This window comes from Methylobacterium sp. WL1 (assembly GCF_008000895.1).
Classification (GTDB): domain Bacteria; phylum Pseudomonadota; class Alphaproteobacteria; order Rhizobiales; family Beijerinckiaceae; genus Methylobacterium.
In genome coordinates this window covers 3,415,709-3,473,379 of sequence record NZ_CP042823.1, presented here as the reverse complement: position 1 = coordinate 3,473,379, position 57,671 = coordinate 3,415,709, and the positions used below count along the sequence as shown (strand labels likewise).

At 68.0% G+C, this 57,671-nt stretch carries 46 protein-coding genes, 1 tRNA gene and 4 pseudogenes (2 of these 51 running past the window's edge); 33 read left to right on the top strand and 18 right to left on the bottom strand.

Translation table 11 applies throughout. The annotated features are described in order from the left end of the window. Together FVA80_RS16870 and FVA80_RS16865 are read left to right on the top strand one after the other, a co-directional pair. On the top strand, positions 1 to 745 hold the 3' portion of the coding sequence (locus FVA80_RS16870) for an adenylosuccinate synthase (RefSeq protein WP_147909767.1). The gene continues 548 nt to the left of window position 1, outside the view; 745 of the gene's 1,293 nt are visible here — the last part of the coding sequence; its start codon lies beyond the left edge, outside the window; the stop codon is at positions 743 to 745. A 281-nt stretch (positions 746 to 1,026) separates the two neighbouring features. Then, a pseudogene (locus FVA80_RS16865) lies at positions 1,027 to 2,443 on the top strand (histidine kinase). A gap of 37 nt (positions 2,444 to 2,480) precedes the next feature. Here FVA80_RS16865 and rpoH read toward each other — a convergent pair. Together rpoH and FVA80_RS16855 are read right to left on the bottom strand one after the other, a co-directional pair. Further along, a complete protein-coding gene (gene rpoH, locus FVA80_RS16860) occupies positions 2,481 to 3,374 on the bottom strand; it encodes an RNA polymerase sigma factor RpoH (protein WP_147853264.1) in 894 nt (297 codons plus the stop codon). Between the two features lie 259 nt (positions 3,375 to 3,633). Next, the gene (locus FVA80_RS16855) at positions 3,634 to 4,614 is read right to left on the bottom strand and encodes an RluA family pseudouridine synthase (protein ID WP_246691990.1); all 981 of its coding nucleotides are present in this window, start codon (positions 4,612 to 4,614) and stop codon (positions 3,634 to 3,636) included. A 106-nt stretch (positions 4,615 to 4,720) separates the two neighbouring features. Here FVA80_RS16855 and FVA80_RS16850 point away from each other — a divergent pair. The 5 genes and pseudogenes from FVA80_RS16850 to msrA all read left to right on the top strand — a co-directional run bounded on the left by FVA80_RS16850 (position 4,721) and on the right by msrA (position 8,579). Continuing rightward, a tRNA-Glu gene (locus FVA80_RS16850) sits at positions 4,721 to 4,796 on the top strand. A gap of 630 nt (positions 4,797 to 5,426) precedes the next feature. Continuing rightward, on the top strand, positions 5,427 to 5,822 hold the full coding sequence (locus FVA80_RS16845) for a hypothetical protein (protein WP_147908914.1): 396 nt from the start codon (positions 5,427 to 5,429) through the stop codon (positions 5,820 to 5,822). 157 nt (positions 5,823 to 5,979) lie between these two features. Beyond that, positions 5,980 to 7,005, top strand: a complete 1,026-nt coding sequence (locus FVA80_RS16840) for an IS3 family transposase (protein ID WP_348642427.1) — start codon at positions 5,980 to 5,982, stop codon at positions 7,003 to 7,005. A gap of 643 nt (positions 7,006 to 7,648) precedes the next feature. Further along, a pseudogene (locus FVA80_RS16835) lies at positions 7,649 to 7,854 on the top strand (ATP-binding protein); the annotation flags it as partial. Between the two features lie 206 nt (positions 7,855 to 8,060). Beyond that, positions 8,061 to 8,579, top strand: a complete 519-nt coding sequence (gene msrA, locus FVA80_RS16830; protein ID WP_147908913.1) for a peptide-methionine (S)-S-oxide reductase MsrA — start codon at positions 8,061 to 8,063, stop codon at positions 8,577 to 8,579. 55 nt (positions 8,580 to 8,634) lie between these two features. Here the strand turns inward: msrA and FVA80_RS16825 are convergent, their stop codons facing one another. From FVA80_RS16825 to FVA80_RS16810, 4 genes are all read right to left on the bottom strand, one after another. Continuing rightward, positions 8,635 to 8,844, bottom strand: coding sequence for a hypothetical protein (locus FVA80_RS16825; protein WP_147908912.1), 210 nt, complete (start codon positions 8,842 to 8,844; stop codon positions 8,635 to 8,637). 458 nt (positions 8,845 to 9,302) lie between these two features. After that, a complete protein-coding gene (locus FVA80_RS16820; RefSeq protein ID WP_246691988.1) occupies positions 9,303 to 9,806 on the bottom strand; it encodes a MucR family transcriptional regulator in 504 nt (167 codons plus the stop codon). Between the two features lie 180 nt (positions 9,807 to 9,986). Further along, positions 9,987 to 10,166 carry a hypothetical protein gene (locus tag FVA80_RS16815; RefSeq protein ID WP_147908911.1) on the bottom strand — a complete coding sequence of 60 codons (180 nt, stop codon included), beginning with the start codon at positions 10,164 to 10,166 and terminating at the stop codon, positions 9,987 to 9,989. A gap of 14 nt (positions 10,167 to 10,180) precedes the next feature. Continuing rightward, positions 10,181 to 10,813, bottom strand: a complete 633-nt coding sequence (locus FVA80_RS16810; protein ID WP_147908910.1) for an acyl-homoserine-lactone synthase — start codon at positions 10,811 to 10,813, stop codon at positions 10,181 to 10,183. Positions 10,814 to 10,985: 172 nt separating this feature from the next. Between FVA80_RS16810 and FVA80_RS16805 the strand changes: the two genes are divergently transcribed. Together FVA80_RS16805 and FVA80_RS16800 are read left to right on the top strand one after the other, a co-directional pair. Beyond that, positions 10,986 to 11,717, top strand: coding sequence for an autoinducer binding domain-containing protein (locus FVA80_RS16805; protein WP_147908909.1), 732 nt, complete (start codon positions 10,986 to 10,988; stop codon positions 11,715 to 11,717). 44 nt (positions 11,718 to 11,761) lie between these two features. Further along, the gene (locus FVA80_RS16800; RefSeq protein ID WP_147908908.1) at positions 11,762 to 11,992 is read left to right on the top strand and encodes a hypothetical protein; all 231 of its coding nucleotides are present in this window, start codon (positions 11,762 to 11,764) and stop codon (positions 11,990 to 11,992) included. Positions 11,993 to 12,211: 219 nt separating this feature from the next. Here the strand turns inward: FVA80_RS16800 and FVA80_RS16795 are convergent, their stop codons facing one another. Further along, on the bottom strand, positions 12,212 to 13,777 hold the full coding sequence (locus FVA80_RS16795; protein ID WP_187193726.1) for a GMC family oxidoreductase: 1,566 nt from the start codon (positions 13,775 to 13,777) through the stop codon (positions 12,212 to 12,214). Between the two features lie 8 nt (positions 13,778 to 13,785). Then, positions 13,786 to 15,348, bottom strand: a complete 1,563-nt coding sequence (locus FVA80_RS16790; protein ID WP_147908906.1) for an ABC transporter substrate-binding protein — start codon at positions 15,346 to 15,348, stop codon at positions 13,786 to 13,788. Positions 15,349 to 15,597: 249 nt separating this feature from the next. Here FVA80_RS16790 and FVA80_RS16785 point away from each other — a divergent pair, with 249 nt between their 5' ends. The 7 genes from FVA80_RS16785 to FVA80_RS16755 all read left to right on the top strand — a co-directional run bounded on the left by FVA80_RS16785 (position 15,598) and on the right by FVA80_RS16755 (position 24,497). After that, positions 15,598 to 17,181, top strand: a complete 1,584-nt coding sequence (locus FVA80_RS16785) for an ABC transporter substrate-binding protein (protein ID WP_147908905.1) — start codon at positions 15,598 to 15,600, stop codon at positions 17,179 to 17,181. Next, positions 17,178 to 18,164, top strand: a complete 987-nt coding sequence (locus FVA80_RS16780) for an ABC transporter permease (RefSeq protein ID WP_147908904.1) — start codon at positions 17,178 to 17,180, stop codon at positions 18,162 to 18,164. Before FVA80_RS16785 ends, FVA80_RS16780 begins: the two co-directional genes overlap by 4 nt. After that, a complete protein-coding gene (locus tag FVA80_RS16775) occupies positions 18,164 to 19,000 on the top strand; it encodes an ABC transporter permease (RefSeq protein ID WP_147908919.1) in 837 nt (278 codons plus the stop codon). The genes FVA80_RS16780 and FVA80_RS16775 overlap by 1 nt, the downstream gene beginning before the upstream one ends. Beyond that, positions 18,997 to 20,646 (top strand): ABC transporter ATP-binding protein, encoded by a 1,650-nt coding sequence (locus tag FVA80_RS16770; RefSeq protein WP_147908903.1) that lies wholly within the window; start codon positions 18,997 to 18,999, stop codon positions 20,644 to 20,646. The genes FVA80_RS16775 and FVA80_RS16770 overlap by 4 nt, the downstream gene beginning before the upstream one ends. Before the next feature lie 98 nt (positions 20,647 to 20,744). Beyond that, positions 20,745 to 21,644: a fatty acid desaturase gene (locus FVA80_RS16765; protein ID WP_147908902.1), complete on the top strand. Its 900-nt coding sequence runs from the start codon at positions 20,745 to 20,747 to the stop codon at positions 21,642 to 21,644. Then, entirely contained in the window at positions 21,641 to 22,669 is a 1,029-nt protein-coding gene (locus FVA80_RS16760; RefSeq protein WP_147908901.1) for an alpha/beta fold hydrolase, read from the top strand. Before FVA80_RS16765 ends, FVA80_RS16760 begins: the two co-directional genes overlap by 4 nt. A gap of 523 nt (positions 22,670 to 23,192) precedes the next feature. Continuing rightward, entirely contained in the window at positions 23,193 to 24,497 is a 1,305-nt protein-coding gene (locus tag FVA80_RS16755) for a nucleotide disphospho-sugar-binding domain-containing protein (RefSeq protein ID WP_147908900.1), read from the top strand. Positions 24,498 to 24,827: 330 nt separating this feature from the next. Here FVA80_RS16755 and FVA80_RS30590 read toward each other — a convergent pair whose 3' ends face one another. Both FVA80_RS30590 and FVA80_RS16745 read right to left on the bottom strand, forming a co-directional pair. Next, a complete protein-coding gene (locus FVA80_RS30590; RefSeq protein WP_187193388.1) occupies positions 24,828 to 25,712 on the bottom strand; it encodes a phytochelatin synthase family protein in 885 nt (294 codons plus the stop codon). Between the two features lie 310 nt (positions 25,713 to 26,022). Continuing rightward, a pseudogene (locus FVA80_RS16745) lies at positions 26,023 to 26,112 on the bottom strand (cytochrome b); the annotation flags it as partial. 616 nt (positions 26,113 to 26,728) lie between these two features. Between FVA80_RS16745 and FVA80_RS16735 the strand changes: the two are divergent. From FVA80_RS16735 to FVA80_RS16705, 7 genes are read left to right on the top strand one after another with little or no spacing between them, the layout of a single operon-like run. After that, the gene (locus tag FVA80_RS16735) at positions 26,729 to 28,366 is read left to right on the top strand and encodes an amidohydrolase (RefSeq protein WP_147908899.1); all 1,638 of its coding nucleotides are present in this window, start codon (positions 26,729 to 26,731) and stop codon (positions 28,364 to 28,366) included. Next, a complete protein-coding gene (locus tag FVA80_RS16730) occupies positions 28,363 to 29,355 on the top strand; it encodes a GTP-binding protein (protein ID WP_147908898.1) in 993 nt (330 codons plus the stop codon). The genes FVA80_RS16735 and FVA80_RS16730 overlap by 4 nt, the downstream gene beginning before the upstream one ends. Next, positions 29,346 to 30,965, top strand: a complete 1,620-nt coding sequence (locus FVA80_RS16725) for an ABC transporter substrate-binding protein (protein WP_147908897.1) — start codon at positions 29,346 to 29,348, stop codon at positions 30,963 to 30,965. The genes FVA80_RS16730 and FVA80_RS16725 overlap by 10 nt, the downstream gene beginning before the upstream one ends. Beyond that, entirely contained in the window at positions 30,962 to 31,945 is a 984-nt protein-coding gene (locus FVA80_RS16720; protein ID WP_147908896.1) for an ABC transporter permease, read from the top strand. The genes FVA80_RS16725 and FVA80_RS16720 overlap by 4 nt, the downstream gene beginning before the upstream one ends. After that, the gene (locus FVA80_RS16715) at positions 31,942 to 32,865 is read left to right on the top strand and encodes an ABC transporter permease (protein ID WP_147908895.1); all 924 of its coding nucleotides are present in this window, start codon (positions 31,942 to 31,944) and stop codon (positions 32,863 to 32,865) included. The genes FVA80_RS16720 and FVA80_RS16715 overlap by 4 nt, the downstream gene beginning before the upstream one ends. 3 nt (positions 32,866 to 32,868) lie before the next feature. Continuing rightward, complete coding sequence (locus FVA80_RS16710; protein ID WP_147908894.1) at positions 32,869 to 33,864, top strand: ABC transporter ATP-binding protein; 996 nt, start codon at positions 32,869 to 32,871, stop codon at positions 33,862 to 33,864. Then, positions 33,861 to 34,916, top strand: coding sequence for an ABC transporter ATP-binding protein (locus FVA80_RS16705; RefSeq protein ID WP_246691987.1), 1,056 nt, complete (start codon positions 33,861 to 33,863; stop codon positions 34,914 to 34,916). Before FVA80_RS16710 ends, FVA80_RS16705 begins: the two co-directional genes overlap by 4 nt. Positions 34,917 to 35,015: 99 nt before the next feature. Here FVA80_RS16705 and FVA80_RS16700 read toward each other — a convergent pair whose 3' ends face one another. Beyond that, complete coding sequence (locus tag FVA80_RS16700; RefSeq protein WP_187193386.1) at positions 35,016 to 36,404, bottom strand: FAD-binding oxidoreductase; 1,389 nt, start codon at positions 36,402 to 36,404, stop codon at positions 35,016 to 35,018. 12 nt (positions 36,405 to 36,416) lie between these two features. After that, positions 36,417 to 36,815, bottom strand: coding sequence for a nuclear transport factor 2 family protein (locus FVA80_RS16695; protein ID WP_147908893.1), 399 nt, complete (start codon positions 36,813 to 36,815; stop codon positions 36,417 to 36,419). Positions 36,816 to 37,075: 260 nt separating this feature from the next. Between FVA80_RS16695 and tauA the strand changes: the two genes are divergently transcribed. The 5 genes from tauA (at position 37,076) to FVA80_RS16670 (ending at position 42,191) form a co-directional block, all read left to right on the top strand. Continuing rightward, positions 37,076 to 38,113 (top strand): taurine ABC transporter substrate-binding protein, encoded by a 1,038-nt coding sequence (gene tauA, locus FVA80_RS16690; protein ID WP_147908892.1) that lies wholly within the window; start codon positions 37,076 to 37,078, stop codon positions 38,111 to 38,113. 24 nt (positions 38,114 to 38,137) lie between these two features. Continuing rightward, positions 38,138 to 38,929 carry an ABC transporter ATP-binding protein gene (locus FVA80_RS16685; RefSeq protein WP_147957848.1) on the top strand — a complete coding sequence of 264 codons (792 nt, stop codon included), beginning with the start codon at positions 38,138 to 38,140 and terminating at the stop codon, positions 38,927 to 38,929. Further along, positions 38,926 to 39,765: an ABC transporter permease subunit gene (locus FVA80_RS16680; protein ID WP_147911008.1), complete on the top strand. Its 840-nt coding sequence runs from the start codon at positions 38,926 to 38,928 to the stop codon at positions 39,763 to 39,765. The genes FVA80_RS16685 and FVA80_RS16680 overlap by 4 nt, the downstream gene beginning before the upstream one ends. Before the next feature lie 115 nt (positions 39,766 to 39,880). Continuing rightward, complete coding sequence (locus tag FVA80_RS16675) at positions 39,881 to 41,401, top strand: aldehyde dehydrogenase family protein (RefSeq protein ID WP_147957847.1); 1,521 nt, start codon at positions 39,881 to 39,883, stop codon at positions 41,399 to 41,401. 4 nt (positions 41,402 to 41,405) lie between these two features. Beyond that, complete coding sequence (locus tag FVA80_RS16670; RefSeq protein ID WP_147908155.1) at positions 41,406 to 42,191, top strand: sulfite exporter TauE/SafE family protein; 786 nt, start codon at positions 41,406 to 41,408, stop codon at positions 42,189 to 42,191. On the opposite strand, the gene FVA80_RS16665 is transcribed toward FVA80_RS16670, so the two are convergent. From FVA80_RS16665 to FVA80_RS16650, 4 genes and pseudogenes are all read right to left on the bottom strand, one after another. Next, complete coding sequence (locus FVA80_RS16665; RefSeq protein ID WP_147908154.1) at positions 42,165 to 43,670, bottom strand: PLP-dependent aminotransferase family protein; 1,506 nt, start codon at positions 43,668 to 43,670, stop codon at positions 42,165 to 42,167. The genes FVA80_RS16670 and FVA80_RS16665 overlap by 27 nt on opposite strands. Before the next feature lie 154 nt (positions 43,671 to 43,824). Beyond that, positions 43,825 to 44,256: pseudogene (locus FVA80_RS31305) on the bottom strand (serine--glyoxylate aminotransferase); the annotation flags it as partial. A 64-nt stretch (positions 44,257 to 44,320) separates the two neighbouring features. Beyond that, a complete protein-coding gene (locus FVA80_RS16655; protein WP_147908153.1) occupies positions 44,321 to 45,106 on the bottom strand; it encodes an enoyl-CoA hydratase in 786 nt (261 codons plus the stop codon). Beyond that, complete coding sequence (locus FVA80_RS16650) at positions 45,103 to 46,371, bottom strand: CoA transferase (protein ID WP_147908152.1); 1,269 nt, start codon at positions 46,369 to 46,371, stop codon at positions 45,103 to 45,105. Before FVA80_RS16650 ends, FVA80_RS16655 begins: the two co-directional genes overlap by 4 nt. Before the next feature lie 257 nt (positions 46,372 to 46,628). Here FVA80_RS16650 and FVA80_RS16645 point away from each other — a divergent pair, with 257 nt between their 5' ends. The 4 genes from FVA80_RS16645 to FVA80_RS16630 all read left to right on the top strand — a co-directional run bounded on the left by FVA80_RS16645 (position 46,629) and on the right by FVA80_RS16630 (position 51,915). Then, on the top strand, positions 46,629 to 47,933 hold the full coding sequence (locus tag FVA80_RS16645; protein ID WP_246691986.1) for an MFS transporter: 1,305 nt from the start codon (positions 46,629 to 46,631) through the stop codon (positions 47,931 to 47,933). A gap of 83 nt (positions 47,934 to 48,016) precedes the next feature. After that, positions 48,017 to 48,730, top strand: coding sequence for a GntR family transcriptional regulator (locus tag FVA80_RS16640; RefSeq protein WP_147908150.1), 714 nt, complete (start codon positions 48,017 to 48,019; stop codon positions 48,728 to 48,730). A 565-nt stretch (positions 48,731 to 49,295) separates the two neighbouring features. Next, the gene (locus FVA80_RS16635) at positions 49,296 to 50,942 is read left to right on the top strand and encodes an EAL domain-containing protein (RefSeq protein ID WP_246691985.1); all 1,647 of its coding nucleotides are present in this window, start codon (positions 49,296 to 49,298) and stop codon (positions 50,940 to 50,942) included. A gap of 25 nt (positions 50,943 to 50,967) precedes the next feature. Then, positions 50,968 to 51,915: a BLUF domain-containing protein gene (locus FVA80_RS16630; protein WP_147908148.1), complete on the top strand. Its 948-nt coding sequence runs from the start codon at positions 50,968 to 50,970 to the stop codon at positions 51,913 to 51,915. A gap of 260 nt (positions 51,916 to 52,175) precedes the next feature. Here FVA80_RS16630 and FVA80_RS16625 read toward each other — a convergent pair whose 3' ends face one another. After that, a complete protein-coding gene (locus tag FVA80_RS16625; protein ID WP_147908147.1) occupies positions 52,176 to 53,081 on the bottom strand; it encodes a Ku protein in 906 nt (301 codons plus the stop codon). A gap of 204 nt (positions 53,082 to 53,285) precedes the next feature. Between FVA80_RS16625 and ligD the strand changes: the two genes are divergently transcribed. Continuing rightward, the gene (gene ligD / locus FVA80_RS16620; RefSeq protein WP_147908146.1) at positions 53,286 to 55,790 is read left to right on the top strand and encodes a DNA ligase D; all 2,505 of its coding nucleotides are present in this window, start codon (positions 53,286 to 53,288) and stop codon (positions 55,788 to 55,790) included. Positions 55,791 to 56,010: 220 nt separating this feature from the next. On the opposite strand, the gene FVA80_RS16615 is transcribed toward ligD, so the two are convergent. Beyond that, positions 56,011 to 57,671 carry the 3' portion of a sodium:proton antiporter gene (locus FVA80_RS16615; RefSeq protein ID WP_147908145.1) on the bottom strand. 166 nt of this gene lie beyond the right edge of the window, so the window shows 1,661 of its 1,827 coding nt (coding positions 167-1,827); its start codon lies beyond the right edge, outside the window — the gene reads right to left on this strand; its stop codon occupies positions 56,011 to 56,013.

Below are 57,671 nucleotides of genomic sequence, written 5' to 3'. Positions count from 1 at the left end.
CGAAGCGCTGCTCGCCGAACTCACCGCGATCGCGCCCAAAATCCTGCCCTTCGCAGACACCGTCTGGTCGCTCCTCGACGACCAGCGTCGGGCCGGCAAGCGCATCCTGTTCGAGGGCGCGCAGGGCGCGCTGCTCGACGTCGATCACGGCACCTACCCCTTCGTCACCTCCTCGAACATCGTGGCCGCTCAGGCGGCGACGGGGTCCGGCCTCGGCCCGGGCGCGATCGGCTACGTGCTCGGCATCGCCAAGGCCTACACGACCCGGGTCGGCGAGGGGCCGTTTCCCACCGAGCTGCATGACGAGATCGGCGAGACCATCGGTGCCCGTGGCCGCGAGTTCGGCGTCAATACGGGCCGCAAGCGCCGCTGCGGCTGGTTCGACGCGGTCCTGGTGCGCCAGACGGTTCGGACCTCCGGCATCCATGGCATCGCGCTCACCAAGCTCGATATCCTCGACGGGTTCGACGAGATCCGCGTCTGCACCAGCTACAAGCTCGACGGGCAGACGATCGACCACCTGCCGGCGAGCCAAGCCGCGCAGGCCCGGGTCGAGCCGGTCTACGAGACCATTCCGGGCTGGTCGGAGACGACTGCGGGCGCGAGATCCTGGGCAGATCTGCCGGCGCAGGCCATCAAGTATGTCCGCCGGATCGAAGAGCTGATCGGGGCGCCGGTGGCGCTGCTGTCGACGTCGCCCGAGCGTGACGATACCATTCTGATGCAGAATCCCTTCGAGGATTGAGGCCTGAAGCCCTATCCCGTTGATGACGCACCTTTTCTGCTGTTCGGCATGTATCCAGCCCGCGTCCGCTTGATCTAGAACCAGCCTATGGCGGGCGTCGGTCTCATGGATCGACCGCCCGATACGATATCGGAGGAACCGACTCGCGGGTGCCGATCCGCGCGGCGGGCAGACATCACCGGCCGGCGGCCGATCCCGATCGTCGGTTCGGGAACGAACGTCGGTCCTCGGCCATCGACCGGTCCTGCCGGGCGACGGCCGAAGGCGCGGACCTGGGCAACATGGCCGATTATTACCCGCTTCTGGCACGCGCGCTCGATGCGCTGCCCGACCGATCACCCGCCCTGCGCAAGGCGGTCTACGACCGCGCCCGCAACGCCCTCATCAGTCAGCTCCGCTCGCTGGATCCCCCGCTCTCGGAAGCGGATATCGATCTCGAACGCCGGGCGCTCGACACTGCGATCGAACGGCTCGAAGTCGATCACGGGGGGCTTCCGGCGCCGGCCAACGACGCCGCGGTCGCCCCGCTGGAGACAAGCCCCCGGCCGGCCCCGCCCGCGGAGATCCCAGAGCCGGCGCCGCCCATTCCTTCGCCGCCAACCCCGTCCCCGAGCCCATCCCGGTCCAGGCGCCGGAGCCGGTTCTACCGCCGCGCCGCCGCCCTTCGCCCCAGCGGCTGCGCAGGAGCCGGAACTACGCGACGCGCCGATCGCGATTTCCTCACGGCGGCCGGGGCCGTCGCCGGCCGCTGCGACCTTTGAGGAGCCGCAGCCCGAGGCCGATCTGGCCCCCGACACCGGGGATGACGCGGATCCCGCGGCGGCATCAGGCGACGGCGGCAACGGTCGCCAGCGTCCACGGATCGAGGTCGTCCCGCCGCGGTCGGGGCGCTCGCGCATCCTGCGCAACGCCTTCGTGGGAAGCGTCCTGGCGATCGTGATCGGATTGATCGCGGTGGCGGCGTTCCTGCTTCGCGACCGGCCCCAGAATCTGCCGTCCAGCTCGACCGAGACCGCAGATTCGCAGCAGACGGACAGCGAAACGAAGTTCGGCGACCGGGTCGGCGGCGAGTCCGCACCCGCACCGCGGACGCCCCCACGTGCGGAGAACGGCACGCCGCCTCGCGTCGCGCCGGCGCCGGCCCAGTCAAACCTTGCCGTCGCCCAGCGTGCGGAACTGATCGAGGAGGGGACGGGCACCGACAATGCGCAGCCGACGCGGACGACCGGCCGGGTAACTTGGCGGCTCGACACGGTGAATGGCGAGCAGGGTCAGCCGCTCCAGAACGCCGTGGTCGCGACCGTGACGATCCCGGATGCCGGGCTGACGCTGGTGATGACGATCCAGCGCAATCTCGACGCGACGCTGCCGGCCTCACATACGGTGAGCCTCGCCTTCACCCAGCAGAGTGGGACGGGGCGGACGGTGCAGGATGTCGGCCTGCTCCAGTCCAAGGACGACGAGAACGGGCGCGGCTCGCCGGTCTCCGGCCTGCCGGTGCGGGTCCGAGACAACCTGTTCCTCATCGGTCTGTCGTCGCTACAGAACGACGTCGATCGCAACACGGACCTGCTGCTCCACCGCAACTGGTTCGATCTGGCCGTCCGCTACACCTCGGGCAAGCGCGCGGTGCTAACCTTCGAGAAGGGCAGCGCCGGCGCCCAGGTGTTGCAGAGCGCTTTCGACGCTTGGCAGTAATCGTGGCCGGCGCGCTCCGGCGCGCCGGATTGCACGGTCAGTGAGCCTCGATGCCGGTGCGCGGCAATTCGCGGTTGGCGATGTTGCGCTTCACCGCCTCCTGCACCTTCTCGAACGCCCGAACCTCGATCTGGCGCACACGCTCACGTGAGACGCCGAACTCGCCGGATAGGTCTTCCAGCGTGATCGGATCGTCCGCGAGGCGCCGGGCCTCGAAGATCCGCCGCTCCCGCGGGTTCAGCACGCCGAGGGCGTCGCGCAGGGCCGATAGGCGGTTCTGCCCCTCCTGTTCACGGGCCAGCACCGTCTCCTGGCTCGGGGCGTTGTCGACCAGCCAGTCCTGCCACTCACCTTCGCCTTCCTCGCGCAGGGGAGCGTTGAGCGACGTGTCACCGGACAGGCGCCGGTTCATGTCGATCACGTCCTGCTCGGGCACGCCCAGGCGAGTCGCGATCTGCTTGACCTGATCCGGCCGCAGGTCGCCCTCGTCCAGCGCCGAGATCTTCCCCTTCGCCTTGCGGAGGTTGAAGAACAGCTTCTTCTGGTTGGCGGTGGTCCCCATCTTCACGAGCGACCAGGAGCGCAGGATGTATTCCTGGATCGCCGCCTTGATCCACCACATGGCGTAGGTCGCAAGCCGGAAACCCTTGTCGGGATCGAAGCGCTTGACCGCCTGCATGAGGCCGACATTGCCCTCGGACACGACCTCGCCAATCGGCAGGCCATAGCCGCGATAGCCCATGGCGATCTTGGCCACGAGACGCAGGTGCGAGGTTACCAGCCGATGTGCGGCCTCACGGTCGCCGGCATCCCGCCAACTCTTGGCCAGCGTAAATTCTTCCGTCGGCTCCAGCATAGGGAACTTGCGGATCTCGTCGAGGTAGCGCGAGAGGCCACCTTCATTGGCGAGCACGGGCAGCGTACCGGCCATGGCATTCTCCTGGACTCTTGTCCCCCTGACGGGCGGACGCGACGGGCAACAGTGCCGTCCACTCGGGCCGCTCTTGAGCCGACCCTCCCGACCACCCATGTCATACGGGTACGTCGGACGGGCCGGTCGCGGTTGGGCACCCCCATATTGCCATCAACGCGCGACCGGCCGATTGGTCGTACCATGTCACGATCTGACGCGGCTCGCCGTGACCTTTCGCACGCCGCGCGGCTACGGTTTCATCCCCGATTCTAAGCCGTCAAGCTTTCGCCAGGGCGTTCACCAGCGCGGCGATATCGGGCGGGATCGGGCTTTCGAACCTGAGGGTCTCGCCGGTGCGCGGATGCCTGAAGCCCAGCAGTTCCGCGTGCAGCGCCTGACGTCCCAGCGTGGCGAGCGCGTCGCGTGCATCCGGCGACAGCCGGGCCGCCTTGGTGCGGAACGCGCCGCCATAGACCGGATCGCCCAGAAGCGGGTGGCCGCGATGGGCGAGGTGGACGCGGATCTGGTGCGTTCGGCCCGTCTCGAGGCGGCAGCGCACGAGGGCGACCTCCGGGTAGGTCTCGGCGACCGCGTAATGCGTGACGGCGTGCCGCCCGGCCTCCTCGGAGACCACGGCGATCTTCTCGCGGTTGTGGCGCGACCGGGCCAGGCTCGCCTGGATCGTTCCCGCTCGCGGATGCGGCACGCCCCAGACCAAAGCCGCGTAGGCCCGCTCCAACGGCCCCGTCCGGCCATGGTCCGCGAACTGCGCCGTCAGTCCCTGATGGGCTGCATCGTTTTTCGCGACCACGATCAGGCCGCTCGTGTCCTTGTCGAGGCGATGGACGATGCCGGGCCGGCGCACGCCGCCGATCCCCGACAGGCTCGCGCCGCAATGGCCGAGCAACGCGTTGACCAGGGTTCCGCTCTCGTGACCCGGCGCCGGATGCACCACCAGCCCGGCCGGCTTGTCGATCACGACGAGGTCGTCGTCCTCGTAGGCGATCACCAGGTTCACGGCCTCGGCCGCGGGTTGGGCATCCGCGGCCGGTGGCACGTCCAGGCTGATCTGTGCTCCGACGGCGACCTTCGCAGATGGGTCGCGCACCTGCGTGCCATCCCGGCGCACGCAGCCCGTGCGCACGAGATCCTGGAGCCGCGCCCGCGACAGATCCGGAAACAGCGCCACCAGCGCCCGGTCGAGCCGGATCCCCCCCTCGGCCACGGTCCCGACCCGCTCTTCGTCGTTTGCGTTCACCACGACCTCAATCTGCGCTCCACCGCACCGAACCGTGCGGAATCTCGAGAGAAGGCCCTTGCTCCCCCGGCGGGGCGTGGCTATAGCACCTGCGCGCCGCCGGAAAGCTCCCATCGTCTAGCGGTCTAGGACGTCGCCCTCTCACGGCGAAAACAGGGGTTCGATTCCCCTTGGGAGCGCCAGTGGTCTTCTCTAAGCCACTGTAAGCGCAGTAGGAACAGTCACTTAGCCTCCGTGGTGCCCTAAATTGGGGATACAAACGGGGGCATCAAGTGAGCCTTCTGTTCCGTCGCATGCCCTACCTCATTCAGTCCCGACATGGCGTGTGGAAGTACCGCCGGGTCATCCCTGAGCCTCTGAGGAGTCGCGCAGGGAAGCGAGAAATTGTCGTTAGCCTCGGGACCAAGGATGAGCAGGAAGCCGAGCTTCGGAGCCTCAAGGTCCATGCGGATGCTGAGGCCCACCTGAAGGCCTGGAAGCTCCTGGAGAGCGATAAGCCGCCTCGGGACACCCAGGAGCAGGGGAGGGGGCAATCGGCGCTCACGGTCGCGTCCGTGGTCACTCAGAACCACTCTGCTGTGGATGATTGGTATCGGGGCCTTGGGTTCCTTGAGACCCATGGGCTGCCTTACAGGCCGCACCGCAAGGGTATGGATTAGGCTGAGGCTCAGTTTCGTGAGACCATCGTCTCTGAGAAGCTTGGCATTGATCCCCACAATCCTGACACCCGAGACCAGGAGCTTGAGAGGAGCCCCGAAGCCCGCGCGCTCCTTGGTGTCCTCAAGAAGCCTGATCCGACACTAGATGAGGCCGTGACGGTCTACCTCCGGCTCAAGGAGGGCGAGACCTCGGGTATGGGCGTAATGGTGAAGCGCAAGTGGGTGGCCGAGAAGGTCCGTGTCATCGCTTACCTCAAAGAGGCCGTAGGAGCGGACCACACTGTCACATCCCTGACCAGAGACGACGTGCGGATTTATGAGCGCCACCTGAGGGCCAAGGGTCATTCCCCCGGCAGCATTAGGAAGGCCTTCAAGCTATCCAGGGCGATCATCGAGAAATCCCTCCAGGAGTTTGACATCCAGAGGCGGAACCCATTCGACCGCCACACCATCGCTGATCCCACGCCAGACCGTGAGAAGCGCCTGCCGCTGACCAAAGACGAGCTTGCAAAGGAGAGGTGGCTCGGGAAATCTGCACAGTGGGGCTGAGTGGAGTTTCTGCCTGACGGCGGCCAGGATGGCTGCGGATCAGGAGCAATGATGAGCAAGCGACAGCGCCGGAATCACCTCCCGGCCTTCAAGGCGAAGGTGGCTCTGGCTGCCCTGCGAGGCGAGAAGACCCTGGCTGAATTGGCTCAGCAGTTCGATGTCCACCCCAATCAGATTACGACCTGGAAGCTCAGCTTCTCGACGGGGCTGCCGGGGTGTTCGGAGCCGCGGCCAGGCCGGAGGCGGCACCAGCGATCGACGTGAAGACGCTGCACGCCAAGATCGGCGAACTGACGCTGACCAACGATTTTTTGTCCGGCGCGCTCGGCAAGGCCGGTCTTCTGAGCGCAAAGCGATGATCGATCGTGGGCACGACCTACCTGTCGTCCAGCAGGCCAAGGCACTCGGGATCAGCCGGGGCAGCGTCTACTACCTACCGCGCCCGGTCTCAGACGATGATCTCGCCGTGATGCGACGCATGGACGAACTGCATCTCGAACTCCCCTTCGCAGGCAGCCGGATGCTGCGGGATCTCCTCAACAAAGAGGGCATCGCGATCGGGCGTTGCCATGTCGCGACGCTGATGAAGCGCCTGCGCATCGAGGCGCTCTACCGCAAGTCAAACACCTCGAAACCGACGCCTGGGCACAAGATCTACCCGTATCTGCTGCGTGGCCTGACGATCGACCGGCCCAATCAGGTCTGGGCCATGGATATCACCTACGTGCCCATGGCGCGCGGCTTCGTCTACCTCGCCGCCGTGATCGATTGGTTCAGCCGCCGGGTTCTGTCCTGGCGGCTATCGATCACCATGGAGGCTGACTTCTGCGTCGAGGTTCTGGAGGAAGCGCTCGCCCGGCACGGTAAGCCGGAGATCTTCAACAGCGACCAGGGTTCGCAGTTCACCAGCCACGCCTTCACCAGCGTGCTGCGGGAGGCGGGGATCGCTATCAGCATGGACGGCCGAGGCGCGTGGCGGGACAACGTTTTCGTCGAACGGCTGTGGCGGTCGGTCAAATACGAGGAGATCTACCTGCGGGCCTACGACACTGTCAGCACGGCGCGCGCCTCAATCGGCCGGTACCTCGCCTTCTACAATGAGCGCAGGCCTCATTCGAGCCTTGACCGGCGGACCCCCGACCAAGCTTACTTCGACCGGCTGCCGCATCCCGCGGCGGCCTGAAATCGGCAGAAGATCCACTTATCCAAGCCCAGGTCGCTGTTCAGACGAACCAAGCCACCTCTTTCACCGGACCGCTTAGCCATCTGAGATCTCAAAGGAGTAGAACGAATCAAGAAGCTACCGCCTAGAGTGGCACCCCGGCAATGTGCCGTTGGTGAATATCCTCAACTCTCTCGTGTATAGGGCCAGGGCCGCTTACAGAACGTCTGAGGGGGTACACAGCCGACCCACTTTGGGGATACAAAAGTGGACCCTTCAGGGACCGCCGGTCAAATGCCTCAGATCAAAAAACTCCCTGATTATAGCGGCTTACACGGCGATGACTCACGGCGAAAACAGGGGTTCGATTCCCCTTGGGAGCGCCAAAAATATGAAGCACTCAGCTTAGACTGTTCTGGCCGGCGTCCAGTTTGTGCCCAGTCGAGCGGGATGGACGACCCTGGACGATGGTGGCTTCGGTCGGCCATCAGCATGTCGCCAATTCCGACCGATGGAGCGTCGCGCTTGCCTGAACCGTGGGCGTTGGCTCGGGATGGGTTCAAGCTATGCTCAGCGGCACGGTTCCGATCTTGCGGTTTAACCGGCCTCGTCCCCCCTTCATCCCTGCTGCCTCGCAGCCGTGCGCCTATGAAGGTGCACACTGTCGGGCGGCCAGCTCCTGTTCCACCCGATCGGCAAGCTCTCCGAGACCACCTCGATCGTGGTCACCACCAACCTCGCCTTCGGGGAATGGCCCAGCATCTTCGCCGGCGACGCCAAAATGACCCGGCGCTGCTCGACCGGCTCACCCACCATTGCGGGATCGTCGAGACAGGCAAGGAGAACTGGCGCTTCAAGAACCGCGCCTGAGGCCGGCACACGCATCGCGTCCGCTGGCCCCCGATCTGACCGGCTGTGCCCCCTCGACTCGCTTCGCAGGGCTGATCAGGGGCGTCCCGCCACACCCATCCTAGGGGTCAATGATCAACGCTGTTTGACAGCAGGTAGACCGGGCCATGGGGTAAGCGCAGTCGGAGCCCCTATCTAGGAGTGTGCAGGAGCTTACGGAGGACAACATGGGTAGCGAGAGAGCGGTGCTGGCAGGCGGATGCTTCTGGGGTATGCAAGACCTGATCCGGCGTCAGGAAGGCGTGCTGTCGACCCGGGTCGGCTACACCGGCGGCGACGTGCCGAACGCCACTTACCGCAACCACGGCACCCACGCTGAGGCCATCGAAATCGTCTACGACCCGACACGGACGAGCTTCCGGCGCGTGCTGGAGTTCTTTTTCCAGATCCACGACCCCACCACCCCGAACCGCCAAGGCAACGATCGCGGCCTGAGCTACCGTTCGGCGATCTACTACACCGACGACGACCAGCGTCGGGTGGCGGAGGACACCATCGCCGACGTCGACGCGTCCGGCCTGTGGCCCGGGAAGGTCGTGACCGAGGTGGCGCCCGCCGAAGACTTCTGGGAGGCCGAGCCCGAACACCAGGATTACCTGGAGCGGCGGCCCGATGGGTACACCTGCCACTTCGTCAGACCGAACTGGGCCCTTCCCGTACGGTCCGCGGCCGCGCAGAATTCCTGATCCACCGAAAGGCGTTGGCGCACCTGAGCGTCAACGCCGCAACGAGGGGCCGCGATTATCGTAAAGTCGCAGATTCCCCGTCCTCCAGGCGCCGTTCCTCCCCATCGGGACCGCCCCGTGCGACGTGGTCGTTCAGGCGGCCCAGGTGCTCGAAGACGTGTTCGAACGCCGCCGTGACAGCGTTCTCGAATGACCCGTCGCCCTTGCCGTGGGCGTCCTTGAGGGCGCCAAGCAGGGCGCGGTGCTTCTCAGTATCGGCAGACATGCGTTTCTCCCGGCCGGCGACCGTACCGACTTGGTGAGCCAAGCTCCTTCATCGGTCCCGGTTCCTGTCGGGTGACACCCGCTCCGACCGCAGGGTGCCGTTCACCACCGGTCACGCGAGGAGCGGGGCCTGGTAAAGAGCCTGCCGCTCTTTGGGATAGAGGACCGAACCGGATGGTTCGTGCCGAATGCGTTCAATTGCGGCATCAAGCACCTGATCGTTGCAATCTCATCGCTGGCGGCATGACTGCTTCCCGCCAACTGGGGGAAAACCCACGCCATGCTTTTGCCGCCCGTCTCACCGTTGACGTGACCTGACCCCTCAAAAGTCGTCCTCCCTGAGGTATGGCTTTGAGCCATGCTGGCGTTGACCCCGTTTGCCAACCGCGGCCTGTGCAAGGTCTCGGGCTGGTGAGGGTCCCCGGGTCTTGGTCCGGCCGAAAGGTGAGCCTCCGGGTCTCACTCGGCGGCCTGTTGCGGGCGCCGAACACTCTGTGCCCCCGGTACCCCAAGACCGATCGCCTTCGCGATCGCCGAGCGTTGCTCGGCGTAGCTGGGGGCCACAGTCGGGTAGTCGTTGGGCAGGCGGTAGCGGGCACGGTACGTCTCAGGCGTAAGGCCGTGGGCGGTGAGATGTCGCTTTAGGGTTCTGTACAAACGTCCGTCGATAAAGCTCATGATGTGGTCATGCTGGACCGACCTGCGGATCTGTGCAGGACTCGGGACTTCAGTGGTTGCGATGGCTGAACGGAGTTCGTCGGATGGCTGCTCCAGGTTGCAAAGTGCCCAGTGAATGGACTCGAACAAACCTGGCAGATCGGTCGCCGCGATGTGATTGTTGGTGACATAGGCGGCCGTGATCTCAGCTGCCAGCTCAAGGCATGAGTGTGGCAGTGATTCTTGAGAAGACATTTTGGGCATTGGATTTTTCCTTGCATGGCCTTCTGCTGTCGGCGAAAGCATGAGACTGATTCCTCTTGCTGGATCTTGGCATGGCCAGTAAGTATTTTCAGGAATCAGGGGCCTGCCGCTGGATTTTCGGCCGGTTCCAGCGGCAGGACGATGATATTGGTCGGCAACGTAAGATGTGCGGTGGCGCGATTCTTAGGTTCCGCTACCTGGAGATGTTGTGCAGGACGATCGTCATTTCAGCTTGGAAAGGCGAAATCCAAGTTCGATCAGTACAACGTCAACAAGTTCGCGTAGCTGCGGATCGACCAGTTCGTTGACGGTCTGTCGCAGATCCAGGGCCTGCTCGGCGGCGCGCCTTATGAGCTCACCCCCGTTGTCGACATGGCTGCCATCGGCCAACGCGTTGCTCATGAAGGCGGCCTTCTTCAGCTTGCCAACCGGGCGGCGACCCGGCTCTCCGGCGCCAAGACCGAATCCGTGCTCCCGCGCATCTTCTGGAGTTGTCGGAGGCTGCGGCCGTCGAAGCCGGCATTGACCGCGACGATCTCGACGTCATCGATCGTCTGCGGAAGCCCAAGGGGCAGGGCATGGATGTGCAGCTGAAGCAGCCGTAGAAGCCAACTCGTTGGCATCTCGGAGACGAAGCCTTTCAGGCCACGAGGCAGCCCCCACTCGACGATGCCCGTGAGAATGGCCAGAGCGGTTGGATTGAGCCGACGGCCCGAGGTGCGGGCGGGGCCGGCGACGCCGATCCGACTCCACTCGACGATATGCGGCGAGGCGGGTGGCACGCCTTCGCAAAGCTGCGGCAAATGCGTGGACAGAACGTAGGGGCGTAAAGTTGGGAGGAGCCTGGAGTATCCCACAACCTCATCGTCGTCGACTGCGAGAAGATGGACGGCATGTTCATCGTCGAACTCGTCGATCTCACGCTCGTCATCGCGCGCGATTGCCGCCCAGCCCATCTCCTCCACGAAAATTCTATGCCGCAGGCGCCACGCTTGCTCCATTAGCTCTCGGTTATGATCGATATTCGCGGCAGTGATGACTTTAATCATGAAACACCTCCGTGCTTGGTGTGCCCGCCCGACGCGGCGCGCGACACCACGCGAACGCGTGGTGTCCGCCTGTTTGTTGCGCGGTGCGGGCTATTTCCGGAGATGAGGTCTCGGTGCTATCGTCGGTTGAACCGCGGCTCGAAGCTTTCGAGAGCAGACGATAGGGGCTGTCGTGAGCCGAAAATCACTCGATCACACGCTCAAGTTGCTTAAAGAGCTTGACCGAGCCGGCAGCGTTCCCGAGGTGGTTTCAACGGTACACCGCCAACTCGCGGGTTTTGGGATCGACGCGATCATCGCCGGGCTTCTCCCTACATCGTCCGCCTTAACCAGCTTCAATCGGCAGTTCCTGGTGATGGAAAGCGTTCCCGACGAGTGGCGGCAACGGTACCTGCATCGGCGCTACGCCGCACACGATCCGATCGTCGTGCAAACCCTGCACAGGCAGACGGGATTTGGCTGGCGCGACCCCGCACTTCCGTCGCCGACGTCGGAGACCGCTGTTCAAATTATGAACGAGGCGGCCGAGTTCGGCCTTCGCGACGGCTACACGGTCCCCCTGACGACCGTCGAGGGTGAGATCGGCGGGATGAGCTTTGCCGGCCGCCGGCTCGAGATAGCCCCCGAGCATCGCGGAATGCTGACGCTTGTCGCCAGCTACGCCTTCGGTCACGGCCTACTTGTGCGCGGCCAGCCAATCGAACAATCCGCTGGCCTTTCACCGCGCGAGCGTGAGACCCTTCAGTGGACCGCTGAGGGCAAAACCGACTGGGAAATCGGCGAGATCATGGGCATCTCGGAACACGGGGTCGACTCACACCTGCGCGGGGTGCGCACGAAACTTCGAACACGCAATCGGGCTCAGTCTGTGGCCGAGGGTTTCCGGCTCGGTTTGATCGTCTAGGTAGGAGGCATCCCGCATCGGCCGACAGAGGATTCGGATAGCCCTTGGCGCACGACGAGCGAGACGATCATCTCCTGCGATTGATTGCGGCAGCCCTCAGCGTGCCTGCGCAAGTGTTTGCGACTGAAAGTGCTGTCGAACTGGACAAAGCCGGTGATCTGCACGGCACCTACCTGCTCGCCAGGTTGATCCGGGCTTTCCGCGCACTGCCGAACGACGATGAACGGCTTGAGGCGCTCCGCATAATCGAAGCGCGCATAACGCGGACCTCTTGATGCAGGCCGCACATCGCAGGCCGCTGAAGATGGGTCCGGTCACCACCGTCTGAGCGGCCATGAACGACGGGATCTGGCCGAAAAGAAACCGGTTGCGTTCGGTGTTCCGTCGAGAGGAAGCAGCCCTCGTTCCGCGATTCGCACAAGCCTCGCAGGCTCGTCCGAGTGGGCGATGCACGGCAGTGAATCATAAAATTCGGCACATGAAAGAGCTTCAGCTTATTGCTTGGCCATGCTCCGAGCGAGATGTTCGCCGATCATCACGCAGGTGAAGTGCAAGTTGGCCCGGCAATCACTGGGCATGATCGACGCATCGCAGACGCGCAGTCCGCCAATCTCGCGAACCTTGAGATCCGGGTCGACGACGCCGGATGCGTCCTGCCATCCGCTCATGCGGCAGGTGCCGGCCGCGTGCTGGATATCGCCGGCTTCGGCGAGCATCAGGGCATCGAGTTCGGTATCCGGGAGGCGCGCGGCCTCGCCGATCGCGAGCGGGCTTTCTCCGAACCGGATCGCCGTGGCGAGATCGGCCAGGGCCGGCTGCGCCATCAGGTGCGCGAGGCGTCGCACCGCATCGCGCATGCGCAGGCGATCGCGCGGATCGTCCAGCATGTTCTCCTCGATGACCGGATTGATCTCGGGATCGGCCGACGTGAGGTGCAGCGAACCGCGCGAGAACGCATCGTACAGCCCGACGCCGACGGCCCCTTGCGGGGTCGGCTCCGGACCCGTCAGGCCCCGGTGATTGTAGGCGACGAGGATCATGTCGCGCTCGCCGCCGCCCGCGAGACCGCTGGAATACGTCACGCAGCAGTTGGTGTGTCGCGCGTCCGGACCGAACGCCCGGTGGTCGGGCCGCAGATCCATCGTCGCCCGCAGGATCGGGTGATCCATGAAATGGCCGCCGACCGCCTCGCGGGCCTGAAGAACGGGGATGCCGAGGGCGTGGAGCTGCGCGGCCGGGCCGATCCCGGAGCGCATCAGGATGGCCGGGCTATGGATGGCGCCGGCGCACAGGACGATCTCGTGGCCGTGAACTTCGGTCCAGGGCCCCGTCCCGAAGCGGACGCGGATCCCGACCGCGCGGCGTCCCTCGAACAGGACGCGATCGACGAGGGCGCCGCCGCGGATCTCGAGATTGGGCCGCCCGCGTGCCGGCTCGAGGTAGGCGTCGTTGGTGGTGACACGGTGCCCATCGCGACTGTTGATAGGATTGCACGAGACGCCTTCGCCCTCCGGAGCGTTGAGGTTCGCCTTCCAGGGATGGCCGACAGCGAGGGCTGCGTCCCGCAGCCCGAGATCCACCGCGCCCCAGGCCTCCGGCGGCGCACGGTAGACCGGGAGCGGACCGCCACGACGGATGCCGGCCTCCGTGCCGAATTCGGCGTCGTCCTCGATCCGGTCGAAGAGCGGCAGCACGTCACGGGCCGACCAGCCGGTGCAGCCCTGTTCCGCCCAGGCATCGAAGGCCGCCGGGACACCGCGGATCGCGATCTGTGCGTTGACCGTCGAGCTGCCGCCGAGCGCACGCCCACGCCAATAAAAGCGGGGCTCCTGCACGCGCGTCCGCCGGCTCATCAGCCCGGGCCATTGCCAATCCGCCTGGTGGTCCGGATCGTACATGAACGGGACGATGTTGGCCGAGCGCAAGGCCGGCGGGGCCTCGCCGGTGCGCCAGTCGCGCCCCGCCTCCAGCAGGAGCACACGTCGCTTCGGATCTTCCGAGAGGCGTGCGGCGAGCGCGGCCCCCGCGGATCCGGCGCCGACGACGACCACATCGTACAGGGCTGCGCTCATTTCTTCTCAACGTTCCAGAACAGCGGGATGGCGGACGGGATCAGGCCGGTGAGCGTGGTCCGGTAGGCTGCGGGCTGCGCGAATTGGCCGAAGGGCACGACCAGGCCTTCGCCGTAGATGACGGACTGAATCTCGCCCGCGATGTCACGCCGTTTGTCCGGATCGGGCTCGCGGGAGAACCGGTCGAACAGCCCGACCATGCGTGGGTCGCACATGAACCCGGAACTCGCTGCATCCTTGCAATTGAAGTTGATCGCCGAGTTCGTGAGCGGGGAGCTGAGGTCGAGGCCGAGGGCGTGAATGCCGAAGACGTTCCACCCGGCCTTCTTGGTGCGACGCGCGAGCAGGGCCGCCCAATCCATGACCTGGAGATCCACGGTGAAGCCGGCCTGTTTCAGCCGGTCGGCCAGGATCGTCGAGGAGACGCGCGCCGCCTCGAGATCGTTGGCCGCCATCACGATCACGGGCTCGCCCTTGTAGGCGGTCGCCTTCAGGGCGGCTCGGGCCGCCGCCACCGACGGATCGCGCAGGAGTTCGGTCCCGGCATGCGTCTCGTAGGGGGAGCCGCAGATGAAGAAGGCGTCGCAGGTCTGCGAGAAGCGTGGATCCAGGCCGAACCCGTCCAGGACCTCGCGCTGATCCACGAGGCTCAGCAGCACGCGCCGGATCGCCGGGTCGTCGAAGGGCGCGGCCGCCGTGTTGATGCGGTAATGCCCCGTGAACCTGTGCGGGCCGGTGAAGTTCAACACCGCCAGGCCCTTGTTGCGCTCGATCTGTTCGATCAGATCGAAGGGCGCGTACTGCATGAGATCGATCTCGCCCACGCCGAGGGCGCCGACGGCCGTCGCCCCGTCCGGAATGACGCGAATGTCGAGGGCGTCGACCTTCACGACCTTGCCGCCGGCCAGGAAGTCCGCCGGCTCGGGACGCGGCCGATAATCGGCGTTCTTGCGCAACAGCATGTGGTCGCCGGTGATGTGCGCGGCGCGGTCGTAGACGAAGGGACCCGATCCCATGACCTCCGAGAGCTGCGTCGTGGCCGGCGTCGCGGCGAGCCGGGCGGGCATGATGAAGGGCGTCGGGCTCGACGTGGTGCCGAGCGTGTCGAGCACGAGGCCGTAGGGCTCCCGCAGCGTCAGCACGAAGGTTTTGTCGTCCACGGGCTCGAGCGCGTTCGCCACGTCCATCAGCCGGCCGCCGAGTGCGCTGCGGGCTGCCCAGCGCTTGAGCGAGGCGACGCAGTCGGCGGCCCGGACGGGCGTGCCGTCATGGAAGCGCAGGCCGTCGCGCAAGGTGAAGCGCCAGGTCAGGCGGTCATCCGACACCGACCACGTGTCGACCATTTGCGGCTGGAACAGGCCCCGCGCGTCCGGCGCGAACAGCGTGTCGTAGACCATGAAGCCGAAGGTTCGGGTGATGTAGGCCGTGGTGAAATAAGGATCGAGGGTGACGATCTCCGCCTCGAGCACGGCCCGCACCGTCGTCTCCGCACCGGCCGGTGCCGGCGCGAGGAGCGCACCCGCGGCTGCAATCAGCCCGGGAAGCCAGAATCGTCTCATGCGTATTCACCCTGTGTCCGAGCCGGCTAAGCAAGCCGGATACCAGCAAAAGATGGCGTGCCGATCCAGGGGCGTTCGGCGCGATCCGCGAGGGCACCGTGCGGGCCTCCTCACCCACGAATTGGAAGGTTGCCGGGTTAGCGCCACCAGAAGTGGCCTGTTCGATGCATTCGGCTGGAACGGCCCCAGCTCGCCGTGGGGATTGCCGGATCGCCCCGGAGGGCTCCGAGCCGCTTGAAAAGGTCCCGGATGAATCGACGCGATTTCGCCAAGCTCGTGCTCGCCGCAGGTGCGGCGGGGCCGATCCCCTTCGGCGTCACGCGCGCCGCAGGCCAGACCCGCGGCGGCGTCCTCAACACCGTGATCCAGCCCGAGCCGCCGATCCTGGTCTCGGCGCTCAACCAGCAGGCCCCGACGCTCACGGTCTGCGGCAAGATCTACGAGAGCCTGCTCACCTACGATTTCGATCTGACGCCGAAGCCCGGCATGGCCCAGAGCTGGGAGCGCAGCCCGGATGGCCTGACCTACACGTTCAAGCTGTTTCCCGGGATCACCTTCCACGACGGGTCGCCGATGACCTCGGAGGATGTGGTGTTCTCCGTCACGAAGGCGCTGATGGAGGCTCATGCGAGGGCGCGCGGCACGTTCTCGCGCCTTGCGTCCGCCGAAGCGCCGGACCCGCTCACCGTGGTGTTCAAGCTGAAGGAGCCGTTCGCGCCGTTCCTGCACGCTTTCGACGCCACCACCGCGCCGATCATCTCCAAAGCGCTCTACGAGAACACCGATCTGCGGCAGAACCCGAACAACGCCCGGGCGATCGGCACCGGCCCGTTCAAGCTCAAGGAATGGGTCAAGGGATCCCACATCCACCTCGTGCGCCACGAAGGCTATTACCGCAACGGTGAACCCTATCTCGACGAGATCTACTACCGCGTCATTCCGGACGCGGCCTCCCGGGCCGTCGCCCTGGAGAGCGGCACGATCCAGCTGACCCAGTGGAACGACGTCGAGGCCTTCGACGTGCCGCGCCTCAAGGCGCTGCCGAACCTCGACATGACCACGAAGGGCTACGAGTTCTACGCCCCCCATCTCTGGCTGGAGATGAACACGCGCATCGCGCCGATGAACGACCGGCGATTCCGGCAGGCGGTGCTCTACGCCATCGACCGGGAGGCCCTGCGCAAGCGCGTCTTCTTCGGCCTCGGCAAGGTCGCCACCGGCCCGGTCTCCTCGAAGACGCGGTTCTACGAGCCGGACGTGAAGACCTACGAGTATGCCCCGGCCAAGGCAGCGGCGCTCCTGGACGAGATGGGGCTGAAGCCCGGCGCGGGCGGCAAGCGGGTAAGCCTGAAATACCTGGTGCCGCCCTACGGCGAGCTGTGGCAGCGGGTGGCCGAGTACGTGCGCCAGTCCCTCGGCAAGGTCGGGATCGACATCGTGCTGGAAGGCATCGACGTCGGCGGCTGGGCGGCGCGATGCGGCAACTGGGAGTTCGAGATCTCCGCGCCCTGGACCTACCAATACGGGGATCCCGCTCTCGGCGTCTCGCGCTCCTACATCTCCACGAACATCCGCAAGGGCATCCTGTTCTCGAACACCTCCGGATACAGCAATCCGGAAGTCGACAGGTTGTTCGAGGAGGCTGCCGTGGCGCGGGACGACGCGACCCGGCAGGCGCTCTACAGCCGGGTCCAGAAGATCCTGGTCGAGGACGCCGCGGTGGCCTGGCTCACCGAACTCGATTTCCCGACCTTCACCGACAAGCGCATCAAGGATCTCGTCGTCACGGGCAGCGGCGTGAACGACACCTTCGCCCGGGCCTATCGCGCATGAGGACGATGGCCGCCCTGGCCGCCTGGATCGCGCGGACGCTGGCGGTGATCCTGGTCATCGCCAGTGTGAACTTCGCCCTCGTCCACGCGGCGCCCGGCGATCCGGCCCAGGTCATCGCGGGCCAGTCCGGCGCCTCGGACGAGACGCTTCTCCGGCAGCTCCGGGCGGAATACGGCCTCGACAAGCCCTACCCGGTGCAACTCGCGACCTATCTCGGCCGGGTCCTGCGGCTCGACCTCGGCTATTCCTACCGGCAGCAGCGGCCGGTGCTCGGCCTCGTGCTGGAGCGCCTGCCCGCGACCCTGCTGCTCACCGGCACGGCCTTCGCCCTGGCGCTCGGGTCCGGGATCCTGCTCGGTACCCTGTCGGGCGTCCGGGCGGGCCGGTGGTCCGACACGCTGATCGGCCTCGTGGCGCTGGTGCTCTACGCCATGCCGGTCTTCTGGCTCGGCCTGATGCTGGTGCTGGTCTTCTCGGTCCAGCTCGAATGGCTGCCGGCCTTCGGCTACCGCAGCGTCGGCGCGACCCTCTCGCCGCTGGGGCAGGTCGGCGACGTGCTGGCCCATCTGATCCTGCCCGTCCTGTCGCTCGCCGCGGTCTATCTGGCGGTCTACGCCCGCCTGATGCGGAGCTCGATCGTCGAGGTGGCCGCCCAGGATTTCGTGAAGACCGCCCGGGCCAAGGGGCTTACCCGCGGACGCGTGATCCGCGACCACATGATCCGCAACGCGATCCTGCCGGTGGTCACCGTCGCCGGCATGCAGGCCGGGGCGCTCGTGGGCGGCTCGGTGGTGGTCGAGACCGTCTTCGCCTGGCCGGGGCTCGGCCGGCTGGTGTTCGAGGCCCTCAGCCAGCGCGACTACCCGGTCCTGCTTGGGATCTTCCTCGTCATGTCCGTGCTCGTGATCGTCATCAACATGCTGACCGACCTGCTCTCGCGGCTCATCGATCCGCGGATTGACGCCTCCGCGAAGGCCGCGTGATGGGGTTCGTCCGGGCGTTCCTGCGCAATCCCGGCGGGGTGATCGGCCTCGTGCTGCTCGTGGCGGTGGTCGTGGTGGCGATCTTCGCGCCGCTCCTCGTCCCGGTCGATCCCTGGGAGATGGTCGGCGCGCCCTTCGAGCCGCCGCTCAGCCCCGATCTGCCCTTGGGCTCCGACACGATGGGCCGGGACATCGCCGCCGGCCTCGCCCATGGCGCCCGGGTCTCGCTGGCGATCGGCCTCGCCTCGACGCTCGCAGCGCTGCTGATCGGCGTGGCGATCGGGGCGACGGCCGGATGGTTCGGCGGCGTCGTCGACGCCGTGCTGATGCGGATCGCCGAGCTGTTCCAGACGATTCCCGGCTTCATCCTGGCGGTACTGCTGGTCGCGACCCTCGGGCCGTCGCTCGCCCACGAGATCCTGGCGATCGCGGCGATCAGCTGGCCGCCGCTGGCACGCCTGACCCGCGGCGAGTTCCTGCGGCTGAAGAACCGGGACTTCGTGCGGGCCGCCGCCTGCCAGGGCGAGCGCCCCGCGGCCCTGGTCCTGCGCCACATCCTGCCGAACGCCCTGGCGCCGATCATCGTCACCGGCTCGCTCACGGTGGCCACCGCGATCCTGATCGAGAGCGCGCTGAGTTTCCTCGGTCTGGGCGATCCGAACCTGATGTCCTGGGGCTACATGGTCGGCGCCGCCCGCACGGTCATCCGGCAGGCCTGGTGGACGAGCGTCTTCCCCGGCGCCGCGATCCTCGTGACGGTGCTCGCCATCAACCTCGTCGGCGAGGCGCTCAACGACGCGCTCAACCCGCGGCTTGCCCGGCGGAGCGGCGCATGAGCCCGCCGGTCCTCACGATCTCGGACCTCTCCGTAAGCCTGCCGCGGGGCGCCGACCGGGCCCAGGCGGTGAGCGACGTCTCGATCACGGTGGGCGCAAACGAGATCGTCTGCCTCGTGGGCGAGTCGGGGTCGGGCAAGTCGATGATCGCCCACGCGATCCTGGGCCTGCTGCCGTCGGGGGTGACGGTGGCCGGCGGCGCGGTCGCGCTGCGCGGGCGCGACATCGCCACCGCCTCCGAGGCGGAGATGCGCACCGTCCGCGGACGCGAGGCCGCGATGATCTTCCAGGAGCCGCTCAGCGCACTGAACCCGCTGAAACGGATCGGCGAGCAGATCGCCGAGGGCATACGGGCCCATGCGCCGGAAACGCCGCGCTCCGCGGTCGGAGCACGGGTCGGCGCGCTGATCCAGGATGTCGGCCTGCCCGACCCGGCGCGGATCCGGGCCAGCTTCCCGTTCGCGCTGTCGGGCGGCCAGCGCCAGCGGGTGATGATCGCCATCGCCATGGCCAACAATCCGGCGCTGCTGGTGGCCGACGAGCCGACCACCGCCCTCGACGTGACCACGCAGGCGCAGATCCTGGCGCTAATCCGCCGCCTCCAGAGCGAGCGGCAGATGGGCGTCCTGCTGATCACGCACGATTTCGGCGTGGTCGCCGAGATGGCCGACCGCGTCGTGGTGATGCGCGACGGCCGGGTCGTCGAGCAGGGCAGCGCCGAGGCGGTCCTGACCGCGCCGCGCGACCCCTACACCCGGGCATTGATCGCCGCGGTGCCGCATGGCGGCGGCCGCACGCCCCGCAGGACGACGGCGGCGTCGCCGCCGCTGCTCGAGATCGAAGCACTCTCCAAGACCTTCATCACCCGGCAGGGCTGGTTCCGTCCAGCCCGGCGCGTGGTCGCCGCGGACGGGATCTCCCTCACGCTGTCGGCCGGCGAGACGGTGGCGGTGGTGGGCGAGTCGGGGTCGGGCAAGTCGACCCTGGGGCAGATGATCCTGCGTCTGGCCGAGCCGGATTCGGGCCGTGTCCGCTTCGAGGGCCAGGATCTCCTGGCCCTGCGGGGCGAAGCCCTCCGGGTCGCACGCCGCCGCCTCCAGATCGTGTTCCAGGACCCGTTCGCGGCGCTGAACCCGCGCCAGAGGGTCGGCGAGGCGATCGCCCGCGGCCCGATGGCCTACGGCGTGCCGAAGGCCGAGGCCGTCGCCGAGGCACGGGCGCTGCTCGACCGGGTCGGCCTGAAGGCCGGCGCGGCCGACCGCTTCCCGCACGAGTTCTCCGGCGGCCAGCGCCAGCGCATCTGCATCGCCCGGGCGCTGGCGCTCAAGCCGCGCGTCCTCGTAGCGGACGAGGCGGTTTCGGCGCTCGACGTTTCCGTACAGGCCCGCGTGCTCGACCTGCTGGCGGAGCTCCGCGCCGAGTACAACCTCGCGATGCTGTTCATCACCCACGACCTGCGCATCGCGGCCCGGATCGCCGACCGGGTCGCGGTGATGCAGCAGGGCCGGATCGTCGAGGCGGGACCGGCCGCTGCGATCTTCGCCGCGCCCGAGCACCCCTACACGCGCGGCCTCGTGGCCGCGATGCCCGGCCGCCGCCTGTTCGGCGGCCTCGACGCGTCGGCGCCCGAGGCGCGGACCGCCTGAGCGCGTCCGCCGGTTCGGCGACGAAGGCCCGCGGCACCGGCACGGATGATGCACCAGGCGTGTGTTTTTCGAGGCGCCTGCAACTCTCGGGGAGATCCATGGCTTCGGCGAGCGGACGAATTCTGACGGGCGCGGAGGTGAAGGCGCTGTCGCAGCGCTCGGACCTGCGCGGTGCGATGCGCCTCGGCGCGCATGTCCTGATGTTGGCCGGCTCCGGCTGGCTGGTCTGGCGCTCCGGGCCGTGGACGCTGCTGCCCGCCATGCTGCTGCTCGGCATCGTGCAATCGGCGTTGTTCGCGCCGATCCACGAGACGATCCACCTGACCGCATTCCGCTCGCGCCGGGCCAACGCCGTCGTCGGCTGGCTGGTGGCCTGCCCGTCGCTCCTGAACTGGCACTTCTACACGGCCTTCCACTTGGCCCATCACCGCCATACCCAGGACCCCGAGCACGATCCGGAACTCGCGTTGCTGCCCCCCTCCACCCTCGACGCCTATGTCTGGCGCGTGATGGCGCTGCCCTACTGGCGCACCCGCCTCCAAGTGGCTGCGGCCGGCCTGCGCGGCGATCTTTCGGCCTACCCTTTCATCACGGAGCGCGCCGCGCCGCGCATCATCCGGTCGCTCCGGCTGATGTGCGCCGTCCTGCTCGGCGTCTCGGTTCTGGCCATGGTGCTGGTCGGATGGTGGGCGCCCCTGGTGTTCTGGATCGGTCCGCAGCTCCTCGGGCAGCCGTTCCTGCGGCTCTACCTGCTCACCGAGCACACGCTCTGCACTATGGACGACAACGGCCTGACCAACACCCGCACGACCTTGACCAACGGCCTGATGCGTCTGCTCATGTGGAACATGCCGTTCCACACCGAGCATCACCTCTACCCGTCGATCCCGTTCCACCGCCTGCCGGACGCCCACGCGGCGATGCGCGAGCGGCTCGTCGTGCTGCAGCGCGGCTACGCCAAGTGGCATGTCGGCTTCGTCCGGACGTTGCGCCCGTGACCGGCTGGGCCAGCGCCGCCGGAACCTTCGCCCTCGGCGATCTGCCCCTCCAATCGGGCGGCGTGCTGGAGGGGGCGCAGCTGCGCTGGAAGACGCACGGGACCCTCGCCCCCGGGCGCGACAACGTCGTGCTCTACCCGACGAGCTATGCGGCCCAGCATCCCGACCTCGAATGGCTGATCGGCCCGGACGGCGTGCTCGATCCGGAGCGGTGGTTCATCGTCATCCCGGACATGTTCGGCAACGGCCTGTCATCGAGCCCATCCAACACGCCGGACTGGCCCGGCCTCGTCACCGCCTGGGACAACGTCCACGCCCAGCGCCGCCTCCTCGCCGAGACCTGGGGGATCGCGCGGCTGCACGCCGTCTACGGCTGGTCGATGGGCGCGCAGCAAGCCTACCATTGGGCGGCGCTGTTCCCCGAGCAGGTCGCCCGGGCGGTGATCATTTGCGGCAGCGCCCGCACCGCCACCCATAACCGCGTGTTCCTGAAGGGCCTCATGGCGGTGTTGGAGGCTGCGCCCGCGTATCGCGGCGCGGGCCGCTTCTCGGCCGAGCCCGCCGCGTCCCTCCGGGCCTTCGGGCGCATCTACGCCGGCTGGGCGCTCAGCCAGGACTTCTACCGGGCGGACCTGCACCGGACCGCGCTCGGCGCGCCGGACCTCGACACCTTCCTGCGCACCGACTGGGAGGAACGCTTCGCGCGGCGCCCGGCGGCCGACCTCTACGCGCAGCTCTGCACCTGGGACGCGGGCGACATCAGCCGCGATCCACGCTTCGACGGCGACCTGACGCGGGCGCTCGGCGCGATCACGGCCAGGCTGCTGCTGATGCCCGCGGAGACCGACCTCTACTTCCGCGTCGCCGACAATGCGGCCGAACTGCCCGCCCTGCGCGACGCCATCCTGCGGCCGATCCCCAGCATTTGGGGCCACCGCGCCGGCAATCCCTCCACCAACCCGGCCGATGCGGCTTTTCTCCGCGACACGGTACGGGCGTTCCTCGGATCATCCGAAGACATATAAGCGCCGGACCTTCGCAGGCTTGCGAAGCGGCACGTTCCCATGTCCGTCCCGAGCCGGGAACCAGCGTTCCCGTGATCCGACCCACGACGTTTGTCTCAGCGTCCGCCTTCGCGATGCTGCCGGGCTTGGATGGACGGCGACATCGGGCGCGAAACCGAAGGGCCGGTGTTACGCCGAGTGGCGATCCAGCATCGCGTAGTCTGGCCGGAAGTGGCCTGTCCGCTTCGAAGCAGAAACGCGGACGGCCCATCCTCGCCATGATGCGATCAGGACATGGCGTTGCGTGCGATTTGGAAGGCGGACGATTGCTCAGAGGAACGCCATAGCCGACGCAAGGCAGCGGCGAATGCCCGACCGTCCGACGTTACGCCTGTAACCTTATCGCCGACGGGCGAAACGCTGCGGTCATGCGCAAGGCGCAGACACCCGGTCAGGAGCAGGGACCGTCGTTCACCACCGAGCACGGAACAGTGCAGCGCGTGCGACCGACCAGAACCTGCTTTGTCGCCGTCACGGGTCCTCCATGAAAATCCTCTTTGCCGCTACGCCGGCCGCCGGCCACCTGAATCCGCTGCTGGCCATCGCGCGCATGGCCTTGGCGCGCGGCGACGAGGCGCTGGTGGCCACGGCCGGGTACCTCCGCCCGTCCGTCGAAAAGTCCGGTGCCCGCTTCCTGCCGCTCGCCGCCGGCGCTGACATCGACCTCACGCGGATCGAGGACGTGTTACCCGAGCGCGCAAATCTACCCCCGGGCCCGGAGCAGCTCCGCTACAATTTCGAGCGTATCTTCCTCGACCCGATGCGGGCTCAGGCCGAGACGCTGCGCAGGATCATCGCGTCCGAGCGCCCCGACATCATCGTCGTGGACAATCTGTTCTTCGGCGCGACGGCCCTGTTCCTGGACGAGGGGACACCCCGGCCACCGATCGTCGCCTGCAGCATCACGATCCTGGTGGCCGACAGGCCGGATGGAGCTCCGACCATGATCGGGTTGCCGCCGGCACGCGACGAGGCCGCGCGCGCGGCATACGCGGCCATCGCCATCGAAGCCGAACGTCTATTCGGTGCGCCGGTCCGCGCTTACGCGGATGCCAAACTTGCCGAGATGGGCCTGCCGCCGTTGCCGTGCTCGGTGCTGCATTCGCGCCATCTCATGGCCGACGCCGTCCTTCAGACGACCGTACCGGCGTTCGAGTACGATTTCGGGCGGCTGCCCGACCACGTCCGGTTCGTAGGCGCCCTGCCCCCTCCGCCTCAGCGGGACGCTGCCCTGCCGGACTGGTGGGGCGAACTCGACGGGTCCAAGCAGGTCGTGCTCGTAACCCAGGGGACAGTCGCCAACGCCGATCTCGGCGAGCTGATCGAGCCGACCCTATCGGCGCTCGGCACGCGCGACGACCTGCTGGTGCTCGTCACCACCGGCCTCCGACCGATCGGGAACGTGCGCGGACCGATCCCGAAGAACGCTCGTCTTGCCGAGTTCCTCGATTTCGCGGCGCTCCTGCCGAAGGTCGACGTGCTGGTCACCAATGGCGGTTACGGGACTGTGCAGCTGGCTCTTCAAGCCGGCGTACCGATCGTGGCAGCGGGGCGCACCGAGGACAAGGCTGAGGTCGGCGCCCGGGTGGCGTGGTCGGGCGTAGGCCTCGAGATCCCGTCGCAGCGGCCGGAGGCTCGAGACCTGCGCGTGGCGGTCGAGCGGGTCCTGACCGTGCCCTCCTTCGTCGAGCGCGCGCGGTCGATCGCGGCGGATATGGCGGCGATCGATACGTCGGCAGTGATCCTTGGAACGCTGGACCGCCTCGTCGCCGAATCCAAGGCGACCTGATCCGGTCCGAGATTCCCGGCACCACGAGACATCGTCTCTGCCCTGACGGAGGCACGCCGGCGACGCCGGAGCGGCCATCGAAGGGCCGTGAGCCCGTCAGGGCGGGACGGCCGCCCGTTCGGGACCCGGCGTCCCGGCGCGTGGCCTTCCCCACAAACCGGTGGTGCTGCGCTTGCAGGGTTGGCGACGGGCCGCCCCGTTTCCCCGAATGCTGACCGGAAGCGCCCAGAGGCGATCGCGCGGCATCCGCCGGCATTCCCCCGTCGACCGTCCTCCCGCACGCTCGCAGCGACGGTTTTGACGCCGGCCCTCGATCGGCGCGTCTCTGCCTCAATGCCCGGTCGTATCGACGATCAGCAACCCGCGCGTCTTGCCCGAGGTGCTGTCGCGCGTCGCGACGGCGCGCCACAGGCGCTCGCTGTCGACCAGGAACGGCCGGTAGTCGCCGTTGACATCGCCGACAAAGACGAGGTCCGCGTCCGGCAGATATCCGAGGATCGGCGAGAAATGCCCGGCGCCGCGTCCGAACAAGGGGCCGCGATGGAAGTTGACGACCAGCCGCTTGTCGGGGTCGTTGCCGCCCTTCATCAGATCGCGGAACGCCGGCAACGTGAGATCGCGCACGACATGGACCGGGCGGTCGAGCCGCCTTCGCATCAGGTCGGCCAGCTCGTCCAGCGTCAGCCCATTCACGAGCACGCCGAACCAGGGCTGGAACGCCGTCCCCCGGAGCACGTCGGCTTGCGAGAAGTCGACGCCGAGGGAGCGGAGCAGGTTCGCCACAGTGGCAGGACCGCAGAAGCTCGGATTGCTCTGGTACTCGTAAGGCCGTCTCCGGTAAGCCGCCGCCACCGGTAAGGCCCAGGCCCGCGCCAGCAGCGCAGGATCATGAAAGTCCGGCCGCGTGGCGATCGACGTGACGGACGCGTAGGCGTTCGGCCTGAGGAGACGCGGGCCGACGCTGGCCGCGCCGGCCAGGAGAACGGCCGATCCGAGGAATGCGGCCACACGGCGCTTCCAGACCCGGTCTCGACGAACCTGTTCGGCAACCATGCGGAGGAATCCCGATCCCTTTGAGATTGCGCCCGGCCGCTCTGAGGCCAGGGCGATGGCGAACAGGCGCAGGACGACGCGCGCGCCGCGCACGGGCTGAACCGCGCCGATCCGCGCCGCGCCGGATGTCGCAGACCGGCGCGCCTCGACGATCGCGCGCATGAAATCCTGTTGGTGCAGCCGCCGCCGCTTCGAGGTTCGGGATGTCTTCCGGTCCGAAGGTGAAGCTCGGCAGTCGGGAGCCTTCGTAGGCGAGGTGCGTGAGGCGGGGGATGCCCCCCATGCGGCGGACCGAGGATGTCGGCGCGAGGACCCTCGGATGCCGAAGCTACACGATCATGTCGGACGTGGAGCCGATGGTTACCGTTATAACACGCGGTCCGCCGGGGAGTCGGCTGCGTGCCGAAGGACACGTCCGGCGCGCACCGGACGCGCGCGTCAGATGTTCCGGCATCGCGCGGTGAGCCGAGCGGCGGTGCAGCGCGGCCAGCACGTGGTAGTCGGCGAGCGCGGTCACCATCGCTACGCCGATCAACAGCATCGCCAGGTTCAGGACCGCCATGCTCCAGTGGAGCAGGCGAGCCGGCAGGTTGAAGCGGGTGGAGCGGTCATAGGCCAGCTCCTTGGGCCGTCGCTGCAACTGCAGCACTCGGGGTCTTCGCCTCGCCTGCCCGGCGCGTGAAGGATCGGGAATAGGCAGCTGGGCGGGCGCGCAACAGCGGGTCGTCGGATGGCCCGATTCCGTCTGGCAGGACGAGCGGATCGAAATCGATGTCCCGGCAGTTGCCCGCCTCCTCGGGCGTGCGCACCGGAAAGACCGGGATGGTGTTCACGCCGGTGCGCTATTCCTCCCCGTGTGGGAGCCGAAAGCGCCGGGCGAGGCTTCGCACAGTCGCTTCACCGTTGGCCGCGGGGGGCTGCCCGCCGGCCGGAGCCACCCGCCCCCCGATGGGTGTCACGCAGCCTTCCGGGCGGACTGGATCCCCTTGAGACGAACGAGCCCGAGAAATCGGGCGCCGCGGCATGAGCGAGGACTTCAACGGCGGCGTCCCCATCGCCGCTCGATGCGGGGATTCCGATCTTCGAATTGCGGCACCCTGGCCCCCTTCATACCCGGCGTCTGGCGCTAGCGGCCCCGGAGAACGGCCGACATCTTGGCCGCCGTGCCGAGGACAGCCATGCCGAGCGAGATCACCCTCTTCGAGGCCCGGCGGGTCATCACGATGAACCCATCGCGGCCGTACGCGACGCACGTCGCCGTGCGTGACGGATGCGTGCTGATGGTCGGGACGGAAGACGAGTTCGACGGGCTCGATGCAGTTCCCGATCGGCGTTTTGCCGACAAGGTCATCCTTCCTGGCTTCGTCGAGGGACACGCCCACGTCATGGAGGGCACCCTCTGGCGCCAGACCTATGTCGGGGCCGGCGACCGCCGCAGTCCGGACGGACGCCGCGTGCCGGGCCTGCGCGATATCGGGGCCGTCGTCGCCCGGCTTTCGGACGCGGACCGGTCCATCGCCGACCCGGACCAGCTGCTCTACGGGTGGGGCTTCGATCCGCTGCATCTCGGCGGCGCACGCCTGACCCGGCACGATCTCGATCGGGTCTCCACAACCCGGCCGGTCATGGTCCACCATGCCAGCCTGCACATCACCAACGTCAACAGCCTCCTCTTGGAGATGGCGGGCTTCGACGCCACCACCGCGATCGATGGTGTGCCGAAGCTGGCGGATGGCACCCCGTCGGGCGAGTTGCAGGGCATCGCCGCCCGGCTGCGCCTATTCCGAGCGCTCGGCTACAACCCGATGAGCGGGCATCTCGATTCGGCCGATGTCGCCCGGTTCGGCTCCGCCGCGCAGCTCCAGGGCATCACCACCATCGCGGACCTGCACAACGACCTTACGGAGGCGTCCGTGGCGGTCTATCGGGCCGCCTGCGTCGACGGCCTGCCGGTGCGGATCGTGCCGGCGCTGGCCTCGGTCTCCTGTGCGCCGGAAGAGGGCGTCGCCAAGATCGGCCGCCTCAATGCCGCCAACACCGACCGCCTGCGCTTCGGCATCGTGAAGATCGTCGTCGACGGTTCGATCCAGGGCTTCACCGCCCGGCTCCTGCCGCCCGGCTACCATAACGGCGCACCAAATGGCCTCTGGTACGTCGCCCCGGACGACCTCGACCGGATCGTGGGTGTCTACCACGCCGCCGGCATCCAGCTCCACATCCACACCAACGGCAACGAGGCCACCGAGGCGGCCCTCGACGCGGTCGAGAAGGCGCAGATCGCCCATCCGCGTCCCGACCACCGGCACACGCTCCAGCACTGCCAGATGGCGACCGAGGCACAGCTGCGCCGGATCAAGGCGCTGGGTTTGTGCCTCAACCTGTTCTCGAACCATCTCTATTACTGGGGCGATGCCCACCACGATCTGACCATGGGGCCGGAACGCGCGGCCCGGATCGACGCCGCCGGGAGCGCGGCGCGCCTCGGCATCCCGCTCGCGATCCACTCGGACGCGCCTGTGACGCCACTGGGGCCGCTTTTCACGGCCTGGTGCGCCGTCAACCGGACCACGTCGTCGGGGCGTGTGCTCGGCCCCGACGAACGGCTGAGCGTCGCCGAGGCTCTGCACGCTGTGACGCTGGGGGCCGCCTACACCCTCCGGATGGACCATTGCGTCGGCTCCATCGAAGCCGGGAAGTTCGCCGACTTCGCCGTCCTCGACGCGGATCCGTTCGAGACGCCGCCAGAGACCCTGAAGGACATTCCCGTCCACGCCACGGTACTGGGCGGCCGCGTCTTCGCGGTGCCGTCGGTATGAGGCAGGAGCTTCGCGCCCCCGCGACGCGCTGCCCGCTCACGGTGGTCGGCGGCTTCCTCGGCGCCGGCAAGACGACGCTGCTGAACCGGTTGCTCGCCGGCGCGCAGGGCCGCTACGCAGTGCTAGTCAACGATTTCGGCGCGGTGAACGTCGATGCCGGCCTGATCCGCGACCATGACGGGCAGACTTTGCGGCTGACCAATGGCTGCGTCTGCTGCAGTCTGGCCGACGGCTTCCTCGACACGCTGATGCGCGTGCTCGCCGAGCCCGAACCCTTCGATCACATCGTCATCGAGGCCAGCGGTGTCGGCGATCCCGGCGCCATCGCGGAGATCGCCCTGGTGGAGCCTGGCCTCGTCCTGCGCGGCGTCGTCGTGCTGGTGGATGCCGAGCGCCTGCCCGCCCTCGCCGCCGATCCGCGGATGGGCGACACGATCGCCCGCCAGATCCGCGCGGCCGACATCCTGGTGCTGAACAAGCGCGACCTCGTGGATGCATTCGGCCTCGCGGCGTCGCACGCCACGCTCGCCGCCCTCGCGCCCGCTGTCCCGGTGGTCGATACCGTGGCGGCCGTGCTGCCGGAGGCGCTCTTCGCCCTCGGCGGCGAGGCTCCGGAACTGGTGGGGCGGGGCTCCTCCCGGCTGCGTGCCGAAGCGGTCACGCACGAGGACACGTTCCAGCGCCTGCTCTACCGGCGCACGGGGACGTTCGACCGCGCCGGTCTCGGACGCGCACTCGCCGGCATGCCGACCCCGCTCTTGCGCCTGAAGGGCCGGGTCCGACTGGGCGACGCCTCCGGGATGCACCTGCTTCAGATGGTCGGGCGCCGGTGGAGCCTCTCGCCGCTGCCGGAGGCTGCACAGGGCGGCATCGAACTCGTCGGCATCGCAGCGGCCGACACGGAGGCCGGTCCGACGCTGAGCGACCTCCTCGACGCCGCGCTGCTCCCGCCGCAGATCCCCCACGGAGACCGACTCGGATGCGACTGACCAAACGCACGCTCCTCGGCGCCGGCCTCGCGGTGTTGACCGCCCCCTTGGCCTCCCCGATCCTCGGTTTGCCCGCGGCTTTGGCCGACGACGCGAACTCGCCGTTGGTGATCGGCACCAACCAGGTGCCCCGCCATTTCAACGGCGCGGTGCAGTCCGGTATCGCCACCGGGATGGTCTCGACGCAGATCTTCGCGAGCCCGCTGCGTTACGACGACGCGTGGAACCCGCTTCCCTATCTGGCGAAGTCCTGGGAGGTCGCCCCCGACAACCTCAGCGTGACGCTCCACCTCGTGAGCGATGCCGTGTTCCACGACGGCCATCCGCTGACCTCGGAGGATGTCGCCTTCTCGATCGGGGTGATCAAGGCGAACCACCCGTTCCAGACCATGCTGGAGCCGGTCTCGACCGTGGAGACCCCCGACGCCCATACCGTCGTGATCCGGCTTTCGCGGCCGCATCCTGCGCTGCTGCTGGCCATGTCACCCGGCCTGATGCCGATCCTGCCCAAGCACGTCTACGGCGACGGGCAGGACATCAAGACCCATCCGGCCAACCTGAAGCCGGTCGGATCGGGCCCGTTCAAGTTCGTCGCGTACAAGCAGGGCGAGTCGATCCAGCTCGAGCGGTTCGACAAGTTCTTCATCGCCGGGCGGCCCAAGCTCGCGCGGCTTGTCTACCGAATCTTGCCGGACCAGAACAGCCTCGTCATCGCCACCGAACGGCGCGAGATCGGGATGCTGCCGTTCCTGTCCTCGGTGCGGGACATCGAGCGCCTGAGCAAGGCGCAGACCCTCACGGTGACCGATCGCGGCTTCGAGGGGATCGGCCCGATCAACTGGCTGGCCTTCAATTGCGGGAAGAAGCCGCTCGACGACGTGCGGGTGCGCCGGGCCATCGCTCTTGCCGCCAACCGCGACTTCATCACGGGCAAGCTGCTCGGCGGCGTGGCGAAGCCCGCCACCGGCCCGATCGTGCCGGGCTCGCCGTTCTACGAGCCGGCCGTCGACCCGTACAAGCTCGACATCGCCAAGGCGGAGAGCCTGCTCGACGAGGCCGGGCTGAAGAAAGGGGCCGACGGCACGCGGCTTCAGCTCACCATCGATTACATCCCCAACGACAACGACCAGCAGCGCAACGTCGCCGAATACCTGCGGGCCGGCCTCAAGCGGATCGGCATCGCCCTTCAGGTCCGGGCTGCGCCGGACTTCCCGACCTGGGCGCAGCGCGTCTCGAACTTCGATTTCGACCTGACCATGGACAACGTCTTCAATTGGGGCGACCCCGTGATCGGCGTGGCGCGAACCTACCTGTCGACCAACATTCGCAAAGGCGTAATCTGGTCGAACACCCAGCAATACCAGAATCCAAAAGTCGACGAATTGCTTAACGCGGCCGCAATCGAGACCGACGTCGCCAAGCGCAAGACGCTCTACGATGACTTCCAGAAGATCGTCGTGTCCGATGCGCCGATCGCCTACCTCAACCTCACGCCCTACAAGGCGGTCTACGACAAGCGCCTGACCAATCTGCCGCTGTCGATCTGGGGCCCGCTCTCACCCCTCGACGAGGTCGCCTGGGCGCAAGGCGCCGCGGGAGCCGAGAGATGACGGCTCTGCGCAGCCTCGGTTCGACCGCGCTGAACGCGGTCGGATTGCTGCTCGCCGTCGTGGTGCTGAACTTTTTGCTGATCCAGGCGGCACCCGGTGACCCGGCGCAGGTGATCGCCGGAGAGATGGGTGGTGCTTCGCCGGAGATCATGGCCGAGATCCGCACGCGCTACGGCCTCGATCGCAGCATCCCCGAACAGCTCGCGACCTATGTCGGCAAGGTGGCGAAGGGCGACCTCGGCTACTCGTTCTACTTCAACGAGCCGGTTTCGCGCCTCATCCTCGGCAGGCTGCCAGCCACCGCCCTGCTCGTTCTGAGTTCCCTCGCCCTCGCGGTGCTGATCGGCGCCGGCCTCGGGATCCTGAGCGCGCGCAAACCGAACGGCCTCCTCAGTCACGTCGTCTCGCTGGTGGCGATCGCCGGCAATGCCGCACCGGTCTTCTGGACCGGCCTGATGCTGCTGGTGGTGTTCGCCTCCCTGTGGCCGGTTCTGCCGGTCGCCGGGATGGAGGATGTGGCGACGCCGCGGCGCGGCCTCGCCCACGCCCTCGACGTGGCCGAACATCTGGTCCTGCCGATGCTCACCCTCGGCATCGTCTACGTCGCCCAATACAGCCGTCTGATGCGGGCCAGCATGATCGATGCGCTCAATGCCGACTACGTCCGCACCGCCCGTGCCAAGGGCCTGCCGGAGTGGATCGTGGTCGGCAAGCACGCCCTGCGCAACGCGCTGATCCCGCTCGTCACCATGGTCGGACTCCAGTTCGGACAGCTCTTCGCGGGCGCCATCCTGGTCGAGACCGTGTTCGCTTGGCCGGGACTCGGCCGCCTGACCTTCGACTCGATCCTGCGGCGCGACTACCCGACGCTGCTCGGCATCCTGTTCTGCTCGGCGCTGTTGGTCGTCGCCGCGAACCTTGTCACCGACCTCCTCTATCGCCTGATCGATCCGCGCATCCGTGCCGGGAGGCCCGCATGAACGTCGCCGCCGCGACCGGCTCGACCTTGCCATCGGAGGCGACGCGCCCCGAGGCGGCCCCGCCGATGCCGCGCCCGGCCGTCACGCCCGGGCTCGCCACGCTTCGCCTGTTCCTGCGCAACCCCAGCGGCCTCCTCGGTCTCGCCATCCTGCTCGGCCTCCTGTTCGCCGCGCTGGTCGGACCGCACCTCTACGGGGTCGATCCGTTCGACATCGTCGGCGCCCCGTTCCAGCCGCCCGGCGGCGATCCGCTGCTCGGCACGGACTACCTCGGCCAGGACATCCTGGCGGCCCTGCTGCAGGGCGGTCGCGCGACCCTGCTGGTCGGTTTCTCCGCGGCCCTGATCACCGTGGTGATCGGCGTGACCTTCGGGGCGCTGGCGGGCTTCTTCGGAGGCCGGACCGACACGCTGCTGATGAAGGTCACCGAATTCTTCCAGGTGCTGCCGACCCTGCTGTTCGCGATGGTTCTGGTCACCCTGTTCGGCCAGAGGATCGCCATCACCACGATCGCGATCGGGATCGTCTCCTGGCCGCCCACGGCGCGGCTGACCCGGGCGGAGTTCCTGCGCCTGCGCGGCCTCGACTTCGTCAAAGCCGCGCGGGCGGCCGGGGCCGGACCGCTCTACCTGATCGGCCGGGTGATCCTGCCGAACGCCGCACCGCCGATCGTGGTCTCGGCGACGCTGGCGATCGGCACCGCCGTGCTGTTCGAGGGGGCTCTGAGCTTCCTCGGGCTGGGCGACCCCAACGTGATGAGCTGGGGGCTGATGATCGGCCAGAACCGCGCCTACGCCCTGGAGGCGTGGTGGACGGTGCTGCTGCCCGGGGCGGCGATCTTCCTCGCGGTCCTCGGCGTCAGCCTCGTGGGCGACGCCGTCAACGACGCGGTCAACCCGCGCCTGCGCAAGCGGAGCTGAGCGATGCCCCCCGTCCTCGCAGTCGAAGACCTCACCGTCACCTTGCGGCAGGCCGGAGCCAGCGTGCCGGTGCTGGAGCACCTGAGCTTCTCCGTCGAGGCCGGCCGCACCATCGCGCTGGTCGGCGAATCCGGCTGCGGCAAGAGCATGACCGCGCTGGCGATCATGGGCCTGCTGCCGGAGGGATTCGCCCGTGCCGGCGGTCGCATTCGCCTCGCCGGGGAGGATCTCGCGGCGGCCAAGCCGGCCCGGCTGCGGGCGTTGCGCGGCAGCGCCATGTCGATGATCTTCCAGGAACCGATGACGGCCCTGAACCCGGTCTACACGGTGGGCGACCAGATTGCCGAGGCGCTGCGGCTGCATCAGCGGCTCGGGCGCCGCGACGCCCTGGACCGGGCCCTGGCGATGCTCAGGGCGGTCCAAATCCCGGCCGCCGATCGGCGCCTTCACGCCTACCCGCACGAGCTCTCCGGCGGCATGCGCCAGCGCGTGATGATCGCCATGGCGCTGGCCTGCCGGCCGAAGCTGCTGATCGCCGACGAGCCGACGACGGCGCTGGACGTGACCGTGCAGGCGCAGGTGTTCGATCTGCTGAAGGCCCTCCAGGACGAGATGGGCACCGCCATCGTGCTGATCACCCACGATCTCGGGGCGGTGGCCGACATCGCCGACACGGTGGCGGTACTCTACGCCGGGCGGTGCATCGAGCAGGGCGAGACCCGCGCCGTGATGCGCGCGGCGCAGCATCCCTATACCTACGGGCTGATGGGCTGCACGCCGCACCTGCGCCTCGGCGCAGCGGCGGACGCCGGGACGGGCGCGTTGCGCGAGATCCCAGGCCTCGTCCCTCCGCTCGGCCGTCGACCCGCGATCTGCGCCTTCGCCGACCGCTGCGCGCGGGTCGACGCCACCTGTCTGGACAGTCCCCAGCCGGCCCTGGCCGAAACCGGGTCCGCCCGGGCGGTGGCCTGCTGGCACCCGGAGGCACGAGCGGCATGAGCGGCAAGAGCGGCCAGAGCGGCATGAACGCGAGACCCATCCCGGCCCCGACGGGCGCCGCCATCCTGCAGGTCAACGACCTCAGGGTTCATTTTCCGGTCCCGGGTCGCGGCGGCTCGCGGGTACACGCGGTCGATGGCGTAAGCTTCGTCGTGCGTCGCGGCGCGAGCTTCGGCATCGTCGGAGAGTCCGGATCAGGCAAATCCACCACAGCGCAGGGCATCATGCGCCTCGTTCCGGCGACCGCCGGCCACGTCGTCCTCGACGGCGAGGACATCCTCGGCCTCCGGGGCGCCCGGTTGCGGCAGGCGCGCCGCCACATCCAGATGGTGTTCCAGGACCCGTTCGCGTCGCTCGATCCCCGCCGCTGTGCCGGCGACCTCGTGGCCGAGCCGCTCCGGCTGCTGGAGGGGCTGTCGCGCAAGCAGGCCGCGGCGCGGCTCGACGCGCTGTTCGCCGCGGTGGGCCTGCGACCGGAGGCCAAAAGCCTGTTCCCGCATCAGTTCTCGGGGGGGCAACGCCAGCGCCTGTGCATCGCCCGGGCCCTGGCGACCGAGCCCGACATCATCGTCTGCGACGAGGCGGTCTCGGCCCTCGACGTCGCCATCCAGGCGCAGATCCTCAACCTCCTGGCCAGGCTCCAGGCCGAGCGAGGACTCGCCTACATCTTCATTTCGCACGATCTCGGCGTGGTGCAGCACCTCTGCGACGAGGTCGCGGTGATGTATCTCGGCCGGATCGTCGAGCAGGCGCCGACGCGGACGTTCTTCTCCGCCCCGCGCCACCCCTATAGCTGGTCGCTGATCTCGGCGGCGGTGCCGGCCGGTCCGGCACGGGAGGCCCTGAAGGCCCGCTACCTCGTGCGCGGCGAGCCGCCGAGCCCGATCGATCCGCCCGCGGGCTGCCGGTTCGCCGGGCGCTGTCCGTTCGCGGTCGAGCGGTGCAGGGCCGAGGATCCGGCCCTGCTCGCGACGGGCCACGGTCACTACGTCGCCTGTCACCGTGTCGGCGAGATCGAGGCGCCGAACTTCGATCAGGCACAGGCTGCCTGACCATCCGGCGGTACCTCCCGACATGACAAGGGCCGCCCCGAACCGACCGGGCGGCCCATCCGAAGAGGGCCGGGTTATCCGTTCCCGCAGACAGCCGGGTCAGGCCGCCTCGTCGCGGTGGTGGTACCAGCGATACAACATCCGCTGCCCGAGACGCCGGAATGGCGCGAACGGGTGGCTCGGCAAGGATCCCTCGAAGATCGGCAGACCCGCGAGCTTGCGACCTGCCACCAGCCCGGCGAGCCGGCGGCCAGCCTGAGCGGAGAACGAGACGCCGTTGCCGCCATAGCCCAGGGCGTAGAACAGCGGCTGGTCCGGCTCCGGCTGAACGATCCGGGGCATCATGTCGTGGCTGACATCGACCCAGCCCCACCAGGAATAGTCGATCGCAATGCCTTCGAGCGCCGGGAATTTCTGGTGCAGGCCATCGACCAGGAGGCGGAGGTGGCGCGGGTTGGTCGCGTCCGCCCCGGTGATGGCGCTGCGGCTGCCGATCTGGACCCGGTTGTCGGGTAGCCGGCGGTAGTAGAAGCGCAGGGTGCGGGTGTCCGTGACGAAGGTGGTGGTCCGCAACGTCGCGGCGATCTCGTCCTGCGTCAGCGGGCGGGTGACCAGGGAATTGGACAGGATCGGCATGATCCGGCTGCGCAGGCGTGGGTGCAGTCCCTGGCTGGTGTAGCCCCCCGTGGCGATCGCGACTGCACGGGCCCGAACGGTTCCGTGGGGGGTGCGCACCCGGAATCCGGCGCCGTCGCGGTCGATCCCGAGCACCGGGCTGGCGGGGTGGATCCGCGCGCCCGCCGCCCGCGCGGCCCGGAGATACCCGAAGGCGAACTTCGCCGGGTGGATGCCGATACCCAACGGCTCATGGAGTGCACCGACCGCCCCGGCCTCGTCGAGCCAGTCGCGCCGCAACTCGTCCGGGCCGAGCATCCGGGTGCGATACCCGAACACCGCGTTGGCGACCTCGCATTCGGCTGCCAGCTTGGCGAAGGTGCGCGCCCGATGGGCGACGTAGATGTGGCCGCCAGGCTGCGGATCGGGGTCGAATTCGCGGACGAGGTCGGAGAAGTATGAGAACCCGTCCTGGATCTCGGCGTGGAGCCGGAGCGCGGTCTCCCGACCGTAGCGGGCGATCCATTGCGAGCGGCTGAGCCGGCCCGACGCGTTCTGGCCCTGGCCCCCGTTGCGGGTGCTGCAGCCCCACGCAACCCGGTTGGCCTCCAGCACGGTGGCTTTGATGCCGTGATCGCGGGCGAGGCTGAGGGCGCAGGACAGGCCGGTGAAGCCCGAGCCGACGATCACCACGTCGGCATCGACGTCGCCCGTGATCGGGCCGTCATCCTCCGGCGGAGGGCCGGCGGTGGCCACCCAGTAGGTCGGCGCGTAGGCGCGGTTCGTGCCAGGGGTCGCGCTGGTCAGGGGATCGTAGGTCGGATCGTAGGGCGCGCCGGTCGGGCGTGGCACGGGATCGGGGGTCAGGCTCACGGTCCGCCTCCCTCAGGCCGCCTGGACCGGGCGGTCCTTGCGGAAGGCGCTCTTGCGGGCGATCAGCCTTCCCTCGAACACGAACAGGTCGACCCCCTCCACGGCGACCCGGCCGCCATCGGCCCGGGTGCCGGTGAACAGCCATTCCGACGTGGCGCGCTCCCCCGCCAGGGTGTGGCGGGTGACCGTCCAGGCCACGTCCGGCATGTCGGTCCAGACGGCCACGAAGGCCGCCCGCACCGCGTCCTGGCTGGTCAGCCGGCGCCCGTGCGCCTCCGGGCCGGCGGCGGTATCGAACACCACGTTCGGCGTGAAGCAGGCCATCACCCCGTCCGCATCGTGGCGGTTGAAGGCTTCGAACAGGCTGTCGAGCACCGCGTGGCGCTCCGCTTCGGTCGTCGTTTCATTCATGGAACCGCACTCCCCTGGCTCGCCCGCGGGCGGCTGTCGTCGCCACGACCTAGCGCCGGCGCCGTCAGCCTCGCGAGGTCCAGAGCGGTGTCAACGACGCATCCAGTTGGCCGGCCCTGGGGAGCGACCGGCGCGGGGGAGCCATGCGGGGGGAGATTTAGGCATCGTCTGGCCCCTTGTGCACGGAGCTTGCCTTGTCGGACCCTCCGGTCGGACCGCTCATCGGGAGCGATTCGGGGTCCCGGAGGGGATGAATGCTCATGGACAGCGTACAATCGCGACCAAAAGCCCGCCCCGCCGCGCGAGCAATCTTAGCCGCTCTGGCGGCCCTGGCACCGCTGTTCCTCGGCATCCTCTCGCCTGACCCCGCCCTGGCCGCCGAGAAATCCGTCACCTTCGCGCACCAGGACATGGTGGTCCCGTTCCGGGCCCTGATGGCCTCGGGCGCCATCGAGAAGGTCACCGGCTACACCGTGACGTGGCGTAAGTTCGGCGGCGGCGGCGACGTGATTCGCGCCATGGCGTCGGGCAACGTCCAGATCGGAGAGGCGGGGTCGAGCCCGATCGCTGCGGCGGCCTCCCAGGGACTCGACATCCAGCTCTTCTGGATTCTCGACGAGATCGCCGACGCCGAGCAGCTTGTCGCGCGCAACGGCAGCAGCGTCAAAACCGTGGCCGACCTGCGTGGCAAGACCGTCGCGGTGCCGTTCGTCTCGACATCCCACTATCAGCTGATCGCCGCGCTGGCGGAGGCCGGGCTGAGCCAGAAGGACGTGACGATCCTCAACATGCGGCCGCCCGAGATCGCCGCCGCCTGGGAGCGCGGCGACATCGATGCGACCTTCATCTGGGACCCTGTGCTGGCCCGCGTGAAGAAGTCCGGCACGGTGCTAATTTCGGCGGGCGACATCGCCCGCAAAGGCAAGGCGACCTTCGACGGCCTCGTGGTCGACCGGGCCTGGGCGGCACAGAACCGGGACTTCCTCGTCACGCTGGTGAAGCTGATCGCGGCCGAGGACGCGGCCTACAGGACTCGGCCGTGGGCTGCCGATTCAAGCGAGGTGAAGGCGGTGGCCAAGATCACCGGTGCGACCCCCGCAGAGGTGCCGGCGAGCCTCGCGAGCTACCGCTTCCCGGCCCTCGACGCGCAGGCCTCCCCGGCCTGGCTTGGCGGCGGGGCCGCCAGGGCCCTGACGGAGACCGCGGAGTTCCTGAAGGCGCAGGGGCGCGTGCAGGCGCTGGCACCCGATTACGGCCGGTTCGTCACCGGCGATTACGTGGCGGCGGCCGGACAATAGCCCGCGGCGAAGCCGGAGAGATCCATGATCGAGATCCGCAACCTCAGCGTCCATTACGGGGAGGGCGAGACCGGCATCGTCGCCCTCTCGCAGGTGAACCTCACGATCCGGCCGGGGGAGTTCGTGGTGGCGCTCGGCGCCTCAGGCTGCGGCAAGACCACCCTGCTCTCGGCGATGGCCGGCTTCCTTGAACCGACCGAGGGTAGCATCCTGCTGGACGGGGTGCCGGTCCGGGGTTCGGGGGCCGACCGGGGGGTGGTGTTCCAGCGCCACGCGCTGATGCCCTGGCTGAGCGTGGCCGAGAACGTGGCCTTCGGTCCCAAGATGCGCGGCGTTGCGCGCCCGGAGCGGCACCGGATCGCCCTCGCCATGCTTGAGCTGGTCGGTCTCGCCGAGTTCGCGGACCGGAAGACCTACGAGCTCTCGGGCGGCATGCAGCAGCGGGTCGGCATCGCCCGGGCGCTGGCCAGTGACCCGCGCGCCCTGCTGATGGACGAGCCGCTGGGCGCCCTGGATGCATTCACGCGCGAGCAGGTCCAGGAGCTGATCCTCCAAGTCTGGCACCGGACCGGCAAGATGGCCTTCTTCATCACGCACGACGTCGAGGAGGCGGTGTTCCTGGCCACCAAGCTCCTGATCATGAGCCCGCGGCCGGGCCGCATCGTCGAGACGATCGACCTGCCCTTTTCGCGCGCGGTCGTGGCCGGGCGGGCGGCGCGGGCGGTCAAGTCGGATCCCGACTTCATCGCCGTGCGCGAGCGCGTGCTCGGGCGCATCCATCACCGGATCGAACCGGCGTTCGGAGGCTCCCGATGAGCGGCCTTCCCCTCGACGCGGCGGTTCCCGAGGCGTCGCGCTCTCGCCCCGGGCGCCGTGGCCGCCGCGACGAGTCGCTGGTGCCGATCATCAGTCTGGCCACCGTGCTGGCCTGCCTCGGTCTCTGGGCGGTCGCGACCCATGTCGGCTGGATCAAACCGCTGTTCCTGCCGCCGCCGGAGGCGGTCCTGACGGCCCTCGGGCAGGCCTGGAACGGCGAACTCGACGGCGCCCCCCTCGGCCTTCACGTGCGCGACAGCCTCTTGCGCGTCCTCGGCGCCTTCGGGCTCGCAACGCTGCTGGGTGTCCCGGCCGGTTTGGCCATGGGCATGAGCCGGATCGCCCGCGGCATCCTCGACCCGCTGATCGAGTTCTACCGGCCGCTGCCGCCGTTGGCCTACCTGCCGCTGATGATCATCTGGTTGGGGATCGGCGAGTTGTCGAAGGTGCTGCTGATCGTCCTGGCCTGCTTCGCCCCGGTGGCCTTGGCGACCCGATCGGGCGTGCTCTCGGCCTCTGTCGACCAGATCAACGCGGCGCGCGCACTCGGGGCGAGCCGCTGGCAAGTGCTCCGCTACGTGGTGTTCCCGGCCGCGATGCCGGAGATCCTGATCGGCCTGCGGATCGGCATGGGCGTCGGCTGGACCACCCTGGTCGCCGCCGAGATGGTGGCGGCCCAGGCCGGGCTCGGCCAGCTCGTCCTCAACGCCTCGAACTTCCTGCGCACCGACGTGGTGGTGATGGGCATCCTGCTGATCGGCCTGTTCGCAGCCCTTTTCGAGTTCGGCCTGCGGCGGCTCGAACGCGCGCTGGTGCCCTGGAAGGGCAAGGCCTGACGGCGCCTGGATAGTGCCCTGGTCCGCTCACTCGCCGCCGCCTGGACCTGTCGCGGCGCCCGCACCGGTTTTATCGACGGCGGGACGCCCGAGTCCGATCGCGAGTGACCCGCCCATGTCGAACGAACCCGAGAGCCTGACGCGCGGCAGGGCGCGCCTTCCTGGGAACGCGCGCGACCTCCTGGCCTCGCTTGCGGGACGCCACCTGATCGGGAACGCGCTGGTGGGCCCGGTGGACGGCACATGCCTGACTGTTCTCGATCCGGCGACCGGCGACGCACTGGGGCAGGCGCCGGCGGCCGGCCCGGCGGATGTCCAGGCGGCGGTCGCGGCCGCCCGCGCCGCCGGAAAGGCCTGGGCGCGGGTGCCGGCGCGCGAGCGCGGGCGGCTGGTCGCCGAGGGCGGGCGCCGGATCGCGGCGGCGTCCCCGGACCTCGCCCCGCTCCTCGCCGCCGAGACCGGCAAGGCGATCCGCACCGAATGCCGACCCGAGATCGCCACCGCCGCCGACATCCTCGCGATGTTCGGCGGCCTCGCCACGGAACTCAAAGGCGAGACGCTGCCGTTCAGCCCGGACATGCTGGCGCTGACCACCCGGGAGCCCCTGGGCGTGGTGGCGGCGATCCTGCCCTGGAATGTGCCCCTCGTGCTGATGGCGCTCAAGATCGGCCCGGCCCTGGTGGCGGGCAACACCGTGGTGGTGAAGGCCTCCGAGGAGGCTCCCTTCGCGACGATCGAGGCCGCGCGCCTGCTGGCGGAGCTCCTGCCGCCCGGCGTCCTCAACGTGATCTGTGGCACCGGAGCCGGATGCGGGGCGCCGCTGGTCCGCCACCCCGACGTCGCCAAGGTCACCTTTACGGGCTCGCAGGCGGTGGGTGAGGCGATCTACCGGGAGGCCGCCGACAAGCTGATCCCGGTGAGCTTGGAGCTCGGCGGCAAGAGCCCGATGCTGGTCTTCGCCGACGCCGATCTCGACCGGGCCGTCGCGGGCGCAGTGGCCGGCATGCGCTTTACCCGCCAGGGTCAGAGCTGCACCGCGTCGAGCCGGATCTACGTCGATGCGGACCTGCACGACCCGTTCGTGGAGCGGCTGGCCGCTGCCGTCTCGAACCTCCGGATGGGCGACCCGCTCGACGAGGCGACCGATATCGGCACCGTCATCAACGCCCGGCAGCGTGCCAAGATCATGGACTACATCGCGCAGGGCGAGGCGACCCCGGGCGCGCAGGCCGTGCGTTGCGGAACCCTCCCCGAAGCGGCGGAGCTCGCCGGAGGCCTCTTCGTCGAGCCGGTCCTGTTCACCGGTCTTACCGAGGACAGCCCGCTCATGCGCGACGAGATCTTCGGGCCGGTCGCCTGCATCGTGCCGTTCTCCGACGAGGAGGCCGTTCTGGAGGCGGCGAATGCCGGGGATTTCGGCCTCGCCGCGACAGTGTGGACCACCGACCTGCGTCGTGCGCTGCGAGTGTCGCACGCGCTCGATGCAGGCTATGTCCAGGTCAATCAGAACCTGACGATCCAGCCGAACCTGAGTTACGGCGGGTTCAAGAAGTCCGGCCTCGGCAAGGAAGCCTCCCTCGAGGCGATGCTGGAGCATTTCACCCGCAAGAAGACAATCGTGGTCGACATGCGCTGAGGCGATGGAAGCCGTTCCCGCCCTGCTGGCGGCCGCGCCCCAGCCGGGGACCCTGGTCGCCATCGCGGCGGCGGTCTTCGCGGCGGCGTTGATCCGCGGCTTCACGGGCTTCGGATTCGCCCTGGCGGCCGTGCCGCTGCTGGGCTTCTCGCTGCCGCCGAGCCAATGCGTCCCGCTCGCCGTCGCCCTTCAGTTCTGCGCAAGCCTGTCCGACCTGCCCCGGGCGCGCCGGACCTGCCACTGGCCCTCGCTCGGCTGGCTCGTCGCCGGTGCGGTGGTCGGATCGCCGCTGGGCGTGGCCGCGCTCGCAGCGGCGAGCCCCGACGTCGCGCGGCTCGGCATCGCGCTGATCTGCGGTGGGGGAACCGTCGCGCTGGTGCGGGGCTTCCGTTTCGTGGTGCTGCCCCGCGGCGGCGCGACGCTGGTGGTCGGGCTGGCGGCCGGCCTGTGCAACGGGCTCGCGGCGATGCCCGGCCCGCCCGTGGTCGCCTATTATCTCGCGACGCCGCTCTCGCCTCAGCAGGGGCGCGCCTCGTTGCTGGTGTTCTTCCTCGCCACGTCGATCGCCAGCGCCGTCAGCCTCGCGACCGCGGGCCTCCTCGGGGTATCCCTGGCGATCCCGGTGGCGATCGGCATCCCGCTCATCGTCGCCGGAAGCCGCGTCGGCGAGGCGCTCCTCCAGCGCGGCGCCGGCCGCGGCCATCGGGCGTTGTCGATCCTGCTCCTCTGTACCGTGGCGATCACGAGCGTGGTGCAGGCGGTCTCAGACCTGCTCGGCCATCCTCTGTGACAGCGGAGCGCCCGCCGGGCCGATCAGCTCCGACAGGTGGGTGAGCCCCGCCTCGATCCGATCGGTGCGGATCGAGGCGAAGCCCAGCCGGAAACAAGCCCGGCCGGCATCCGGATCGGCGAAGAAGATGTCGCCCGGCTCGATCAGGACGCCGCGGGCACGGGCGCGCAGACTGAGATCCCGGGCATCGAGGCCTGCCGGTCCCTTCATCCAGAAGCTTGTGGCTCCCGGATCGCGCCGCCAGCTGAACCGGGGCATGAGGCGGGGCAGCAAACCGGCAATGCGCGACGCGCGCTCCTCCAGCACGCTGGCTGTCCGGCGGAGGTGCGTGCGGTAATGCCCGAGCGCCACGAACATCGCGGTGGCGCGCTGATTGTTCGACGGCGGGTGGCGCAGCATCAGCCGCCGCAGCACGCGCAACTCGGCGATCACGGCCCGGGGTGCCACCACGTAGCCAACGCGCAGGCCCGGGGCCAACACCTTCGAGAAGCTGCCGACATAGACAACGCGCCCGTCTGCATCGAGGCTCTTGAGCGCGGGGATCTCGTCCGCCAGCGCGAGGTCGGCCTCGTAATCGTCCTCCACCAGGACGACGTCGTGGCGCCGCGCGGCCTCCAAGAGGGCGCGGCGTCGCTCCAGCGGCATGACCGCCGTCGTCGGGCACTGATGGCCCACGGTGACGAAGGCGACGCGCCGGCTGGCGAAGGTCGCATCCGGCACGACCCCCTGCCGGTCGATGGCGAGTGTCGCCAGGTCGTCGGTGGCCAGCGTCAGCATGTTGCGGGTATCGGGATAACAGGGGTCCTCGACGCCCGCCGGGGTGTTGCGGCCGACCAGCAGCTGGATCAGCAGCGAAAGCGCCTGTTGCGAGCCGATCGTGACCATCACCTCGTCCGCGCTCGCGAAGATGCCCCGCCGGGGCAGTACCTGCAGGCGCAGCTGATCGACCAGGGCGGGGTCGTCCTCGTCGATCAAGTCGCCCGCCCAGGCGTTGATCTCGGACACGCCGGAGGCGGCCCGCACGCTCTCGCGCCAATCATTGGCCGGGAACAGGGACGGATCGAACTGGCCGAACAGGAAGGGATAGGGGTAGTCGAGCCAGTCCCGGGGCTTGGTGATCTGTCGTAGCCGCGCAGGCCGAAGCGCGAGGCGCTCCGACCAATCGATGGTCCGGCCGCCGGGGGCCGCGGTTGCCTGGGAGACGGCCAGGTCCGGTGCCAGGAAGATGCCGCTGCGTTCGTGGGCGACCAGAAATCCCTCGTCGATCAATTGCTGGTAGGCGTTCACCACCGTGTTCCGGGCAACCCCGAGCAGCGTCGCCAACTGGCGTGTTGACGGTAGTCGGGCCTGCGCGGTGAACAGGCCCCGTTCGATGGCGGTGACGATTGCCCGGCGGATCTGAAAGTGCAGCGCCAAGCCGCTGCGGTCGAGGTCTCCGAACAGCTGCGTCCAGGCGAGCGCTTGGTCTGTGACAGCCATGATTGGTCAGCTCTCGCGTCTGGGGGCAAGCTGGCCCGACGCAAGGATAGCGCCAGCGTGCTGAGACTGACCATCCTGCCCGCGAGCGTCTGCTTCCAACCGAGCGCTCTGGCTCGTTCGGCGTCCGACAAGGGCGCAAAGCCGAATGACCGGCGACGATAACAGCCTTGATCGCGTGCGCCGTGTCCTCGGCGAGCGTGTCCTCGGCGCGCGTGGCCTCGACGTTGGCCGGGTCCGCACCGTGGCGCCAGTCGCCCGGTACCAACTCAACTGCGATCCCTCATTGGGCGGCCATTTTGCTCCACAGCGTGGCGAGATGCCCGATCTCGGACATCAACACTCGGGCGCCCGGCGAGAGCGTGTTGACGATCGTCGCGTCCCACGCCCCCGTTTCGGAGCCAAAAACGGAACGACCGGTCCATCGGTCCGGAAGACCGCCCTGCAACCTTCGCGCATCTCCCGATCCAGCCGGCCGAATTCCGGCCCCGGTGATCGATCGCCTGTCGGTCCATCGCCTGGAGAACACGCTCGGGCACCGGTTTGGGCCGGGGATGTTGAGAAAATGCCGTCCCTGCCGAAGGGGCATGTCGTGTCCTCTTCCAGTGCCGTCGCGGACGAGCCGTGCTGACTGTTGGATGAGAGACCCGACGTCAGGCGTCCGACCAAACCGCTGGCTTCTTGTCGAGGAAGGCTCGAACGCCCTCGGCGAAATCCCGGCTGCCGTAGCAGGTTCGGATACCGGCGCTGCCGTCGGCATCGGGATCGAGGGCGAGCGCAGTCAGCATCTCCCGGGTGACGCGCATGGTCACCGGGGCATGACCGAGCAGGCGCTGGCAGAGCTCCACCACACGAGCGTCGAGGGTCTTGGGACTCTCGATCGCGGCGAGGTAGCCGAGCGGCTCCAGGCTCTCGGCCGTCGGCATGTCGGCGAGCAGAAGCATGCGCTTGACGGTGCTCAGACCCAGCGTCGCCGTCAGGCGACGCAAGTTCGCGGGCGACAGACAATTGCCGAGGGTGCGGGCGATCGGAACGCCGAACCGCGCACCCGGTGTGGCCACGCGCAGGTCGCACGCATTGGCGATCGCGAGGCCACCGCCGACTGCCAGACCCTCGATGACGGCGATTGTCGGGACGCGCACGCGTTCCAGTCCAGTGACATACGCGTCGATCCGCGCCTCGTAGGCCACCCCGTCCTCCCCGGTGAACCCCACGAACTGTTCGATGTCCGTGCCGGCAACAAAAGCTTTGCCGCCAGTCCCGCGCAGGACCGCAATGCGGATCGCCGGGTCAGCCTCGATCCGGGCGAGGCCGTCGGCCAGGTCTTCGTACATCCGCCACGTCATCGCGTTGCGCGCGGCGGGCCGGTCGAAGGTCAGGTGGGCGATGCCGTCCTCGGCGCGATAGCGGACTGCGCCCTCCCGCTCGCACGCGCTCACGGTGCGAACGCGCCTCCCGCGCGCAGCGCCTCGGTTTCGTCTTCGCCGAGACCGAGTTCCCGGAGCAGGCTCTCCGTATGCTCGCCCAGAAGCGGTGCATGCATCCGGGTGCGGGGCGGTGTGCCCGAGAACTTCACAGGGAAACCGATGTTGGGGACGCTACCCTCATTGGGATGCGGGACCTCGATCCGCATCTCACGATGGCGGCCGTGCTCGCTTTCGAACGCTTCCGGATAGGTGTTCATCCGGCCGGCCGGAATGCCGACCGCGAGCAGGTGGGTCACCCATTCCTCGGCGGTCCGTTCGGCAAAGCTCTTCTCCAACTCGCCAATCAGCACGTCGCGGTTGGCGAGTCGGGCCGGGATGTCGACGAAGCGCGGGTCATCGACGAGGTCGGCCCGCGCAAGCACCTCGCATAGCAGCCGCCAGAGCTTCTGGTTGGTCGCGCCCATGACGAAGTAGCCGTCCGAAGCGCGCACGGCCTGATAGGGGGCGCTCATCAGGTTCGCGGTGCCGAGCGGCTTCGGGATGCGGCCGGTACCCCAGTATTCCGAGATGTCCCAGATCGAGAACGCCAGGGCGGAGTCGAACAGCGACGCGTCGATGTACTGGCCTTCGCCGCTCGTCTGCCGGCCGATATACGCGCTCAGGATCCCGTAGACGCAGAACAAGGCGCAGCCGATATCGGCTACCGGCACGCCCGCCTTGACCGGCGGCCCGCCGGGATGGCCGGTCACGCTCATCACCCCGGACATCGCCTGAGCCATCAGATCGTAGCCCGGCCGCATCGCCCAGGGACCGGACTGACCGAAGCCCGAGATGCTGGCATAGATCAGACGCGGATTGTGCGCGCGCAGCACGTCGTAACCGAGCCCGAGCTTCTTCATCACGCCCGGACGGTAGTTCTCGACCAGAATATCGGCGGTGGCCACGAGCGTCATGAATAACGCGCGGCCGGCCTCGCTCTTCAGGTTGATCGCGATGCTGCGCTTGTTCCGGTTCATGTTGAGGAAGCCCATGCTGTCGGGCCCCTTCATCTTGAACCCCATCGCGCCGCGGGTCTGGTCGCCCGTGCCGGGTGGTTCGATCTTGATGACGTCGGCGCCGAGATCCGCCAGCAGCATGCTGCAGAACGGACCCGCCATCACCTGCGTGACGTCGAGAACGCGCAGGCCTGCGAGCGGCAGCGGCCGGACGGGTGCGGTAGCAACCTCATCCTCCAGCGCCTGAGCCGAGCGATCGTCGGAACGGCCGATCTCATCCATTCAGGGCTCTCCTCCCGCGACGCATCCAAGGCGTCGCTTTTTGAATTCTGCATGCATAAGGCGATTTTCGGCGCGTGCAACGAAATTCTGGGCGTCACGCATAAAATGCATTTTGCGTGCAGAATTCATCTTGCGGGGTTTGACGCCTGCGCGCAGTCTGAGCCGAGACAAGCAGCGACATGCGATGGGTGCGGAGCCAACCGCGCTCACGGGAGGAACAGCCGATGAGCCTAGGATCCGGCGGCGTCACGCACGCCTTGCGCCGCACGTTCACGACGACCCGGGGGCGCGTTTTCGCGCTGCTGTGCCTGGTCTACTTCATCACTTACGTCGATCGGGTGAACCTCTCGACGTTGGCGCCGCTGATGGCGGCCGACCTACACCTGAACAACGTGGAGCTGGGCTTTGCCCTCTCTTCGTTCGGCTACACCTACGCGCTGTTCCAGGTCCTGGGCGGAATGACCGCCGACCGGCTCGGCGCGCGTCGGACCCTGGTCCTGTGCGGGATCGTGTGGACCGTCGGAACGCTGCTGACCGGGTTCGTCGGCGGCCTGCTCTCCCTCGTCCTCGCCCGCCTGCTTCTGGGCGTCGGTGAGGGCGCGACCTTCCCCGCCGCGACCACCGCGATGACACGCTGGGTTCCGACGGCTGAGCGCGGCTATGCGCAGGGTGTCGTCCATTCCTGCTCGCGGTTGGCCAACACCGTGACGCCGCCACTGGTCGTCCTCATGGCTGCCTATTTTGGTTGGCGGGGCACCTTCATCGCGCTCGCGGCGGTGAGCCTGTGCTGGATTGTCGTCTGGGCCCTGTACTTCCGAGATGAGCCGAGTGACCATCCGGGCTGCACGCCGGAGGAGCTGGCGGAGTTGCCGGCGCCGCGCAAGTCGGCCGGTGAATCGTCGGAACCCACCCCTTGGGCGGCCCTCCTGCGCCGCATGCTGCCGACGACGCTGGTGTACTTCTGCTATAATTGGACGCTGTGGCTCTACGTGACATGGCTGCCCAGCTACTTCGTCAAGGCGCAGGGCCTTAATATCAAGGAGTCTGCGTTCTTCGCCTTCGGTGTGTTCGGCGCCGGTGTCGTCGGCGACGCCATGGGCGGCATCTGGGCCGACCGCATCTATCGCCGTACCAACGACCTCGCGCGGGCGCGTCGCACGGTGATCGTCGTGAGCCTGCTCGGCTCGATGGTCTGCTTGCTCCCGGTGCTCTTCGTCCACGAACTCGCGGTCGTCGCACTCTGTCTGAGCGGCGCGTTCTTCTTCCTTGAATTGACGGTCGGCCCGATCTGGGCAATCCCGATGGACGTGGCGCCGAAGCATGCCGGCACCGCCAGCGGCATCATGAACACCGGGTCGGCAATCGCCGGCATCGTCTCGCCGCTGGCGTTCGGCGTGATCGCCCAGCTCTCGGGAAGCTATGCCCTGCCGTTCGTCGGCTCGATCGCCTTGCTGCTGGTCGGCGCGGTCCTGGCTTGGCGGGGCCTGCCGCGGGATGAGGTCACAGGGAGCGAGGCGACGTCCAGTCTGTCGCCGACGGTGGCGCCCGGGAACGCGGTTTAGCTCGATGCGGCCACCGAAAAATGTTGCCGGGGGCGCAGGTCCGATATGAAACGGTAGGGCATAGAGACCATCTGACGATCGCGATGATGCAGCCGACGAACCTCATCCGGACCAACCTCCACGACATGCTCGTTGCCGGCATTCGCGAGATGGTGATCGCTGGCGTGCTGCGGCCCGGCGACAAGGTCCCGGAACAAGCGCTCTGCCAGCGGTTCGGGGTCTCGCGTACGCCGTTGCGAGAAGCGCTGAAGGTCCTGGCTTCGGAAGGCATGCTCCAGCTGCTGCCCCGGCGCGGCGCCATCGTGGCGAACGTCAGCCCGGAGGAGATCGACGAGCTGTTCCCCGTGATGGCGGCGCTTGAGGCGCTCGCGGGTGAATTGGTCTGCAAACATGCCAGCGATGAGGACCTGGCGCGCTTGGGCGCCATCCACGATCATATGATGCGCGCTCACGCCGCCGAGGACGAGCCGACATACCTGCAGGCGAACCGCAGCTTCCACGAGACCCTCGTGTCCGCGGCCGGAAACGCCACGCTGACAGCCAGCTACATGCAGATCCTGACGCGGACGCGGGCGTTCCGATTTGTGGCTCGCAAGAGCCCGGAGAACTGGCTCGCCGCGGTGAGCGATCACCACGCGATCATGGACGCTTTGAAGGTTCGCAAAGCCGCTCGCTTGTCCCGTCTTCTGCGACGGCACGTGATGGGTGTGACCGTAAAGATCGCCCGGGATGCCATTTCCGAAGCCGCTCACGAGAACGCCTCCATCGAAGTCGGCGAGCTGCCAAAATCCGCCTGACCGCAGACCGAACTTGGGCGAAAGTCGCTGGCCCGATCCGGCGATCGTCGACCAGACAAGCGGATGCCTCCTTCACCGATGCGTCGGGTCCGGTGCCGGCCTCCGACGGCGTCGCCGCGGTCACAACTTCGATCGAACTATCCATGGCACGAATGGGAAGTTTGATTGATTTGTAGGCCCTCACATATTCGACATGAGTAAGGATCTGCTTTTGACGACTCGCACTATACGTCGGCGGATCGATAAAAAGCCGATGGGATCAGCGACCGTCACACGTTTAGGACAGGTCGCCTATTCCGGGGCGCGGTTACACATTGTCGCGGATTAACTTAGATCAGTAGCTGGTCTTGGACTCGATCTGGAATGCTTCGATATATTTCGAAGGGCATAAACCTCGAATTAAAGATTCACTGCTTATATCCGTCCTGATTTTAGACGACCTGTACTTTCAAGGCGTTTCTGACAGGGCCATTGCGTGATGAATGCTGACCTGCACCACCTCGGCGCAGTGCAACCCAAAATACCGGTGCCGGCGACGCGACCGGACTCAGGTGCGGCTTCCCGCATGACGCCCAACCACTACCTCGACGTCATTCGACACGGCCTGCTCATGATCGGCCGGTCCGGATATGTCATCGGCTTCAACGTCCCAGCCAAGCTTCTCCTGACAAGCCTGAGCGTCGAACTGACAATCGAGCTGTCTGCGATTTCGTTGTTCCGCGCTTTATCTCGCGGGACCGCGTTGACGCGTCGCGCAATATTTCAGTCGCTGCGGCATGCGCTGGATCTTCAGACGGCGGTGTCTTTCGAGGTGACGGGCCAGGATCGTACGCTTCAGATCGAACTCTGTCCTATCGCGGATGGAGGCTGGATCGCAACGCTGGAGGATGTCAGCGCACGCAAGGCGAGCGAGGCGCGAGCCGACGAGATGGCGCGCCTCGATCCCCTCACTGGCTTGCCGAACCGCCTCCTCTTGCGTGAACGTCTGGCCGAGGCTCTGGCGCGCTTGCAGCGCAGCGGCGAGGCGTGCGCACTGCTTCTCATCGACCTCGATCGGTTCAAGCCGGTCAACGACACGCTCGGCCACCCGGTCGGCGACGCACTGCTCGCGAAGGTTGCCGATCGCCTGCGCTCCACCGTCAGGCCCACAGACACCGTGGCCCGCATCGGGGGCGACGAGTTCGTCATCCTGCAAACCGACATCCGTGAGGCCGGGAATACACAAGCGCTGGCCCGGCGCATCGTCGATCTGATCGGCCGCACCTACATGGTCGATGGCCACCTCCTGACGATCGGGGCCAGTGTTGGCGTAGCCCTCGCGCCCGCAGACGGGGAAAGTGCCGACAAGCTCTTGAAGAACGCCGACCTCGCTTTGTACAGGGCCAAGCTTGACGGGCGCGGGACATACCGCTTCTTCGAACCTGAAATGGATGCGCGCATGCAAGCGCGCCGTCAGCTCGAACTCGACATGCGTCAGGCGCTGGCCCGCCGCGAGTTTCAGCTGCACTACCAACCACAGTTACAGCTGGACGATGACAGGCTGATCGGCTGCGAAGCTCTGATCCGCTGGAAGCATCCCGAGCGTGGCTCGGTGTCGCCGCTCGATTTCATTCCGCTCGCCGAAGAAATCGGCCTGATCGTACCGATCGGCGAGTGGGTCATTCGTCAGGCCTGCCGCGATGCGACGACTTGGCCCGCAGGGATGTCCGTCGCGGTGAACGTGTCGCCGGCTCAGTTCAAGAGTGACCGTTTGGTCGAGACGATCATCTCGGCCCTTGCCAGTTCAGGTTTGTCAGCGAAGCGGCTGGAGGTGGAGATCACCGAGGGGGTGCTTCTGCAGGAGAGCGAGAAGACCTTGCAAACGCTGCATCGTCTGCGCGAACTCGGGGTCCGTGTCTCCATGGACGATTTCGGCACCGGCTACTCGTCCCTGAGTTACCTGCGCAGTTTCCCGTTCGATAAGATCAAGATCGACAGGTCGTTCGTGAAAGATCTGTCGAGCAAGCCCGACGGTGACGCGATCATTCGCGCGATCGCCGGCCTCGGCAAGAGCCTGGGCATGACCACGGTCGCCGAAGGCGTCGAGACGCCGGAGCAGATGCAGCGCATCCGCGACGAAGGCTGCACCGACGTTCAAGGCTACCTCATCAGCAGGCCGATACCCGCTGACGATCTGCTGCAGTTCCTTGCGAACTACCGTCCACACCGTTGATCCACCCTATCCGTCGGACAATCCCATGAGCGAACTCTACCGCTTGGTCTATGCCAGCAAGAACCTGTTCCAAGGAACCGAGGCCGAGCTGACAGCCACCGTCAGTCAGATCCTGGCCGCGTCGCAGCGAAACAACGATCGATCCGAGGTGACCGGCGCGCTGATGTTCAACGCCGGCGCCTTCGCTCAAGTCCTCGAAGGCCCGCGCCGGGGGGTCGAAGAGACCTTCGAGCGGATCCAGTGCGATGATCGTCATGGGGACGTGACGGTTCTTCAGTGCGGCCCGACGGAGTCCCGCGGCTTTGCCAATTGGTCGATGGCCTTCGTCGGGCAGTCGGCCGGAGGGCAGGCGCAGTTCAACCAACTTGCGGCTGAGAGTGGTTTTGACCTGTCCAGGCTGGACGGCGATGCCGTGTTCGCCATGCTGCACGAGTTGGTCTTGGAGGAGGAGGGGCTGCCGACCTCCCTCGCCACCGCTCCTTTGGTCGGGCCAACCGATGCCGGCCCCCCGGCAGGACTCGATGTCGAGCAACTGAAAGCGGAAATCGCGCAGCTTCGACCGGATGCCGCAGCGACTCGGATGTCGACGCCGGCGGACGAAAAGCAAAGCGGTGCCTTCACGAACGCGGGGCCGCAATCCCGTCCCGCTGGCGACGTGAGACGCTCGTCGAAGGGAGCAACCGCCGCGGCATTGAATATACTCAAGGCCGCTCTGGCCAGTGAGCGGCAGCGCACGAGCGATCTTCGGACTGAGATCGACGCGTTGCAAGTCGCGTTGGCATCGAGCGAGGATCAGTGCGATGCCCTGCGGATCGAACGGGATCGTTGGGCTGGGCGTGCGCAGCTCCTCGCCACGGCGATGGCCCGAGAAGCGAGCGACGTCCAGAACGTGGCCCCCGGTCTCGGATCGGTGTTAACGCATCCGACGGGACAGCCGAGTTCCGACGACGCGGCAGGTGTCCTTGCCGCTTGAAGACCGTGGCGACGGACGCAGCGGGCGCCGGGTGGGATCGCTACGGGCCACGGTCGAGATCGTGAGTTGGTCCCGCTTCCACGCCCCGGGGGTGCTCCGCGGCGTGCACGAGTCGAACGACGCGGATGCCTCTGCCCTCGAGCGTCTCGACGATGTTCCCCGGATTGGCGGCGATTTCGGCATCGCGCACGGTAGCCGCGCGCGCCGTTCCTTGCGTGCCGCGCGCACCAGGCCCACTGGACGTCGGGCGTGCGTGTCGGTCACGCCGCTTTCCGCGCCTTCTCCGAAGCGGTCTTGGCCGGCGCGCGTTTCGGGGCTGAGTTCGAGCGCTCGGAACTCGATGTTTTCCGACGCGACGGTTTCGCCGGCTTGCCGCTCTTCTCGGCGTCGATGCTGCGCTTGAGGGCTTCCATCAGGTTCACGACGTTGCCGGAACTCGCGGCCCCGGCCTTTGCCCGCCCCCTGCCCTTCGGTGCCTTGGGCGCCTTGCCCTTGACCAATGCGATCAGCGCCTCCTCGTAGCGGTCCTCGAACTTCGACGGATCGAACGTCCGCGTCGCGCGCGTGATCAGCTCCTCGGCGAGCGCTCGCATCTCGGCTGTTGGATCACCGTCGGGCATGTCCTCGAAGTAGGCCGTCGGCGATCGAACCTCGTCCTGATAGCGCAGCAGCGTGGCCAGCAGGCCCTTGCCGTACGGTTCGAGCAGGACGATCCGCTCGCGCTTGTAGATGACGATGCGGCCGAGCCCGGCCATGCCCTTCTTCTTCATCGCATCCCGGATCACGGCGAAAGCCTCCCGCGAGACCTTGTCCTCGGCCGCGAGGTAATACGGCTTGTCGAGGTAGCGCTCGTCGACCTCCGCGCGCCGGCAGAAGGTCTCGATGTTGATGGTGTGCGTGCTCTCCAGGGCGATCTCGCTGAGCTCGTCATCCTCAACGGGGACGAGTTCGTCCTTGGCGATCTCGCAGCCCTTCACCTGATCGTCGCGCTCGACGGTGTCGCCGGTCACGGAGTCGACCATGAGCTGCTTGAGGCGGTTTCCGGTCTCGCGGTTGATCGTATGGCACTTCAGCTCTCTCGAAGAGCTGACCACCGGATACAGTCCGACCGCACAGGAGACGAGGGACAGTCGAAGATGACCTTTCCAGTTGGCGCGGGCTGCCACGTCGCTCTCCTGTGTCCGTCGAAGTATCTCCACCCGTCGATGCATCGGTAATGCGGCGATCGGGAGCTTGGCGGTTCAACGAGAGTCCAACTCGACTCGTTCCTCCACAGGGGCACCTGTGGATAACGGGCCCATTATTGTCGTTCGCTCCGCCGTCCCGGCCTCCCAGGAACCCGATCCGACTGGTCCCGTTTCCTGGAAGCGATGACCGAGCTCCTCAAACCGTATCGGGCCAAGCGGGACTTCGAGGGGTCGCCCGAGCCCCAGGGGAAGCGCGGCCGCAAGGCGGCGCGCGCGCGGTTCGTCGTCCAGAAGCACGACGCGCGGCGCCTGCACTACGACCTGCGTCTGGAGATGGACGGCGTGCTGAAGAGCTGGGCCGTGACGCGCGGACCGAGCCTGTCGCCCGCCGAGAAGCGGCTCGCCGTCATGACCGAGGATCACCCGGTCGATTACCTGGCCTGGGAAGGATCGATCCCGAAGGGCCAGTACGGCGGCGGGACCATGATCGTCTGGGACACCGGTTCCTGGGAGCCGGTCGGCGATCCGGCCGCCGGGCTGGCGAAGGGCCACCTCGAGTTCGCCCTGCACGGCGAGCGGCTCGCTGGCCGCTGGCACCTCGTGCGGATGAAGGGGCGCGGCGGCGAGAAGAAGCAGCCGTGGCTTCTCATGAAGGCCGACGACGAGCACGCCCGGCGTGAGGGCGACATCCTTGTCGCGCACGAAGCCTCCGTCCTGTCGGGGCGGACTAACCGGGATCTCGCCGAGGGCGGGGGCGTCAGGGCCGATCACGCCGCCCGCGCCGAGGTGGCTGCCGCGCGGAGGACGAAACCGCCCACGAGCCGGTCCAAGAGCGCCCGCAAGGCGATCCTGCCGCCCTTCGTCGAGCCCGCGCTCGCGGCCCTCGTCGACGACGTGCCCACCGGCGACGGGTGGCTGTACGAGATTAAGCACGACGGCTACCGCATGCAGGCCCGCATCGACGGGGGCTCGGTGAAGCTCCTGACGCGCTCGGGCCTCGACTGGACCGCGAAGTTCGAAGCGACGGCGCAGGCCCTGAAGGCCATGAAGCTGCCCTCCGCCCTGATCGACGCCGAGATCGTCGTCGAGACGGCGGGCGGCGTTTCGAGCTTCTCTGCGCTGCAGCGATCGCTCGCCGCGGGCGATGCCGCATCGGCGGTCTTTTACGCCTTCGACCTCCTGTACCTGGACGGCAGGGATATACGGGAGCTGCCCCTGACCGAACGCAAGGATCTGCTGCTGCAGAGTCTCGACGACGCCCAGTCGGGCGGCCCAATCCGGTTCAGCGAGCACCTGGCCGCCGACGGCGCGGCCATGGCGCGCCACGCCTGCAGGCTCGGTCTGGAAGGTATCGTCGCCAAACGGGCGGACGCGCCCTACCGGTCGGGCCGGACCGATGCCTGGCGCAAGATCAAATGCACCCGGTCCGAGGAGTTCGTCGTCGCGGGCTACATGCCCTCGACCACGGCGGCGCGATCTGTGGGGTCGTTGATCCTCGGGACGCACGCGGACGGCACCCTCGTCCATGTCGGGCGGGTTGGTACCGGCTTCCGCGACGCGGTCGCGCGGGATCTCTGGACCGAACTGGAGCCGCTGCGCATCCCGGCGCCGCCCTTCGAAGCCGAGCTGCCGCCGCTTGCGCGCCGCAACGCCCGCTGGGTCGAACCCCGGCTCGTCTGCGAGGTAACGTTCCGCGGGTGGACGGGCGACGATCAGCTGCGGCATGCCTCCTTCAAGACCCTCCGGAGCGACGTGCGTCCGGACGAGGTCGTACGGGAGAAGACGCTTGCGGCCCCGAAGGCAAGCACGCGGAAGGCGCCAGGAGAGACCGTGACGCTGACGCATCCCGATCGCGTCCTCTGGTCCGACGTCGGCCTGACCAAGGAGGGTCTCGCCGCGTACTATGCGGAGATCGCCGACCGCATGCTGCCGCATGTGATCGACCGCCCGCTGTCGCTCCTCCGGTGCCCCGACGGCCTCGGGTCCTGCTTCTACCAGAAGCACGGCTGGGCCGGGCTCGACGAGCGGTACCTCCGGGTCGTGGGTGACGAGAAGGCCGTGGTGATCCGCGATCGCGAAGGCCTGCGCACGCTGGTCCAGGGGAGCGTCCTTGAAATCCACCCCTGGGGTGCGCCGGCCTCGGACCCGGAACGGCCGGACCGCCTGATCTTCGACCTCGATCCGGGCGACGGCATCGGGTGGTGCGATCTGGTCGCCGGCGCCCTGGAGGTGCGCGAACGGGTGTCGGCGGCGGGCTTCGCCACGTTCGTGAAGACCACCGGCGGCAAGGGGCTGCACGTCGTCGTCCCGATCGAGCCGAAGGCCGGGTGGGCCGAGGCGAAAGCCTTCGCGCAGCGCATCGCATCCGAGATGGCGAAGGACGCGCCCGACCTCTACGTCGCAACCGTGTCCAAGAAGGCCAGGGACGCCCGGATCTTCGTGGACTACCTGCGCAACCAGAGGGGCGCGACCGCCGTCTCGGCCTTCTCGACCCGTGCCCGCCCCGGCGCGCCGGTTTCCGTCCCCGTCGATTGGGACGAGCTTCCGTCGCTGGGGTCTGGCGCGCGCTTCGACGTCATGAACTTGCCAAGCCGCCTCGCCGCCTTTCAGCGCGATCCCTGGGCCGAGTTCGAACGCGCGGCGCGGCCGTTGGAAGCCGCCGGCCGTCAGCCCCGCCGGCGGGCGTAGCCGGCCGGCACGGGCGATCTGCGGGCATGGGATTGCCTACGATGGTGACGGGACTGCGCGGCGGGCGTGGTCTGTTCCGCCCAGACCCCCACATCGCGGGAACCACCGCGGATGGGCGCGGGCCGACTGGATCCCCCACACCGGTCGGCGGGTCTTTCCTGCGGCGCGCGGTCGAAGCATCGGAATCGGGACGGATCGATCCCGCAGGGGACACGACCGTTCAGGCAAACAGCATGGCGGGTCGGTCATCGGCGTCGATTTCCGTCCGGCTTGGCGCCTGCAGGATCAGGACCCGATCGCCCTCGCCGACCTCGTTCTCCTCGTGATCGACCGAGAAGAATTCGAGGCTCCCGTCGGCCTTGATGGCGAGCAGATGGATGCAGTCCGGTTGCTCGACGGCGTCCGGGCCGGCGACCAGGAACCGCCAGCCGGCCTCGTGCCGTCCGGCCAGCGCATCGAAGCTGGCGTCCGCATCCCCGAAGACCTTGCCGCGGGCATCCCGGCTGACACCGGTGTCGGCGTGCAGCAGGTGGTTTTCGGACGGAGCGACCTGATAGACGCGCTCGCGACCGATCTCCGGGGCCAGCCGCGTGCATACGAGGGCGTTGTAGAGCTCGTCCCGGGTCGCAGCGAGCAGATGGTCCGGAGGATGGTCGGCCATCCCTTCCTCGGCGGATCGGGACAGGAGTTCCGCCTGCAGCGTCGGCACCCCCGCGTCTCGGGCGGCCAGCATGGCGCCGGGGTAGATGTCGATGATTACGACCGGTACGCCGGCCCGATGCAGCGCGATCACCATGTCGCTCGCCCATGGGGATGCCCCGACCACGGCGAGCCGCTGCGTATCGGCCGCGGTCGACAGGCCGAACCTGCGGGCGAGTGGGCCCAGGGAGAAGCCGTGGGCGAGCACGGTCGCGACGATGACTGAAAACACGGTGGGTTGGATCAGGTCGCCTCCGGCGTACCCCGCCTCGCTGAGGCGGGGACCGGCCAGCCCGGCGACGGCGGCCGCGACGATGCCACGCGGCCCGATCCAGCCGACGAACAGGCGCTCGCGCCGGGACAGGTCGCTGCGCAACGTGGCCAACCAGATCGCCGCCGGGCGAACCACGAACAGGATCGCGGCCGTTAACCCGAGGATGGGTGCCGACAGCTTTCCAAGGACCGCGAGGTCGAGGTCGGCGGTCAGCACCACGAACAGGCAAGACACCAGCAGGACGACGAGGCTTTCCTTGAATCGACGGAGTTCGGCCAGACCCGGCACGTGCCGGTTCGCAAGCGCGATGCCGAACACGGTCGCACCGATCAGCCCGGCCTCGTTCATGAGCAGGTTCGGCACGACGTAGGCGATGAGCGCGAGTGCCAGCAGCACGGGCGTCTTCAGCGTCTCGGGGATGAGGTCGCGCCGGAACGCCCAAGCGACAAGGAGTGCCGAACCCACGCCGAGCGCACCTGCCACCAGCACCCCCTCGGCGAGGTGAAGCATGAGCGCCGTTGCCGGATCCTCGCCGGCTGCGCGGGGCACGCCCACAAGCATCTCGATGACGACCGCGGTCAGGATGGCTCCGACCGGGTCGTTGACGATGGCCTCCCACTTCAGGAAGGCGGCTGAGCGCCTCTCCAGTCGCGCGTGGCGCAGGAGCGGCAGGATCACGGTCGGCCCGGTGACGACGAGGATGGCGCCGAACACGGATGCCGGCCCCCACAACATCCCCCCGATCAGGTGGGCGGCGAGCGTGCCCAGGACGAAATTGATGGGCAAGGCGAAGGCGGTCAGCCGTAGCACCCCCTCGCCGGACGCCCGTAACTCGCGGAAATCGAGGGCGAGACCGCCCTCGAACACCACGATGGCAACCGCCAAGCCGATCAGGGGGCGCAGGTTCG

Excerpts from the sequence above, each read along its gene's own strand:
- FVA80_RS16665 (WP_147908154.1), bottom strand. The coding sequence starts at position 43,670 with ATGGCTGTCACAGACCAAGCGCTCGCCTGGACGCAGCTGTTCGGAGAC.
- FVA80_RS16670 (WP_147908155.1), top strand. The coding sequence starts at position 41,406 with ATGGAAGCCGTTCCCGCCCTGCTGGCGGCCGCGCCCCAGCCGGGGACC.
- FVA80_RS16785 (WP_147908905.1), top strand. The coding sequence starts at position 15,598 with ATGAATCGACGCGATTTCGCCAAGCTCGTGCTCGCCGCAGGTGCGGCG.
- FVA80_RS16770 (WP_147908903.1), top strand. The coding sequence starts at position 18,997 with ATGAGCCCGCCGGTCCTCACGATCTCGGACCTCTCCGTAAGCCTGCCG.
- FVA80_RS16725 (WP_147908897.1), top strand. The coding sequence starts at position 29,346 with ATGCGACTGACCAAACGCACGCTCCTCGGCGCCGGCCTCGCGGTGTTG.
- tauA (WP_147908892.1), top strand. The coding sequence starts at position 37,076 with ATGGACAGCGTACAATCGCGACCAAAAGCCCGCCCCGCCGCGCGAGCA.
- rpoH (WP_147853264.1), bottom strand. The coding sequence starts at position 3,374 with ATGGCCGGTACGCTGCCCGTGCTCGCCAATGAAGGTGGCCTCTCGCGC.
- FVA80_RS16650 (WP_147908152.1), bottom strand. The coding sequence starts at position 46,371 with ATGGATGAGATCGGCCGTTCCGACGATCGCTCGGCTCAGGCGCTGGAG.
- FVA80_RS16775 (WP_147908919.1), top strand. The coding sequence starts at position 18,164 with ATGGGGTTCGTCCGGGCGTTCCTGCGCAATCCCGGCGGGGTGATCGGC.
- FVA80_RS30590 (WP_187193388.1), bottom strand. The coding sequence starts at position 25,712 with ATGCGCGCGATCGTCGAGGCGCGCCGGTCTGCGACATCCGGCGCGGCG.
- ligD (WP_147908146.1), top strand. The coding sequence starts at position 53,286 with ATGACCGAGCTCCTCAAACCGTATCGGGCCAAGCGGGACTTCGAGGGG.
- FVA80_RS16765 (WP_147908902.1), top strand. The coding sequence starts at position 20,745 with ATGGCTTCGGCGAGCGGACGAATTCTGACGGGCGCGGAGGTGAAGGCG.
- FVA80_RS16715 (WP_147908895.1), top strand. The coding sequence starts at position 31,942 with ATGAACGTCGCCGCCGCGACCGGCTCGACCTTGCCATCGGAGGCGACG.
- FVA80_RS16820 (WP_246691988.1), bottom strand. The coding sequence starts at position 9,806 with ATGCTTTCGCCGACAGCAGAAGGCCATGCAAGGAAAAATCCAATGCCC.
- FVA80_RS16810 (WP_147908910.1), bottom strand. The coding sequence starts at position 10,813 with ATGATTAAAGTCATCACTGCCGCGAATATCGATCATAACCGAGAGCTA.
- FVA80_RS16720 (WP_147908896.1), top strand. The coding sequence starts at position 30,962 with ATGACGGCTCTGCGCAGCCTCGGTTCGACCGCGCTGAACGCGGTCGGA.
- FVA80_RS16705 (WP_246691987.1), top strand. The coding sequence starts at position 33,861 with ATGAGCGGCAAGAGCGGCCAGAGCGGCATGAACGCGAGACCCATCCCG.
- FVA80_RS16815 (WP_147908911.1), bottom strand. The coding sequence starts at position 10,166 with ATGAGCAACGCGTTGGCCGATGGCAGCCATGTCGACAACGGGGGTGAG.
- FVA80_RS16635 (WP_246691985.1), top strand. The coding sequence starts at position 49,296 with ATGACGCCCAACCACTACCTCGACGTCATTCGACACGGCCTGCTCATG.
- FVA80_RS16710 (WP_147908894.1), top strand. The coding sequence starts at position 32,869 with ATGCCCCCCGTCCTCGCAGTCGAAGACCTCACCGTCACCTTGCGGCAG.
- FVA80_RS16630 (WP_147908148.1), top strand. The coding sequence starts at position 50,968 with ATGAGCGAACTCTACCGCTTGGTCTATGCCAGCAAGAACCTGTTCCAA.
- FVA80_RS16640 (WP_147908150.1), top strand. The coding sequence starts at position 48,017 with ATGATGCAGCCGACGAACCTCATCCGGACCAACCTCCACGACATGCTC.
- FVA80_RS16840 (WP_348642427.1), top strand. The coding sequence starts at position 5,980 with ATGTCCACCCCAATCAGATTACGACCTGGAAGCTCAGCTTCTCGACGG.
- FVA80_RS16825 (WP_147908912.1), bottom strand. The coding sequence starts at position 8,844 with ATGTCTGCCGATACTGAGAAGCACCGCGCCCTGCTTGGCGCCCTCAAG.
- FVA80_RS16735 (WP_147908899.1), top strand. The coding sequence starts at position 26,729 with ATGCCGAGCGAGATCACCCTCTTCGAGGCCCGGCGGGTCATCACGATG.
- FVA80_RS16685 (WP_147957848.1), top strand. The coding sequence starts at position 38,138 with ATGATCGAGATCCGCAACCTCAGCGTCCATTACGGGGAGGGCGAGACC.
- FVA80_RS16675 (WP_147957847.1), top strand. The coding sequence starts at position 39,881 with ATGTCGAACGAACCCGAGAGCCTGACGCGCGGCAGGGCGCGCCTTCCT.
- FVA80_RS16790 (WP_147908906.1), bottom strand. The coding sequence starts at position 15,348 with ATGAGACGATTCTGGCTTCCCGGGCTGATTGCAGCCGCGGGTGCGCTC.
- msrA (WP_147908913.1), top strand. The coding sequence starts at position 8,061 with ATGGGTAGCGAGAGAGCGGTGCTGGCAGGCGGATGCTTCTGGGGTATG.
- FVA80_RS16755 (WP_147908900.1), top strand. The coding sequence starts at position 23,193 with ATGAAAATCCTCTTTGCCGCTACGCCGGCCGCCGGCCACCTGAATCCG.
- FVA80_RS16680 (WP_147911008.1), top strand. The coding sequence starts at position 38,926 with ATGAGCGGCCTTCCCCTCGACGCGGCGGTTCCCGAGGCGTCGCGCTCT.
- FVA80_RS16730 (WP_147908898.1), top strand. The coding sequence starts at position 28,363 with ATGAGGCAGGAGCTTCGCGCCCCCGCGACGCGCTGCCCGCTCACGGTG.
- FVA80_RS16695 (WP_147908893.1), bottom strand. The coding sequence starts at position 36,815 with ATGAATGAAACGACGACCGAAGCGGAGCGCCACGCGGTGCTCGACAGC.
- FVA80_RS16780 (WP_147908904.1), top strand. The coding sequence starts at position 17,178 with ATGAGGACGATGGCCGCCCTGGCCGCCTGGATCGCGCGGACGCTGGCG.